Origin of the sequence: Candidatus Thiodiazotropha sp. CDECU1, assembly GCF_963455295.1 — a bacterium.
Classification (GTDB): Bacteria; Pseudomonadota; Gammaproteobacteria; order Chromatiales; family Chromatiaceae; genus Thiodiazotropha.
In genome coordinates this window covers 57672-115342 of sequence record NZ_OY734020.1, presented here as the reverse complement: position 1 = coordinate 115342, position 57671 = coordinate 57672, and the positions used below count along the sequence as shown (strand labels likewise).

Sequence of the window (57671 nt, the reverse complement as noted above, 5' to 3'; positions counted from 1 at the left end):
CCGATGATATACAGGCCGTTGAGCGCGGTTGAGAGTTGCCTATACCCCTTGAGATGGAAACCGCACCCTGTAACGAGGGTGGATATCAACACCACCCACAACAGCTGCTGGCGAAACCGGATTGAATTACTTGGCAACGATATTCACCAGTTTCCCGGGTACGACGATAACCTTTCGCACCCTGTTGTCACCAATAAAGCGCTGCACATTGTCATTTGCCAGCGCCAGTGCCTCGATAGCCGGTTTCTCGGCATCCGTCGCTACCTGTATGGTTGCTCGAACCTTGCCGTTCACCTGCACCACATAAGGCAGACTCTCCTGTTTCAGGGCTGCCTCATCGGGCTGCGGCCATTCGCTATCGAGTATCTCATCCCCATACTCCAGATCACACCACAAGCGGTGGGTGATGTGGGGTGCAATCGGGGCCAGCAATCTCAGCACCAGGGAGACGCCTTCACGCAGCAACTGAAGGTCGGCAGCGCTATCTCCAAGCTTGTAGAGGATATTGATCATCCCCATGCAGGCGGAGACCACATTGTTGAAACGCTGACGCTCATAGTCATACAGGACCTTTTTCAATGACTCGTGGATTTCCCGCCGTGCTGTCTTCTGGGATTCATCCAACTCAACCGGCGTCGAGTCCGCCGCCATCGGCTTGGCGAGAATAACCTCCGCCAATGCCCACAGACGTTTAAGAAAACGGTACGCGCCCTCAACCCCTTCATCGTTCCACTCCAGGGACTGATCGGGGGGAGAGGTGAACATGGTGTAGAGTCGAACCGTATCGGCACCATAGCGATCGATAAGAGTCTGTGGGTCGACCCCGTTGTTCTTCGACTTCGACATCTTTTCGATACCGCCTATGGCAACCGGCCCAGCATCCTCCTTCAACCGCGCAGCGAGCGGACGCCCCTTCTCATCACGTTGGACTTCCACCTCGGTCGGGTTATACCAGTGCTTGGAACCATCCTCCTGATCGCGATAGTAGGTATCGGCCACCACCATTCCCTGGGTCAACAGGCGTGTGAACGGCTCATTACTCTTCACCAGTCCGGCATCGCGTAACAATTTGTGATAGAAACGGGCATACAACAGGTGCAGTACGGCATGTTCGATACCGCCTATGTAGTGGTCGACAGGTAACCAATAGTCCGCCCGTTCATCGAGCATGGCATCGGCACCCGGACAGGTGTAGCGCGCGTAGTACCAGCTCGACTCCATGAAGGTATCGAAGGTATCTGTCTCCCGTTGTGCCTCACCGCCACACTGGGGGCAGCTGCAGGCGGAGAAGGCAGGACTGTTTTTTATCGGATTGATGGTGTTTTCATCGTAGACGATATCTTCAGGCAGGCGCACCGGCAGATCTTGCAACGGCACTGGAACAATTCCGCATGTCTCACAGTGAATCATGGGGATTGGCGCACCCCAGTAGCGTTGGCGTGAAACACCCCAGTCACGCAGCCGGTACTGCTTGGTCTTCTGGCCTTTGCCCCGTTCCTGCAGCCACTCCGCTATGGCATCGAAGGCGGCGGCGGATGAGAGTCCATTGAAGGGACCCGAGTCCTGCAAGACACCCGCCTCGGTATAGGCCGCAGCTTGTATGTCCGGATTATCGCCTTCGCTGGGATGGATCACCTGTTTGATCGGGATACCGTATTGCAGGGCGAAGGCATGGTCCCGCTCATCATGGGCCGGAACCGCCATCACCGCCCCTGTACCATAGCCCATGAGGACAAAATTCGCGGCATAGACCGGTACCATTTCACCACTTACCGGATGGATGGCATTGATACCCAGCGGGATACCCTTTTTCTCGATCGTCTCCAGTTCCGCTTCGGACGTTCCGCCCTGACGACACTCTTCAATAAAAGCCGCAAGTTGCTGATTGGTGTCAGCCGCCTGCAATGCCAAAGGGTGTTCAGCGGCAACGGCGACATAGGTGACGCCCATCAGGGTGTCCGGGCGTGTGGTATAGATAGTCAGGGCCTCATCCGATGCCTCGATATCAAACACCATCTCCACCCCAAAAGAGCGACCGATCCAGTTGCGTTGCATGGTTCGCACCTGCTCAGGCCAACCTTCCAGGTTATCGATCTCATCCAGCAGTTCATCCGCGTAGTCGGTGATCTTGACGAACCATTGTGGAATCTCACGCCGCTCAACCACGGCCCCGGAGCGCCAGCCACGGCCATCGATGACCTGCTCATTGGCGAGTACCGTCTGATCCACCGGATCCCAATTGACCACGGCATGCTTGCGATAGACCAATCCCTTTTTATACAGCTCAGTGAACAGCCACTGCTCCCATTTATAGTAATCGGGCTGACAGGTTGCCAGCTCCCGGCGCCAGTCATAGCCAAAACCAAGCCGAATCAACTGGCCTTTCATATAGGCGATGTTGTCATAGGTCCAGCCAGCCGGTGCTACCTTGTTCTTCAACGCCGCATTCTCCGCTGGCAGGCCGAAGGCATCCCAACCCATGGGCTGGAGTACGTTTTTACCCAGCATGCGTTGATAGCGGGCGATCACATCACCAATGGTGTAGTTACGCACATGCCCCATGTGCAACTTGCCGCTGGGGTAGGGAAACATGGAGAGGGAGTAAAATTTCTCTTTAGTGGGGTCCTCATCGACCTCATAGGTCTTCTCTTTTTCCCAATATGCCTGCACCTCTGCCTCGAGGGCCGCAGGATCGTAGATTTTCTGCATGATATGGTCCGACTGGATTGTTGATAAACGGGGTAAACCGCTGGGCCTACCTCACAGGGGTTTGCCCCGAGCCTCTCAAAGGAGCCTGATACCGCGGAAGGATACCGCAGCTAGCCGCTGACAGAAAGATGTAACGCCTTATTCCCACACCCCCCAATCCCTGGTAACGGGAGCTAGCGGTTAAGCTATTCGGCCGATTGACTTGCCAACCATTGCCAGGCTTGGTCAGGATCGGAGAAGACATCGATGAGGACTTTTCTCTGTTCTCCAACGAATTCCATCAACCGTTTCATATTGATTTGGCCACGCGCCTTGGCTGGTGGCAGGACAGCCCAGTATTTCCATCCGGCCTGGTAGGCTCGAGGTAACCAGTAGTCCTGGGACCAGGCGCTATCTTCAGCAGGAAGGATGGAGTTCTTCCGGTCATCGGAGAGCCATTTTTGTGCGCCATGCTCCTGCATCAAGCGCAATCCCGACATCAACACGGACCTGAAGTCGTCGCCGGAAATTGGTTGCAGAAATTGATGGTGGATGATACCGACCTCGGGATAGAACCAAAGGCAGGCATACTCGGTTTCAACCTGGGTGATTCTTGTTTTCATACTGTTTAAGGTGTGAAAATCTTGGCGGTCTACATTATATTGATTTTAGCCTATTTGGCTAAGATGCGATCATTCTTGCTTCATCGAGAGCGGCAAACATCCTTTCAATGACATTGTCTATCACATCCAGCCATGCAGCGAGTACCTTGTCGTCGAATTCATCGTCATAGGTCTTCACCGCCTCCAACAGCGCCTCTTCCCATATGGTGAAGTGTCTGCGTTGCACATTCAAGCGCTTGTGTATGCGCCCCAACATCTCGATATAGAGCTTGACTCCGGGCCCTCCCTCAGCGGATTCAGCAAGCATGAAGAGCGTATCTTTCAACTTCTTTTTCAACTGCGCCATGTCCCTATTCTTGAAAAACGCAGGGATTTCATCAGATCGGCTGATAAATTTGTCATAAAAACAGTCGTAAAAGTCCGCTGACACAGTCACCCGCCGCAAACTCTGACTGAATATTTCGAGATTATGTTGATTCATATCCGACATTCAATGCCAACTAGCCAAGTATCTCTTTATCGGCCATGAATGCCCAGACATTAACAGCGGATGCTGATAGCATGATTCCATTCACCAATCGAGAGTCCATGAAAGCAATTAAAAAAATCACTTTTTCAGCCCATCCATGCTAAGTTACATCTCCAAACCGACAAGAAATGGTATATTAAGTACCAAATCGCGGAAATTAACACATTTTCATCAATTTTGTTAAATTTCCCCTGTGCGGCAACCGTTATTCAACCCCGTTGTGGAATAAACACTCTTCATGGATGAGACAATGTGAGTGCCGATACGATGAAGCTGATAATACAGATCCCCTGCTACAACGAAGAACAAACCCTGGCTCTCGCACTCGCGGAACTTCCCAGAGAGGTAGAGGGGTTTGACCAAGTGGAATGGCTGGTAATCGATGACGGCAGCACCGACGCCACCCGCCAAGTAGCCATCGATCACGGGGTCGACCATATCGTCGGCTACACCCGGAACCAGGGACTGGCGAAGGTATTCATGCTGGGTTTGGATGCCTGTGTAAGGCAAGGCGCCGACGTGATAGTCAATACGGATGCCGACAATCAATATGATGCCAGTTATATCCCTAGCCTGACCCAGCCGATTCTGGAGGGAAAAGCGGATATGGTGATTGGCGCCAGGCCAATCCAGATGATAGAGCACTTCTCTTTCACCAAAAAGATGTTACAACGCCTGGGCAGCAGCGTGGTGCGTAAAGTAAGTCACACCGATATCCCAGATGCGCCAAGCGGCTTCAGGGCCTTCAGTCGCGATGCGGCGATGAAACTCAATGTGTTCAATGAGTATACCTACACCCTGGAAACCATTATCCAGGCCGGCATAAAGCAGATGGCGGTAACATCGGTGCCGGTGGAGGTCAATGAGGACCTCAGACCATCCAGACTGGTGAAAAGCATCAGCAGCTACATCAAGAAATCCATCGTCACCATACTGCGAATCTTTGTCGTCTATAAACCATTCCGTTTCTTTCTCATCACCGGACTAATTCTGTTCGGCATGGGTTTGATCCTGGGCCTGCGCTTCCTCTATTTCTATCTGTTTGGTAATGGTACGGGACATATACAATCCGTCGTCCTGGCCGGTGTCATGATGGGGATTGGTTTTCAAACCATATTGGTAGCATTCATCGCCGATCTGTTGAGCGTCAACCGAAAGCTGTTGGAAGAGGTACAGTACCGGATCAGGAAGCTGGAATCAGAACCTGAAGAGAGCAGGTAAGATTAGTTACTCATACCCCGCCCCGAGTAATCTTTCCAGGATCAGCAGGGGCACGAAGGCAACCAGGGTCAACAGCAATCCGTAACCTGGGTATACCGCAGCAAACCATGCCAATGGTAACAGCCATAGCAGGTTGATCAGCAGGCCATGCAGGATGACCCATCGATGGGCCAGGGTACGACAGCGTACCGCCGATACGCCGCTACTGATACACAGAGACTGCCTTTTCCGGGCCAGATGCTGGTAGGCATGTTTGGCATGGGGTTGGTACCATCTTTCACCATTCAGCATGCGCACCCCCAGGGTCCAAGTAGCGTCCACAACGAACAGGCCCAGCAGGATCAGCCAGCTCCATAGGGAAATAGAATAGGCATCGGCTGTATAGAGGGCAAACACACCCAATGCATAACCGATGAATCCGCTTCCTGCATCTCCCATGAAGACCTTTGCCGGAGGCCAGTTCCAGAATAGAAAGCCGGCCATACACGCCGCCAGCACCAGCAACCAGTCAGTCGCCTCTGAAGCCGCATGATTGAATATCAGAATCAAGGTCGCACCACACAGCACGCTAATCCCCTGGAGGCTGGCAATCCCGTCGATACCATCCATGAAATTGTAGAGATTCAGCAGCCAAACCAATCCAAATACGCTCACTGTCTTGAGCCACCATCCATCCAAGGTCAAACCCGGCCAGAGATCAATGCTAGGCATCTGCAACAGTGTCACCGCAATAACTGCGGCAATGAGATGGATAGCGAAACGCAGTATGACGGCAACATGACGATGATCATCCACGAACCCGATCACTACTACCAAGCCACCACCCATGAGTAGTGTAAGATAGAGCTGATCACTATGTTCGCCGGTTGTAAATGGGGAAATCATGGACCAGAGCAGGATCGCCAGGTAGACCAGAACAAAGGCGATCCCTCCTCCACGAGGCGTCTCAACCATGTGGGAGCTTCGCTTATTCGGCTGATCCATCAAACCACGGCGCAAGGCATAGGCACGCGCAAGCCAGGTCAATCCCAGGGAGATTAAAAAACTCAGCGCCATCACCCAATACAAATGGAGCGACTCAGCCATTTTCAGCGCTCACCATTTCCAGCAAGGCCTGTTGCGTACCAATCACCGGTGACCAGCCCAGTTTAGCTCTGTTCTTTGCGAGATCCACCTGAAGGTCTTCAGTCAACCTCGCTATCATTGAGGAACGCCCGGTCAGCCATCCTGCAAAACGCAGCAGCGTCAACGGCACAGGGAATAGTCGGGTCCTGCATTGCATGACATGCGCCAGTTCGTGAATCAGTTCGGGTGTCGACAGATCCTCTCCGTCCGCGACCAGAAACACCTCACCGGCGGCATCCGGGTGGTCAATGCAGCAGCGTATGAAATCGAGTAGATTCTGGATACTCAGAAGACTGCGACGGTTTGTGATCCCACCCAGCGGCAGAGGCACACCTGTCCTGACAAGTGCCATCAAACGCTCTAGGTTTCCCTTCACTCCGGCACCATAAACCAGGACCGGCCGCACAATCACCAGTTCCAGATCCATCTGCTCCGCAATCTGCTTCAATGCCTGCTCCGCTTCCCACTTTGAAATAGCATAGGCATCTTGCGGATGCACTGGATCGTCCGCGCTATAGGGTTGTCCCTCTGTCCTTTCGCCATTCACTTTAACGCTACTCATATAGATCAAGCGTTTGACACCGGCTTCAGCCGCTTGACGGGCAAGGGCGCTGCTGCCCGCAACATTCACGCGCCGAAAGGCAGCCAGGGGATCGGGATCAGACTCCTGCATGACATGTACTCGGGCAGCCAGATGGACAACCGCATCCATACCCTCCAAGGCAGTGCGCCAATCTGTAGCGCCCTCAATCTCTCCCACCGCGGCTTGCTCGCATAATTCCCAGCGTGAACTGTTTTCACGCAGCGCGGCCCTTACTTGATACCCATTGGTGAGCATATAGCGGCAAAGATGTTCACCGACAAATCCGTTCGCTCCTGTAACCAGAACACTCTTCATTGAATCAATGCCCGTTGATAGATATCCAAATGGCGTTCAACGACATAGTGGATGGAAAACTCCGCTACCGCCATTTCCCTGGCCTGTTGACCCATGGACTGACGCAGGGCTGGATTTGTAATCAAACGTCGCAGCGCCTCTGCCAGATGCCTGCTCTGCCGGGCGGGTACCAACAGACCATTCTTCTCTTCAATGACCACCTCACGACAACCCGGGACATCGGTGGCGACGATGGCCCGCCCCGTTGCAGCCGCCTCCAGCAGTACTTTTGGCAACCCCTCTCGATAAGAGGGCAGGCAGACGATATGAGCATGGCTGTAGATTGCTGGCATATCCTGGCGATTACCCCACCACTCCACATCACCCTCCCTGGCCCACTCCGCCAGCCGTTCGGCAGGCACAGACTCGGGATTATTAGGATCTATACCACCCACCAGGGCAAATCGGGCCTTGATTCCCATGCTGTGTAACAATTGAGCAGCCTCAACAAATTCACCAACCCCCTTGTCCCACAACATACGCGCTGGCAGTACCACCAGGGGCGTCTCATCTCTCTCCGGAGACATGGCAAAATGCTCCACATCAACTCCTGAACCCCGTATCAATTCAATCTTATCCCGGGTCAGACAGCCTTTATCCAGCAAGAAATCGTAATCATCCCGGTTCTGCACAATGACCCAGAGTCGCTTGCGGGAAAATAGCCAGCGATAACTGGTCAACACTGCAGAGCGCGCCATGGCGCTGAACCAGCTACGTGCCAGGAAAACAAAACCAAGCCCGGAAATCGCATTCACCACTGCTGAGACATTGGCCACACGTGCGGCCAATGTGCCGTACAGGACAGGTTTTATAGTCACATGGTGAACAATTAACGGCTGCAGTTCCCGATAGAGCCTGTAGAGATTCCAGATTGTCCAGAGTTCGGCCAGGGGATTTGCACCACTTCTGCTCAGCGAAACCTGCCTATAGTGCAATCCTTCGGCCTTGATCTGTTCCACACCATCACCCGGCGGTGTTGCAACACACACTTCATAGCCCTGTTCCATTGCCGCCAAGGCCAGTGGCAAACGATGGGAGAGAAAAAATCCGGCATCGTTGACCACAAACAAAATCAATCGGCTGTTAGGAATGGCACGAGACATATGTAGTGTCACCAAGTTAGATCGATGGAGGTTATAACCAGTTACTACCGAATTGAATATGCATTATACCCGGATTGAACAGGATGCCGCAGAACAGGGTCCATCATCGTATACCAATACCCAACCCCCGCAGTAACCATTGACGTTCTTTTTGCTCCAACACATGACGCCATACCAGGTAGGAAAAAGCAGCCAACACAGTCATTGTAAAAACAAGCTTCTCCAATAAATGATCAAACTGGGCACCAATAATGAAGAGAGTGACCGCCACAATGATGGCTGTTCCGAAGTATATTGCCGATGCCCGGCACTCAGGTATCAACATCAACGCCATGGCATACAGGGCAAGCGCATCAAGCCACGCTCTGAGTGTCCAAACCAGTGCCGCACCAAGAATTCCATAGTGTGACAAGGCCCACCAAAGCCCAGCAAGATAGATCGGCAGTTCCAGTAGATGCAGCTTGGCAGACCAGTCAGGGTGGCCTGCGGACTGCACCAGGGAAAAAGGCACCAGAGAGAGCCCATAGAAGAGAACCCCGACTGCCAGCCACTGCATCACCTGATAGCCGTTGCTTGCAAACTCAGCGCCGACCCACAGTTTCAGGCCATCGAATGAGAAGACCGAAATCACCAGCAGTAGAGGAAACAAGGTGATAAAGATGTAGTTAAGCCCTTTGTTGAACAGCTCTGCGGAATACCTGCGATCTTTGCCCTGTTCGATCGCCAGGGTAGTCGATTGGGCAGGTAGCAAAACCGCCACGAAGGCAGTGGGTATGACCATTAACCGGAATACGATTTCATAGGCCGTCGTATAAAAGGCCACGGCGGTTACCGACAGTACCACACCGATGACAAAACGGTCCATAGACACCATCAGCGGTACAACGATATTACTCACAGTCATCCAACCGCCGAAGCCGAACAGGGGGCGCAATTGGCTTGTATCCCATCGATAGGATTGGCGCACCTCCGGCACGACTCGAAACATCAACAGCATGTGAGCCAAAACAGCGACAAAACGACCTGCAACCAATACCGCCACTATGGGATAAAGACTGGTGGAGAATGGCAAAACGGCAACCGGACCGACAAAGGTAAAGATACCCATGGGTATGCGTATGGCCGTGAGCAGCTTGAAACGTTGATATGCTGCTATTACTCCACGCAGGCCAACCGTAATGATGACGAATGGAATGGATAGAGAAAGCAGGTAGAAGGCCTTTTTCGTCTCTTGCTGCAGCTCGAGCGGCACCTCCAGCACAGAGCCAACCAGCCAAGGTGTGAGCCAGAAAATGATAGCGAAACCGATCACGCCCAGAACAGCCATCAAGGTCATTGCAGTCCATATCAGGCCGGGTATCTTGGCATGCTGCTGCTCACCCAGACACTTCGCAACCAATACCGTCAAGGCACGCCCAAGGCCAAAATCAAACAGACTGAAATAGCCGACAAACATCCAACTGATCGCCAACAGCCCAAAACGATCCTTGCCAATGGCATCTATCAGGATCGGTATGGTAATGATAGCGACAAGAAAAGGTACAACGATGCTGAACAAGTTCCAGACAACGTTCTTGGCCAGCAGACCACCGCGTGTCAGTTCATTATCTCTGGCGCTCATGAGCAGCTCACCATAGCGGACAGGATATCATTTATCCGATCACTCCCATATTTCAATAACCACACGGCCTATGCATGGTATGGCCGGAGCTACTAGACAGGCGGGCTTTTGCAGATCATACGCCCAGGTCGGAAGGCAAGCGTGTTTCGTTAATTATAAAAACCGACTTACTCAAGCCCAACGCCAACCGTGCTTGTGATAAAACACAAACGCCGACTTGGCAAACATGAGAATATGCTTGATTCCCTTTTTCGAGGCGTTACCCCCTCCATGGACAATACGCACATCCGGTACATAGGCGATTGTGGAGCGCTTGCCTATCCTGATCGACAGATCGAAATCCTCGAAGTAGACAAAAAAATCCGGAGAAAAGCCTTTTACATTGACCAACACGTTATGCCGTACAAACATAAAACAGCCACTGGCCATAACCTCCTTACTCAGGGTTCTACCCTGTAGATCGTAGCGCATCTCATACTCTTGCAATCGACCGGCGAAATAACGCTTTACGAATCGCGGGGCAAAACCGCGCAAAAACAGATCGAGTACCGCAGGGTAACGTTTACACAAATACTGTTTGTAGCCTTCAGGGTCTTCGGAATAGGGGGAAAGCAATCCGATATTGGGATTGTGATGCATATAATCGATGGCTTTCGAGAACGCATCTTCGAGCACTTCCACATCCGGGTTGATGACCAGATGATAATCACTCTGCTCATTCAGGATAACCAGATTGTGGGCAGCACCATAGCCGATATTGCCACCGGTCCCGAGTACCATCCACTCATGGGGGCTATCGGCGAACACTTCGGATACCAACTGCCTGACTTGGGTTAGGATCCCGCCATTATCCACGATCACCACTTTCGCCCTCAGATCCTTCTGACTTGAAGCAGCATAATCAAGGGACTTGACTATGCTGACAAGCGTCTCTCTCAGGGTAGGCAGCCCACTATCATAGTAGACGATGGAGATCACAAGTTTCATGCCGTTACTATTAATGCTTAGTTATCCTTACTCGCATTTTTGACGCTGCTTTCCGCTGCCTTGCGCTTGATATCCTGTATATTGGCCAACTGTGCACGATAGGTATCAACCAGGCGATCAACTCCACCAGGTTTCAAATAACCCTGATTACCCGCAGCCACATAGGTGCTGTATGTTGCCGATGCCGACATCAAGGCCGCATTCACCAATGTCAGCGGTTTACCTTCACTCTTGATCTCGTTGGCCAAGGCGATGAAACGCTCTGCCACGGCCGTAAACTCTGTAAATTCTGTTTCTTTATCAGACATCTTCATCCTCGTCATCGACTCCCTTCCAATTTAGTGAAAAATCCTCTCCACAGCGTGTCAGGTTGGGATTGTAGGCTGGATCACGCTCTAAAAGGGGCCCATATTTATTCAACATATACTCAGCTTCACCACTGAAACGCAGTTGCTTTTCCGGTGTATCCTCAGCCCCGCGGGAAGCGGATTCATGGTGATACAGTTCCGCGTATGGTGTCCAGAGATTGTAATAACCCGCCTTGTATATCCGAATACAAAGATCCACATCATTGAAGGCAACCGCGAGATGTTCGCTATCAAAGCCGTCCACGGCTTCAAACACCTCTCGACGCAATAACAGGCAGGCAGCGGTCACGGCGGTATAGTTCTGAATCAACACGGAACGTCCCATGTAACCTTTGTTCTCTTTTGTGGAATATTTCATGGCGTGACCGGCCACACCACCAAGACCTAAAACTACCCCACCATGCTGTAGCCGATCATCCGGATACCAGAGTCTGGCGCCGACCGCGCCGATCTCGGGCCTGGCAGCGTGACTAACCATCTCTCCCAACCAACCGGGGGCAATCACTTCGATATCGTCATTCATGAAGCAGAGCATTTCTCCACTCGCATGTTTGATGGCAAAGTTGTTGATCGCGGAAAAATTGAAGGGATGGTCGTAGCGCAAAACCTTGATATGGTCCTGACTATCCAACACTGTGAGATAGTCGAGGGTCTGCTGATCATCGCTTTGATTATCGACCACAATAAACTCGATATTCTTATATCGGGTCTTGTTTCTAATGCTCTCAAAGCATTGCCGTAACAACTCTCCACCATTCCGGGTTGGGATGATAATCGATACCTGAGGTTGAGGATCTGGTATTGGATAACGCACCCGGATCATGCCATCGATAAGGTCAGATTCCGTCACCTCCGCCGCTTGACCACGAACCTCAAGATCATCCTCGATTGCATGTATGGCCGCATTCATGGCATAGGATTTCGCCTCACCACCGGAAGCGGTGCTTTCCGGTATCGCCCGCCAATGATAGAGAATCCATGGGATATGGCGCACCTGCCAGCGCGGCTCAACCTCCCGTAAGCAGCGCAACGCCAAGTCGTAATCCTGCGCACCTTCAAAACCTTCCCGCATACCACCCACCCGTTCAACCAGGGAGCGTCGATAGACACCGAAATGGCAGATCATGTTATGTGATCGCATCAGGTCCGGGTTGAAATCCGGTTTGAAGTAGTGGTCGAATCGTACCTCTTCACTGTTCAACTTATCTTCATCGGAATAGATGATCTGCGCGTCCGGATTGAGCACAACCTCCTGGGCCACAAAATAGAGCGCAAAGGGTGCCAGCTGGTCATCATGATCCATCAAGCCGACAAAGTCGCCACTTGCCAGCTCCAACGCCGAATTCGTTGCCTTTGAGATGTGTCCATTCTCCTCCCGGTAGGTAACCTTGATGCGTTTGTAACGGCGCGTATACTCTTCCAGCACCCGCTTTATATGGGGTCGTGTGGAGGCATCGTCAGCAATACACAACTCCCATGCCTCATAGGATTGCTCAAGCACTGAGTCAATGGCAGCGCGAAGCCAATACTCATCCACATCGTATACCGGCATTATGATCGAGATCAGTGGACTGTCCGGGTGTTCATTGAGCTCCTCAACCATCTCAATCGTCGGCACACCAACAGGCTCCACATCCCTAATCCACAATGAATAGTCATAGGTTGGAGACGCCTCGGTATTCAGATGCTCGCGTATTGCCGACAAGCCACCCTTTTTCCAGAGCCGAACCGCTTCCTGACCCCAATCACGCACTATGCGGGGATCACTCTTAACCTTCTTCAACTCGGGTGCAAACCTGCGTAACAGCTGCACCGGCTTGGTCAAAGCCATATAGCCACGCCAACCCCGGCTGTTCACAACATCGCGTAGATTCTGCTTGGCGTGCTTGAGGTCATTTTTATGCAAAAACAGTTCATGGTTGAGGGAGCGGTTACTCCTCTCCATGCTGCGTAATTGATTCTCCAGGTCACTTCTACGCCGATTCTCTTCTGCTAGTGCCCGGTGCGCTTGCTGGACCTCCTGTACCGCATTCTCGATACTCGCTCTATGCTTGCCCAGTTCATCGTTCAAGGTGCTAAGGGCTTGTTGCTGCTCCTGTAAGATCCTGTCCCGCTCCTCCACCATTTTCAGGCGCGTCTCTGCGGTACTGCCAGCCTGATGCAACTCGTCGAGCAGATTCCTGTATACCTCAACCGAGGCCTGCATAGGCTTATCGTTGAGCACAGGAAACTCGTCGATGGAGACATCCTTGTCCGGCGTGGCGGAGACAATATATTGAAAGGCTGCCGCATCCGGGGTATGGAACAGGGCCAGCCCCCGTTCAGTCGCCTCGAATCCCATCCTCTCCAATCGCTGCTCAATTTCCGAGTCAGCCATGTCATGGAAGGTATAGGTCAGCTCATTGACCCTGAAACCACTCCGAGCAAACATCTCGCGGAGTGAATTGTAGGTAAAGAGATGCAGATGGGTGCGATCCAGCAACCCGGTATCTTCGTAGGTGAACCTTCCTTCCAACAGTTCCAGCCGCAACGCAGCATGAGCACCGTTTGGCAAGGAGGCGAGAAGCCGCCCGCCATCGTTCAACAGATCGGGGAGTTTTTTCAACAGGGCAGTCGGGTCCCGCAGGTGCTCGAGAATATCGGCGCAGGTGATGACATCGAAGCGTTCATCACCAAGACTCTTCAACCAGCCCCTGTTTTGAACATCCCCTACGATGACCCGGTCGCAATTCGATTTGGCCTTATTCGCCATCCCACGGTCGATCTCGACACCGACCACATAACAGCCCTTCTCCTGTCGCAGATAGTCCGACATATAACCGGTGGCGCAACCCAACTCAAGCACCCGACTGCCTGTCGGTATGCGCTTTACCAACTGGGTATGGGAATTGTTCTCGACATTCAAATCGAGTTTAAAATCGTATTCAGCCACGTGAATATTGTTAAACTATCGACGAATTAATTGAATCGGGTATTACCGCTGATTACCGGCTATTCGAAGAATAACCATCCAGCTGCCATTATCAGCTACATACCTGGCCTAGCTGCTCACTCACCAGTTTGCTGCTGGTGCTTTTGTGTATACTCTTCGACTTTATCCTCATAGATACTCGCCTTGTTTTTCTTTAGCAGCTCATCGAAGTAAGCATCCCGACGATTTTGAATAAAATCGTTCCGCAGTTTTTCGACAATTTTATCCTTCACCTGATCGAAGGTTAATTTCTGCGGCGAGTAACGGTTAACCAGCTTAATGATATGATAGCCAAACTGGGTTTCAATGATATCGCTGACCTCACCCGGCTTATGCATGGCTGCTACTGCCTCGTCAAATGGCTTTACCATAGAACCACGCTTGAAAAGGCCCAATGAGCCTTGATTCTTGAGCGTCACCGTATCCTCTGAATAGACCATCACGAGATCATCAAATGAGCGTTTTCCGCTGTCGAGCTCCGCTTTCACCTTCTTGATAATCTCGAGGGCCTCTTCCTTGGGGTGATGTTTGGGCAATCTGTCGGTGGTGGAGATCAGGATATGTTTCGCTTCAAATCGTTCGGGAATCGTATACGCTTCAGGGTTACCCAGATAGAGCTCTTTCGCAGCCTGATCGAATTCAGGAACAGGTTCAGCGTCAATCTGTTTCAGGCGCTCCAGATAGAGCAACTTTTCCCTTTGACGGCGTAGTTTGGCCTGAAACAGCTCGGATTTGGCAAGACCGCTCTTTTCAGCCTCTTTCGATAGGGCGCGAATCAGGTAGATCTGGCGCAACAGTTTCAGTAACTGTTTGTGATTACCGACCACCTGACTCCTGGCATCCTCCGGACCACTCAGCAACAACGCATCCAGATCCACATCCTCGACTTCGATACCGCCACCGAGCATCAAAGTCTCGCCGGCTATCAATACAACAGGTGATAGGCAGAGCACCACTACCAATAACAAACAGAACCTCATTGATTATCCTCTAAGAAATATGCTGAACATAGGATTGGAATTATACGGTGGCGAATCCAACAACGCCATTGGTGTATAGACGGCTTCATTAGGGACCAGTTCAATAACAATGATTAAAATACGTCAATAGTACCGAGCAATTTTATCGATCAACCTTAATACAGGTCGTTTAGCTTGACTGGCTCGTACATAAACCACTGTCTTCACCACGATGCTTTTCTTTGGACAAAAAAAAAGGCAGGCCTTTCGGCCTGCCTTTCCACGTTTCGCTTACGCGATTCGTACTTAGTTGCGGTTGACGCTACGGATCAGGTCAACAGTCTCACCCAACTGGGCAGGACCGACATCACCCGCCATGGCGGAGAAGCCGATGACCGGAACACCAGTCCAGCTACCGCCACCAAGGCCACCGACGATTTCAGTCATGGCGATGATACTTGCATTGGTGTTGTAGTTGTACTGAGTAGCTGCACTGATGGTCACCCAACCAGCCTCGAAGCCAGCATCCAGGTTCCAATCGAACACGTTGGCAGCCGGAGTACCCAGAACGGACTGGTTACCACCAGTAGAACGGTTCACGGAGATAACGTTGACCTCACGCTCCAGAGCGACAATGGTTGGTGCGTCGATCGGCACAGGCGAGAAGTCGCTTGAGCCTGCAACAACTGTAGCCGTCTGCTCTTCATAGTCGTAGTAGGTCAGACCCACTTCAACGTCAGGAGTAGCGTTGGCAGCGTAGCCAGCATTCAGACAGATTGCGCCAGCACCGTCATTCGGGTAGTCATTTGCAGTTGTACCCAAAGTCGGCAGTGCCACGGATGCGCCATCGTCGGTACCATCGTTAAGCGTACCAACACAAGCAACCAGAGGACCGGTTCCATCGAGATCGTTGGTCAGGGTGCCACTGTTGAAGATACCGTGCTTACGCAGCGGGAAGGTCATGACGATATCGGTCTCACCGCTGATGTTGGCCTCAACGAAGTAAGGTGCGGAAACCGCATCGGCACTCAGGATCAGAGCCATCGGCAGTGGGTTGGAACCCATTGGGATAGATGGGTTAGGCGCGATATCGTTGATAGAGCCTGTGTCATACTCGACCAGAGGAGCAGCGATGCTCTTCACAGCAGTACCGGCCGCGTTCAGCATGTTGGCAACCTGTACGTCACCAGAGGCCAGAGAAGGCAGCAGATAGTTGGAAGAATCATCCGACTGATAGTGCTGGGCGACAGTCGAGTAGTCATCGACGTGAGTACCCTGCTCAACAAAAGCAGCACCGGTAGCGGTGTTGATCATGATGGAGTAGGCATTGATACCACCAGTAGGCACAACCAGACCAGCATTCAAGGTGTCTGCATAAGGCAGGTTAGCTGCACCACCATCTGTGGCTACGCCTTCCAAGTTCAATGCACCGGGCTCGAAGCCATTGATCGGAGCACCGGCAGCACCGGCAGTCCAGGCATCATCCACAACGGTACAGTCAGCAGGCATGCCGCTTGCGTCATGCAACAAGCCAGCCGTGATGGAGCGGTCGCCAGCAACGGTGTTGATGGCACCATCAGCGGTACCACTAGCGTCGATCTCTGCAAATTCGCCGTTGTCGACAGCCACACCAGTACCGTCAGCAATAACACCCATCTCGATGATCTCGACATAACCTTCGGTCAGATCTTCGTCGGTGGTAGCGGTGTAGATGTTACGGAAGTCGACGCCAGCCTGCAGCAGAGCCTTGCCAGGATAGGTACAAGTCTCGTCTTCGGTGATGATGTTGGCAACAGAACCAACCAAACGGATGGTGCCGTTCCAGACGTCAAAAGGCGACATGTAGATATTGAAGTCGAGCACGTCAGCAGAGATGCGCGACTCACGGAATCTAACCTTGACGGCTTTGAATTCGCCCGTGGTGTTGGTGATGTTGATGTTGGTGATAAAGTTGTTGTTTACATTGTAGTAAGGCAGCAGCGCAACTTGACCTGTTCCGTCTGTATTGACGTGAGCCGCATTGACTCCGGCAGTAGCGGTAGCCATCAGCATGGCTGCAGCGATCTTAGATTTTCTCAACACAGTTGTGTCTCCTATTACTTTTCGTGTTAACACTAAAAAACTAACTGAGCCTGTTTATGCGGCCAGCTAAAAGCCTTGAGATCAGGCGCATGTCGAGGATTATCGACCCAAACCCAAGACCGTGCAAGGGAATGATCATTCCTTTTGTGAGGGAGGTCTCAGCAACAAGTTACCTTACACTCCTAATTCTCACGCATGGAAGTCTACCATAAATCCTCTACCTAACAAACGCTATTCTAGCAAAAAAAACAAAAAATGTTGCAAATTTACCAAAAAAGGCATTAACCAATTGATATTAAAGATAAAGTATTTTTTGCACTGTTGTAAATAGTGGCTTTTTCAAATAGGGGCGAGGCTCTGAAACCACCTGAATTTTCCAGCTATAGAGCAACTTTAATGATGTATGATCGATACCCTTAAAACATAAACTCATAAGTCAATGAAAAATAAGGAAATGTAAACCCATGTATCAAAAATACAACAAGAAGCCCTATGTGTGGTTAATTCATCGTGGGAAGAAAACCCCAATTTCCATCCCCATCTTTCACCCACTTTTCCTTGATCTGGTTGCCCGTCTCAACCGGCCCCCGCATCAGTGGATAGCGGATTTCCACCCTTATATCGACCACCGCAGTACAAACTTCAGCGGACTCACAAGAAACCTCTGCAACTTCTGCAGATTTCCAGATTCCCACACCTTTTACAGTCTTCCGGTAGTGGGGGAATGGGGTTACCTGACGATATCCGCTCGACAGATACGCATAGGCCGACTCCAGGCGCCCATCGATCAAAAGCGCCCACCGCGCTTTCGCCCTTTGCGCCACCAGTTCCTCATTGGAAAGGGCCTGTTCCTGAGGTGAACTGGCACAGCCCCCCAGGATCAGGGAGAACGTCAGCAGGGCGAACCATTTGAACTGATGCATGCAATCAACTTTCAAATACTTAAGCATAATAATTTCATCCGATTGAAGAGCGCAGATTCTACGAGACCGTATAGACCGGTTCAATCCCTCTTGAATCCCTCACACCTCTCCCCAGAACATTTGCAGCGCCGGCCATTGCCACCAGCGCCCCGGGTTGCTACGAATCCTACCCTCAATGTCCGCCACCAACAGGGCCATTGATTCATCGGCAGACAGTGTCCCCACTTCATGGGCCGGTAAAAAGTTGAGTATCAATCCATGTCGATGTTCCTCCACACAGAAGGGCTGAATCAGGGCGCCGGTCTTTTTTGCCAGCTTGACCGTACCCTCGGGGAAGAAGGCCTGCTGGCCGAAGAAGGGAACAGCAACCAGACCGGCACTCCCTTTTGTATAGGGAACATCGAGCAATATGGCAACCGGCTGCTTGCGCAACGCCTCAAGCAGGGGGCGCATATTGGATGCCCCCGGCATCAGAAACTCGCCCCGATAGCATGTTCTGAGGCGTGATAGTTTCAGCCTGCGGTATCTGAATTCAGGCTCGGGCAGGTTCCAGGTGTTTTGCCCTTCATCGTCCCTGGCCAGGGCCCCTGTCGCGATACCGTAGGCCGCCGTGGTCACACCCAACATCCAGAACCGGCCCAGGTGGGCGCCGGTCAATATCATCGGTCGACCATCCCGTCTTGCCTCCAGGACCTGCTCAAAGTTTTTGACCTGGATGGTTTTCGCCACCTGCTCCACGGTTCTCAGCTGCGGATAGTACCAGGTGTCGAGGATCTCTCGCTGTTGCATTGCATAGAAATAGTTGGTCCATTGCCGATACTGCGCCTCGGCCTCTCCTGGCAGGGCCCGACTCATCTGATGTGCTATCTGCTCAGCCATCTGTTTCTGTTTGGCACACTCCAACTTGCCGTAGAGACTCGCCGCTCGATAGGCGATATATCTGGGTAGACGGGACAAAGCAGGGAAAAGCAGCCTGTATTTCAGCTCAAGATCCCAGTGTTCAAGTGGTGGCTGCATGTTTTTACCGGGGCCCCCATCGATGGGCCATTTTCACCAGACCCACCTCACTGCTTTCGTGGCGTACCTTGAATTGACAGCAGACCGGGCGCGAGTCGTAGACATGCAATCCGCTGCGATCGATCAACCACGCCTCCAAGGCATAGTCCCCCGACATTAACATCAGTGGATCGAAGTGTAGACTCGTACCGTAGACGCTGCCGTCTACAGGTAGCAGATTGCATTGATCGATCAGGGTGGAGACGCCGTAGACCTGCAGTCCATCATTGCGGATCAGCACCAATCCGATATGTACATCATCCACCGGGCGGGACCCGATCTCCGCCCGCACATTGATCGCCAGGGCGTCTCCCTGGCGAAATAACGGGCTGCCTTCTGCTGTATCTATCCCCCCCTCGAGAGCGACCTCCTGCAGATAGACATCACTCACCGTCTCCATCTCACCTGAAACCCGCTGCCCCGTGGGACTGCCCCCCTGCCGGGAGCGGACATAATCCTGGTAATCATCCACCACGGTGGCGGAATCGCCCTGGGCCATGATGGCGCCGTGATCAAGCCAGATCGCCTGCTCGCACAACTCCTTCACCTGATAGAGGTTGTGTGAACAAAATACCAGGGTGCGCTTTTCATCGCGGAATCCCATCATTCTGTCCATGCTCTTTTTCTGGAACAGTGCATCGCCGACAGATAAGGCCTCATCCACAATCAGTACATCGGGTTCAATCGAGGTCACAACAGAAAATGCAAGTCTTACAAACATCCCGGATGAGTATGATTTGACCGGTCGCAATATGGCTTCACCCAGCTCGGAGAATGCGATGATATCGGGTATACGTGCCTTGGTTTCCGCCGCACTCAGACCGAGCATTGAACAGGCCAGGCGGATATTCTCCAGTCCGGAGAATTCCGGATGAAAACCCGATCCCAACTCCAGGATGGCAGACTTACGCCCTTCTATATGGAGTGTACCGGTTGAGGGCCGCAAGGTGCCCGCCAGCAGTTTGAGCAGTGTCGACTTGCCTGCTCCGTTATCGCCAATGACGCCGAATGTCGCACCTTTCTCGATGCTAAGATCGAGAGGAGTCAAGGCCTTGATCTCGGCATGAAAGGGTTTCTTCAGCAGCCACTCTTTGAAGAGGTCAGTGGGCTTCGCGTACTGCCGATAGATTTTCGACAGCTGTTGGGCTTGAATCGCGTTCACAGAAAATCCTTGGCCCGATGCTGAAGACGCATGAACAGGGCCCCGATCAGGAGGGTCAGGAACAAGCTTGCTATGGCCAGCACCACCAGTTCTGAAACAGGCCACTGGTTTTCCAGAATCACGGCACGGTAGGACTGAACCAACCAGGTGATCGGATTGGCTTCAATGATTGAGCGATACTTCTCAGGCACCATCTCCAAGGGATAGATGATCGGCGTTGTGAAGAAGAGTGCGGTCAACAACATGGGTAACAGCTGACCAAGATCCTTGATAAACACGGATAGGAGCGCCACCAACGGTGCCAAGGCGAAAGTCAGTAACAGTCTCAGGGCCACCAGCAGAGGCAACAAAACCAACGTAATCCCCGGCACATACCCCATCAACCAGGCAGCCACGATCAATATCAAAAGGCCGGTCACCTCCTGTACCAGGGTTGCCATCGTCGCCACGGCCGGAAAGACCGCCGGTGGCATTTGGGTTTTAAGCAGCAGGTCGCGGTTTTCCATCAAGCTGCCACTGGCCCGCAACAAGCCGTCCTGCAAGGCGCCGAAGGGTATCAGGGCGGCGAACAGATAGAGGGCGAAATCGCCGGTGTCACCGCCGGGTCGAAAACTGACCTTGAGTATGCCTGAGAAGACAAAGCTGTACACAAGCAGTAAAAACAGCGGCTGCGCCAACAGCCAAAGCGGGCCCAGCAAGGTGCCTTTCAGCCTTAGCAGGGTATCGCGCCGCACCATCAAGAAAAGGCTCTGACGATGACGGAAGAGATCTAGATAAAGCTTGAACAATCTTCTTAAACTTCCAGCGGAATGGATAGGGTGAGCATCATACAACAGTTGATTCTCAATGCCGAATCGTATCGCGATAGGGTTCGCTTAAGGGGTGATGTTCATGGTAACGTCTATGCCGAAGCGAATATCCCGTCGACTGAAACAAGAGCGGGAATACTACCAATCATGTTTGCACCCCCGACATGATTCCATGAGATGAAAATTGAACGGATTTTTATCGACAATGCGTCCACAGATGGCAACCACAGCAACCATTCTAACCTTGCTCGTGGTGACTTTTTTTGCCAATCACACGGCACTTTCTGCATTCTGGCGCTTTGACGACGGCTGGCTTCTCGATTATGCCAGCCGCTTCTCTCCCTCAGACTATTTCCTTGTGCCGGCAATCACACGGGGCTACTCGTTCAACAACCTGACGCCATTCAATCCTCTTATCTACGACCTGAATCTCTGGTTGTTCGGCGTCTCACCGCGTGGATTTTATCTCCAACACCTGACGGTCATGGCCGGCTGTGGGATTGCCACATTTCTGCTGCTGCGTTTCTGGCTGGATCTTCGCTTTGCACTCTCAGGCGCACTCCTGTTCCTGCTCGGTGCACCGTCACTGATCGTTTCGCAACAGCTGATGGTTGGCCACTATATTGCCGGGCTCATGTTTAGCATATTGGCTGTTCACTTCTATGTGCGTAGCCTGGAGAGAGCGAGTTGGCGTCTCGCTCTGACAGCAACACTGTGCTATATGCTGGCTTCCGTTTGCAAGGAGATCTATGTCCCCCTGCCGATCATCCTGCTGTTCATAAATAAAGCCACACCAAACCGGCGCCTGATGCACGCCGCACCGATGTTTACCTGGACGCTCTGCTACACCCTGTGGCGGTTTCTGGTACTAGGCAGTCTGATCGGTGGCTATGATGCCTCGCCCCATGGACACTCATGGTCGGATAAACTTCTCGAGTTTATTGCAATTCCCCAATTGTTATTCGGTACAACCCCTTTGAACATCGCGGTAATGGCAATTGTCGTGGCGCTGGTGGGATACACCCTGTACAGGAAGCGACTCAACCTGCCCTTGACCATGGTTACAGGAGCTGCTGTTTTGCTGCCAATGGTTCCACTGCTCGGGTTTCCCGGAATCACGCGACCGGATCGCTATCTTTTCCTGCCCTGGTGGCTGATTTCCATCATTACCGCGATCGCTCTCGCCAACCTGCCAGCATGGAGATATCCCTACCGGAGGGGCATCAGCTTACTACTGCTACTCAGTGTTGCCGTGCATGCCCACCAGGTACGAGACAGTGTTCAACCCAGACTTGACGGCTTCGATACCGTTTACCGCCTGTTCACTTCACCGGCACCCAACACGGTATTTTTTTCAAACAACAAAAACGCATATCACCAGGACACTGTCTTAAACGGCATCAGGAATGCCCTCAACAAGGTAGACGGTGCCGGGCTGCAAAGAGTTGGTATACTGACCCAACGAGATTATTTACCCAGCCTGAAGAATACAGATTATTCTATGGTTGAGTATGATCAGTCATGCAATTGCATACGCGAGATTGACGCGCGGATAACCGCAAACGGAACAGCCGAGCAAGCCTGGCAACCCGCGATACTTGTAGTGACACTCTCCCCGCCCTATCCACCACTCTTCGAACATGCCAACGGAGTAATCGAAGCGATCAGCACCAAGGGCAAAAATCTATATCTCACGGGTTGGACGGAGCTACCACCGGAAGATATTGAACAACAGTTTTTATTTGTGACGCCGTACAGACCGGAACAGACGCAACTGAGTTCATTCAAAACCGATACCCATACTCAACATAGGCAGAGGTATAGATTCGATCTACGTTTGAAATACCCGGACGAAGCAACAGCCCAATATTCTCAATCGCGGCTTTGCCTGCTGACAAGATCCATGCTGACGCCCGTCAGACTGATCCAAAGCACCAGGCAAGACGGCTGTGGTGGATTTCTCAGATCCCATTGATGAAATCACTCTCAATCAGAAACCTCATCGAAAAGGCTGTTTCATTACAGTTTTCACGCTACTTGATGGTCGGCATCACTGCCTGGGTAATCGATTTCGCGGTATTTGTTGTATGCCACTCTATAGTCGGAATCGTCTGGGCCCAGACCGCGGCAAGAGTCAGCGGAGCACTGGTCGCTTTTGCAGGCCACAAGGTTTTTGTATATAAAAACAGAAATTTCGCTCGGCATGCACTAGGCAAACAGTTTCTAAGCTATCTGCTTCTGTGGGTTTTTTCATACCTGCTGAGCATTGGTTGTATTATTCTGTTTATCGATGTTCTGGGGCTCGAGCCGGTTGCGGCGAAACTGGTCACCGAAATTATCCTGGTCGGCATCAATTACATTACAATGAAGCGGCTGATTTTTCTATCATAAGCAGGAGAGAGCATGCTTATCTCACTGATTGTTCCAATCCGTAATGAGCAGGCCGGGCTCGACCGTTTCTGGCAGGCAATCACTGCCGTGCTGGAACAAACCAGCTACGAATTCGAACTGGTGATGGTCGATGACGGCTCCTCAGATGACTCCTGGCGGCTGATATCCGAATTCACCACAACAGACCGGCCATCGCTACATGTAGCGGCCATTCGCCTGAGTCGAAACTTCGGCAAAGAGGCTGCAATCCTGGCCGGCTTGCGCCAGGCTGAGGGTAGCGCCGCGATCGTACTTGACGCAGACCTGCAACACCCCCCCGAACTGATACCGAAGATGCTGGATCTTTGGGACCAGGGAAGAACCCCCATCGTAGAGGGTGTAAAACGGAAACGCCAGCATGAATCATTCATGAAACGCATGGGGGCAAGTTTGTATTACCGTATTTTCAGCCTGTCGAGCGGACTTGATATGCAGGGCGCCAGCGACTTCAAGTTACTCGACCGGCGTGTCATGGATCAATATATCAATCTACCGGAAACGGACCGCTATTTCCGTGGCCTGACTGCCTGGATGGGATTCGACGCCGCGGCGATCGAATTTGAACCGCCCGATAGAGAGGCGGGAGAGAGCGGGTGGAGCTTGCACAACCTATTGGCCCTCGCCAGATCGACCATCATCAGCTTTTCGTCCCTGCCCCTCAGAATCGTGACATGGCTTGGGGTCGCTGGACTGATCTTCAGTCTGGCTTTGACTATTCAAACCCTGTGGTACAAGTGGATGGGGTTTGCCGAGGAGGGATTCCCGACCGTGATTCTCCTGATTCTGGGCATCGGCAGCATGATTCTTTTCAGCCTGGGATTGATCGGGGAGTATATAGGCGAAATATATCGTGAGGTTAAAAGAAGGCCTTCGTATATCGTATCCGAAACACTCTCACCCTCTGAGCACATCAGCCAACCCAGTCGCGAGCAGTCTGCCGATGTTGTGACGGCGCAAGCACATGAAGAAGTCCGAGAATGAGAAATAGATTTTGAACTTCAATCGCTGATATAGATCAGAATCCTTGCCTTGATAAGACTCAATACAAATACTACATACCCCAACACTTAGGAAATTTTGTAACGATGAGACGTTTGAACATTACATTGTTTACTGCAGCGCTATTCTATTCACTACCTAGCTTCGCCACTGAACTTAGCTCAGACAAACAGCAGTACAGCTATACCGTCGGTGTTCAGATAGGCAAGATGTTACGCGCTCAGCAAACCGGTGACCTTGATATGCAAGTCTTTCTCCAAGCCGTGGAAGACTCCTTGCATAACAAGCAGCTAAAACTCGACGCCATACAGATGCGCGCCGCCATGAAGAAGCACTATGCAAATATGGAAACAAAACGTGCAAAGACCGCTGCGGACAACAAGGCCAAGGCTGCAGCCTATCTTGCTCAAAACGGCAAACGGAAAAATGTGGTCACCCAGAAAAGCGGGTTGCAGTATGAAGTGATGGAACCTGGTGAGGGCGCATCACCTGAAAGCGGTGATTCGGTAGAAGTGCACTACCATGGAACACTTATCGACGGGTCAGTCTTCGACAGCTCACGACAGCGTGGCAAACCGGCAACCTTCAATGTTGACAGGGTTGTTCCCGGTTTCAGTGAAGCCCTGCTGCTGATGAAGCCCGGGGCGAAGTGGAGAATAGTCATACCCCCTGAGCTGGGCTATGGGGAGCGAGGGGCAGGTAAGAAAATCGGTCCCAACGAGACGCTTATCTTTGAGCTGGAGCTAATCAAGGTTATTGAAAAACCCAGTGCCACTAAATAAATATTGATTGGTACAGTAACGGCCGAGCTACATCGCTTCCGAATTCAGACGCCTCTCCACGTGTTTCTTCATATTTAACAAATCAACCGTGGAGAGAGTCTGGATAGGCTCCATGCCGCTCAAACGGATTGATGTCAGATAGATGGGATAACCCTCGTCGCTGTCACGAATGCCATGAATGTACTGCACAATTGCCGCATACAGTTCATCGCCATACTCAAGACGGGTGAACTCCTTATCACCGCAGATCAGGGACACGGGCTCTCTTCTGGTCAAACCGGAATCGCCGATCATGGTTAACTCCAGATAGTCATCATTATCCAGCAACGGCACCCGTCGACGCTCGGCATAATATTGCCCTTCGTTGTCGGCCGACAGTTGATAAAACTCCGGCTCGAGCAGCAGATCACTTGGTGAGTCCAGAACCAGATTTCTCAGCTGCTGCAAGCTGTTGAGGAAACGGCGCTGCTGTCGCATCAGGAATCGCGGGCTATCCACTGCTATAGACTGCTGAAATAGAGCCCCCTGCTCATCAAGCACATAGATTTCCGCCTGACTTTTCCCAATCCTGAAAAAGAGTTGGATCACATCCGGTTTATTCAACTTGAAGAGTACAGGATAGGGACTGTTTACGAGTATCTCAGGATCGAATTCAAGGGCTCGGTAGATCTGTTGCGGCTGTTCCAACTCATCGATCAGGCTCTCGAACGACTCCAGGCTTTGCCAGACAAAACCATGCTCTGCCTGCTTCTGAACGATGAAAAAAGCCTTACCCATACGGAATACATAACGGCCATTGCCTAGATCATCATTGCGGAATCGCTGAACCACGTGGTTGAACAATTCGGTAACCCTCAATGCAATCTGACCGCCTCGCACACCCGAATAGCTGTAGGCATGTATCTGCAAAGGCGCAACATCCGGTTCCGGTTGCAGATTGAGGATATAGCAGAGCACATCCATCAACCCCTCTGCGCCCTCGTGGCGAGACACCTGCAGTTCCCCCCAACTGGTCTGATGAATCTTCTCCAAGTTCGTCACCAGATTGGTGCGGGACGAGGCAAAACTAAGTGGGTCATGACGCTCACTGGTCAATTGCTTCCCTTCCTTGGTCAGATGCTCCATTGGGTCTACACCGATATTGATAAACAGCGCACTCATGATAATCGTCGCCGGCTTGGCAAGCACAGTCATACCCGCAGAAGGTGGCATGTATTGGGGAAAAAGACGTCTCACGCTTCGCTGCAGTGAGAACAGCTCATCACGGCGCAGCAGAGTCTCGCCTGAATCGAAGGTAATAACAGTACCCTTCCCCCACACCTGATTGACATGACTCCACAACAGGATCTCGATCAGATTTTTCGAGATCTTTATGGGCCGATGCTCTATGACTTCTCCTGCCTCAAGTTTGCCTCGATACAACATCCATGCCGGCTCCCCGTCCCTTGCAGATCGATGGTGGAGTGAAAGCTGCTCCTCGGCGAGATTTTTCGAGATACCAGGATTGATATGATCGATCTTTCCTGGCCGATGATCGAGCGCGGTATAGAGCTTACGCCCCAGCAAATTGAGTTCCTGGGGATCGATATGGCTCTCCTTGGCATACCTGCGGGCGAAATCGGTCAGTAGCCGATAGCTGCGCGTCAATACCCCGACCAGGGCGTTGCGCTCCTTGATGACCCGGTCGATCTTCCACTCCGCCCGGGTATCCATCATCTGTAGTTGGGTCTGTCCCCAGCCCCACTGGCGGGTCAGTTCCAACATGGATCGCAAGCGCCAGTTCTCACTCTTCTTGGTACGACTCAAACGTTCGCCGACCTTGAAGTAGAAACAGCGGCGGGCAAGCTCCAGCCGATCCAGGTCTTTGTTCTGTTTCAGATAGGTCTCAACCTGCTGATAGAGCAGAATATAGGAATCCAGCTTGTCGATATCCTTTTCACCCTCATAGATGGCCCGCTTCGCCTGTTGCGCCAGCCACGGGGGCGAGGGGTAATGGCGGCTATAGGCCTCCATGAGAAAGATCTTAAGAATCGATTTGTAGGGTGAATCTATACCTTTGTACAACTGCCACAGGGCCGCACCGAAGAACTCTCCGGCCTGCACATGATCAAGCCCGCCCAGGTCAATAACCTCCACTGCCTTGATAAAGCGATTGGTGAGCAGATAGTCTGCAAAGGCCTGATAATCGTCCTCTTTCTCCGGCGGCACCAGCCACCACAAGGGATAGCGCCCGGCCAGCAGCACCGCGCTGCGATAGAACTCCTCCAGCAACAGATTGTGTTGCGTTGTACCACTACTCTCCCTGGACAATTTGGATTTCTCACCCTGCCGGAAACGTGCGGGATCGATGAGAAAGATATGCAGTTCCAATTCCAGGTCTGCTGCGCTTTTCTCTATCCGAGTCGCTTTCTGTTGCAGTTGCTGGCGCTGCTTATCGCTCAATCCCGAGTCGAAACAGAGCCACAGATCGAAATCACTGCCGGATGACTGGCCTATGGTTCCGGTGCTGCCCATCAGATAGAGACCATGTACATGGTAGACACGTTGTGCGCGTTTCTTGTATTCGAAACTGCGACTCAGCTTGTTGGCCATTTCCAGGGCCTTCCTGGATGGGCTGTAATCAGAGATGCCGGTGGGGGTCTCGCTACTCACGAAACCAGGTAACATGGGATGATTGATATGAAACAGCAGTGGCAGGAGATGCAGGAACTCCTGCTGACTCTTCCGCAACTCAACCAGGATTCGTCGCAGGCGTTCACGATGTAAGCGCGTAAAGCGCTGTCGAACTGCATTTAGCTCTTTTCTGCTGATACCCTCTTCGAAGGTAATGCGTTGCGATTCGGGCATCTATCTTACTACCGATATTGAACCAACAGGAGACTGGCGCTGCCGACTGTGCACATGGATGTCATAAGATTCAGCCTAGGGCTTGGTATGTGACCTCGCATACCAGAGGGGTGGCGGGCGAAACAGACACCCTGGATTCAGCACTCTGCCTATGCTTCGATCGACTCGATTACCCGAACGATCAGACGTTGTGCATCATCACCTTTGGACCATTCCGAAACACCAAACTGTAAATCGGGAACTGGATTATCCCCCAGACCCTGCAGAGCGCCGCCACGACACTCGTTGACGATCTGCTGCAACAGTTTTTTGCCATCCGCTATGCTGGTTTCCGGCATCACCAGCAGAAACAGCTGATCTTCATAGCGCCCAATGACATCGGCCCAACGTAACCGTTCACGCAGATACTGGGTCATTACCAGGATGGAGGTCTCCGGGAGTGAATCCCCTGCCTGGTCGGGATGGCTCAAGCGCATGCCACCCAGGGTTAGTAAATTACCGTAACGCCTGCTGCGGGTAACCTGCGCACCGATTGCCTGAATCGTGGCACGACGATTTGCCATGCCGGTCAACTCATCGGTAATGGTGAGATCCTCAACTTGTCTGCGTAACTGGTCGCTCTCCCGTTGAGCCAGCACCAGTTGGCTAATATCATGATAGAAATGCAGTCGCAGTTGGGTATTCTTACCATCCACCACTTCTCGCACTTCCCGCTGCAACCATCGCTCACCATCACCGTTGAGTGACAGATGTAGCATATCGGTCTCGTCAAACAGGGCGTGCAGGCTCGCTGGCAGTGTATTCTTGTCTTTACCAATGAGTTCTTCACCGGACAGATCGAGCATCGCTTCCAATGCGGGATTCATCCATCGAATACAGACTTCACTGTCAATAGCCAGCATACCAGTAGGACAGACATCAAAGAGTTTTTGGTTAAAACTGATTTCGGCCATGATTCGATTCTCTCTATCATCCTGAGCGCAACCTCGGGGGCGCACTTTTATGTCAACATAGGTTCACGGACTCAACATTGTTGAACCTCAGAATGATTGAGCGGCTGTTTGGCGTAATTCTTTAGTTCTGATTGGCCGAATCCGGGTCCCCTGAGAAAATCGGCGGCCAACCGCAAATATCGAATTAACTAATTGAAAATTAAATAATTTCTGGAGGCCTCTTCAGCCAACCAAGAGACACCGGCAAGGAAATCAGTTATATACGGCGGTGATGCGCCACTCCACACCCTGCAGGCTGAGGTGGGCATGCACCGGATTGTCATCCCAATCACCGATGCGCAGCAGCAACCTGTCCGGTCCATCGAAAAAGGCATAGGTCATTCGATCCAGAAAACCGCCCTGACCAGGTTTGCGGTTGTGCGAACGCAACTGGGCGACTACCCATTGGATATCGACCATCCGCTCCACCGCATCGGCACCCATTCGCTGGATGCCACCTTGTAACCAGTCGATGAAACTATTCGAGACATCCCCGATAGTGCTTTCTACATTCTTATTGAGTTTGCGTTTGATCTGCTCTCTCACTGCTGTCAGATCGATTAACTCGTTGAGTGCCTGCTGATCATTCGACTGCAGGGCCTTATCCAGTCGGTAGACCGCGGTATAGGGCCAGATCAGAAATGCCAGGGCAATCAGAAAAAGTAGTGCTAAGAAGCCTTTCATATTGCGAATAGGTCTCTGTCCTGTTGCTACAGGCAATCATATTGTTACGTTTAAGAGCGGGAATTGCTCTGCAAGCAATCCCCGCAAGTTCAAATTTAGTGTCTGGATCGACGCGGGGGGCGTTCTTCACGAGGCTTTGCCTCGTTGACCCGGAGATTACGCCCTCCAAGCTCCTTTTCATTCAGTGCCTTGATTGCACTTTCAGCCGCGGATGAGTCTGGCATCTCAACAAACCCGAACCCTCTCGACCGCCCTGAAAATTTATCCATGATGACATTAGCGCTGGAGACATCTCCAAACTCTGTGAAAAGTTGACGTAACTCATCATCCTTAACGGTCCAGGGCAAATTTCCTACATAAATATTCATCATTTGTTCTCAAAATATGTGCATGTCCTAATCCATGCGATCAAACAATCCAATGCACTAATTATTTGATAGCAAAGCACAGCCAGCCACTTCTACCTGCTGGGCACACTGTCAAGGAAGCTAATCCTCTCCTCGTGGTGACACTTTAGACTGTTTCATCACTTTGTGCAGCTTCCAGCTGCTCACTGATGCTCAACCAGCCATGCTCACAGTCGGCCAACGCTCTCTCTAGATCACTTTTTTCAATAAGCCGTTGTTTTAATTCTTCCTTATGCGATGGATCGTAGAGCATGGGATCAGCCAGCAGCTCATCCAACTGTTGTTGTCTGAGGTGTAATTCTTCCAGTTCCCGCTCAAATTTCAACTGCTGTTGGCGCAATGGCTGAAGGCGTTTTCGTCGTTCTGCCTGTTCACGTTTTCTATCCTTTCTGGCAGAGGCGGTATGTCCACTCTGTGAATCCACCTCGGCGGTATAATCACCACTCCCGCCACGACTCTCCGCAGCCAGCCATGCTGGATAGTCATCCAGGGAACCCTGAAAGGGCTCGACCCCACCCCCATGCACAAGCCAGAACTCGTCCGTGGTGATACGTAACAGGTGTCGGTCATGGGATACGATCACCATCGCCCCTTGGAAATCCTGCAGGGCCTGGCCAACGGCATAGCGCATTTCCAGGTCGAGATGGTTGGTCGGCTCATCCAGGAGCAACAGATTAGGACGCTGGTAGACCAGCAATGCCAGCACCAGGCGCGCTTTCTCACCGCCAGAAAAGGGCGCCACCGGCTGGAGCGTCTGGTCGGCATGAAAGCCAAACCCACCAAGATAGTTACGCAGGGATTGCTCGCTCGCCTTGGGATCCACTCGTTGCAGGTGCAGCAGCGGATTGGCCTCAGGATCCAGCTGCTCCAGTTGATGTTGCGCGAAATAACCGATGCACAACTCCTGTGCCGGCGAGCGCTGCCCCGCGATAGGTTCGAGCTCACCTGCGAGTAATTTGATCAGGGTCGATTTACCGGCCCCGTTTGGTCCCAGCAGGCCAATCCGGTCCCCCGGCGCCAGGTTGATTTGGACATTCTTGAGAATGGTCTGACCGTTATAGCCCATCGCCAGATCACTCAGTTGCAGCAGTGGGTGCGGGTTTTTCTCCGGCTCCGCAAAACTGAAATGGAAGGGTGAATCCACATGGGCGGGAGCGATCATTTCCATCCGTTGCAGGGCCTTCAGGCGACTCTGGGCCTGACGCGCCTTGGTGGCCTTGGCGCGAAACCGGTCTACATAGCTGCGAATATGGGTGATTTCGCGCTGCTGTTTTTCGTAGGCTGCCTGCTGATTGGCCAGTCGCGCAGCCCGGGTATGCTCAAAACCGCTGTAGTTGCTGTTATAGAGGGTCGCCTGCTGTTGCTCAATGTGCACTATATGGTCCGTCACCTGATCGAGGAAATCCCGATCATGGGAGATCAACAACAGGGTGCCGGCATAGTTGCGCAACCAGGACTCCAACCAGATCACGGCATCCAGATCCAGGTGGTTGGTTGGTTCGTCGAGAAGCAACAGGTCGGAACGGCACATCAAGGCCTGGGCAAGATTGAGACGTACACGCCAGCCACCTGAAAAGCGGTTGACCGGCTGGGTCTCATCCTCAGGGGTAAAGCCCAGTCCATGCAGCAACTCGCCGGCCCGGGCCTTGGCGCTGTAACCATCGATATGGTGGAATGCTTCATGTAACTGGGCCAGGGCGGCACCGTTATCGTCCGCTTCGGCCTGGGACAACTCCCCCTCGATTTCCCGCAATCTACGGTCACCATCCATGACATAATCGAGGGCGGAGCGCGTCAAAGCCGGCGTCTCCTGGGCCACATGCGCGATCTCGATGTTCTGCGGCAGTTTGAGATTCCCCTCGTCAGCCTGCAATTCACCCAGGATCATATGGAACAGACTCGATTTACCACTCCCATTACCGCCGGTGATTCCGACCTTCCATCCCCCATAGAGGGTGAAGTCCACCTGTTGCAAGAGCAGTTTGGTGCCACGCCTGAGTGAAATATGGTCAAACCGGATCATCTTGGGATCCTCAGATGATCATCGAGTATCACTCCCAACCATTTATATCCTTTGCTTCACCTTCACCCCCTTCAACACCATCCGCGCCGAGGGAGTAGAGGTCATAATCACTGTGTTCGCCGGGGAAACGGTAGATATAGTCCACCCCCCAGGGGTCTTTAGGCAGTTTGGTTTTCTTCAGATAGGGGCCATTCCAGTTCTCTACCCCGTCGACGCGCTCCACCAGTGCCCTCAGGCCGTGATGGCCGCGGGGATAGTTACCTGTATCCAAGCGATAGATATCCAACGCCGCCGACAACTCTTCCAACTGTACCCTGGCGGTCTTGCTCTTCGACTCGCCCAAGGCATTCATGACCTTGGGGCCCACGAGCCCGGCCAGCATCGCGAGGATCGCCATGACCACCAGTAGCTCGATCAGGGTAAAGCCGCTGTAGCGGCTATGACAGGGATGGGTTTTCATTATCAGGTCTCTTCACTGTGGATGGTTTATGGCGGATACTTGAGAAAATTATACCAGCAATCGTTGGCCAAAGATCCAGCCGGAAGTATAGATAGGTAGACAGTCTCGGCAGGATGGCGCCAACCGCACGAAATCTGCAGACACCGCTCTGCCCATTTCCCACAATGGGGTAGAATAGGCTCAAAATCAGTTTTCCATACCGATTACGGGGCCCGGGAGCCTGCATGAGCAAAGACATACTACCTCGCCATCTACGTTCGCAAGCGGTAGCGCTGGCGCACGATGTGATGATGGTACCTATTGCCTGGCTCTTGGCATACTGGTTGCGCTACAACCTGGAGGTGGTGCCTGCCGCCTACTATACGGATGCCCTGGTGGGCCTGCTCTTCGTGCTGCCGATTCAACTCACCGCCTTTATGCTGTTTGGCCTCTATCGAGGCATTTGGCGCTTCGCCTCTCTGCCCGATATCGTCCGCATCCTCAAGGCTGTAGCGGTTGGCACGGTGGTCAGTGTGGCCTTACTGTTTATCTTCACACGTGCCGGTGGTGTTCCCCGTTCGGTGCCGGTGATCCATGCCATTCTACTGGTCATGCTGTTGAGCGGCCCAAGACTGATCTATCGCCTGCTGAAAGACCATCGCCTGGACCTCTCCCCTGGCAAACGGGTCCTGATCGTGGGATCAGGCAAGGCCGGCGAGATGCTTGCACGGGATATCCTGCGTAATCGCCGGGGCGACTACAGCCCGGTTGCCTTTGTCGATGACAAACAGCGGCGCCAGGGGCGCGAGATCCATGGCATCCCGGTTTCCGGCACCTGTGACGATATCCCCCGGCTGTGCGAAGAGCTGGGCATAGATATCGTAATGCTGGCTATCCCATCCGCCTCTTCCCGGCAGATGCGGCGTGTGGTTGAGCTGTGTGAACAAGCGGATATTCCTTTCCGCTCAGTACCGCAACTGAACGACCTCATATCCGGGGATGTGCAGATCAACAATCTGCGTACCGTATCCATCGAAGACCTGCTGGGACGTGACCCGGTATCCCTCGACTGGGAGAGTATCGACAGCGCACTCTCCGGCAAGGTTATCCTGATCACCGGCGCTGGCGGTTCCATCGGCTCTGAGCTGTGTCGCCAACTTGCCACTATCAAGCCGGCCCGACTGGTGTTGCTGGAGATCAGCGAGTTCAATCTCTACACCATCGAAATGGAGCTGCTCAGCAACTATCCCGATCTCTCACTCGAGTGCCATCTCGGCGATATAACCGACCAGCCGATGGTGGAAAACCTATTTGCTCAGACGAAACCCGAGGTGGTATTCCACGCAGCCGCCTACAAACATGTTCCCATGCTCGAACATCAGCTGCGTCAGGCTGTGCGTAACAATATTCTGGGAACACGTATCCTGGCGCAGAGCGCCGACCGCTTCAAATGCGGTGTCTTCGTGCTGGTATCCACTGACAAGGCCGTCAATCCCGCCAACGTGATGGGGGCGTGCAAAAGAGGCGCGGAGATCTATTGCCAAAACCTCGATGCCCACTCCGACACCAAATTCATCACCGTACGTTTCGGCAATGTGCTGGGCTCTGCCGGCAGTGTGATCCCGTTGTTTCGCAAGCAGATCGAGGCCGGGGGGCCGGTCACGGTTACCGATCCACGCATGGAGCGCTATTTCATGACCATCCCCGAGGCCTGTCAGTTGATCATGCAGACGGTGGTGTTGGGTGAGGGTGGCGAAATCTTCGTGCTCGACATGGGCGAGCCCATCAAGATCAGTTATCTGGCGGAACAGATGATTCACTTATCCGGCAGGACGCCAGATGTAGACATACATATCGAGTACATCGGTCTGCGCCCTGGGGAAAAGCTCTACGAAGAGCTATTTCACGAGATGGAGCATCTACACAAGACCGCCCACGAAAAGGTCTTTCTGGCACATCACCGGGATGTGGACTGGCACTGGTTGTTGAACAGCCTGGATGAGATGAAAGCAGCTTGCGACACGATCAATGATGATGAACTGAAAAGAGTGCTAGGCCAGTTGGTCCCGGAGCATAGCGAATCCGTGGAGCCAGAAGTGGTCTCGGTACATAAATAGCCCTGCATACCTCATACGGCGCGCCGCGAGCGGGCGATAAGAATCGTCCAGGGGAGAACGGACCGCACCTGCATGACTTCAAACTCCTGCGAGACAAAATTCACAAAACCGGATTTTGACCAGTGCTGCAGATGACCCGGCGTATTTCCCCAATCATTCCAATAGGCGCCTCGCGCCATGTTCAAGACCCGCCAGAGTGGCTCCCTTGGCACACTCAGGATGGCGTGGGGTGCGGCAGCATCGGCAAGTATCTCCAGCCCCCGCTGCGGATCATCCAGGTGCTCAAGCACTTCACAGCAAACCACCAGATCGGCACGTCGCTTTTCACCTTCGATGGCATAGATATTCTCGCACTCAAAACTGACCCTGCTGGAGTTTACATTCTCTCTTGCCATATCCAGGATGGTTTCGGAAATATCGACGGCATCGATGTTGGCCTTGGTTCGCTCCAGCAGCACCTTGGTAACATGCCCTTCGCCACAACCCACTTCGAAGATCGTTTGCGGTGCGACCTGGGCGGCCAATTCACCCACAGCTTCGCAGAAGTTATTCACCAATATACGGGTTAGCGGATTTCCTGACTCATATTTTTGCGTGGTATTACCCACCACGATTCCGTCTTCGACCAACGGCCCTCTGCTCTGTTTCGCCATCTATTTCAAATCCGCAATTATGTCAAAGGATCATTGTCAGAGTTTAGGGTTAAAGATTCAACACTCTTTTTACTAAACCTATGCATACCGGTAAACATTTCAAACAGAATCAGAAAGCTCAGGCTTATATAGAGTAGCAACAGGGGCATCACCGGGATGAAATGCCGAATCTGCCCAAGCACCGGGCTTTGGGTAAAATCATCAAACAAGGCAAGCACACCCAAGCGGGTAACTATCCCCATCACGGCAATTAAAACACCTCCCAACAAAAGACTTCGATAACCTCTGAAGAGGAAGGCATAGCAGGCAAATGCAATGATAAGCGTGGCAATCAGTGACAGGTAGAGCAACAGGTTATTGTATATTCCACCGATTTTCTTGAACACCGCAATCTTCCACTTCTCAACCCCGAACAGCTGCGACTCACCGGTTATACGTTCAACAGTATCGACATGCAGATGCAAACCGTCTCGCTTTAAGTCAGCACCGGGACGGACCAATGGTTGATCGATACGTGTCTGCCTGCCACCGGACATGAGCAACAATTCACACTGACCATTCTTACACGGCCCTTCAACGCTAAAGCGTGACAAACCCGCATGACTCTGCTCCTCAAAGTGGCGCTGGACGTCTTTACTCGCCTTGAGACTGAAGCGGTTGGTATAGGCAGCAAAGGGGGTCGGTACAATCGCAACATATTTCTCTGGGCTATCTGAGAGCAGCCATCCGGACACATAGAACATATCCTGATCTGAATGGGGCATTAAGGATGCGTTAGACAACTGCCTGAACACCTTGAGCCTATCCTTTGGCCCCTTCGGGGAACCATAGCCAGGCAGGCGACCATTCAATCCAGTCAGCATATACTTGGCAAAGCCCGGCATCTTGGCCAGGTAATCATCTACCCTCTCAATTCTAATCGGATAACGCAGCGGCCAGGCCCGACGCGAACAATCCAACCGGTCAGTGATACAGGCCTCATTCAGCTCTCTACTGATCGCAGAAAACACCCCCTGCATCTTGGCCGGCTCCTGGAAATAGCCCTCTGCAGCAAGGGCATCCCGCAGCGCCCAGAAAAAGTAACCGCCGCCGATCTCATTGCAGGCCTGAGAATAGCGCTTACACATCAGCCCTCCCCACTGCCTGCCCAAATCCCCCTCCAGGTAGGGTTGAAATTTGGCCAGCGCAGGACTCACGGAATAGATCTGCCGCAGGGAGTTATGCGTGACATCCACAAAGGGTATCTCTTCACCGGTACGTACGCTTTTTATCAGTTTTGTCGCTGACTTAAACTGCTTGAGCGACGTATCGGTAACACCGAAATATCCATATTTCATATAATTCGCGCTCATTACCGTCACTATCGGAATGGCCAAACCCAGACACAGCACTGGGAGTATCCTGGCTGCCATCTGCACCATTCTGAGCCTGTCCGCCTGATAGACGAGCAGAGCAAATGCGACCATTAGAAGAGGATACAACCAAATAGTCTCCTCCCGCGAGAGATAGATCGCAGCCAAACCAAGCCCCAATAAAAAGGGTTGATGCCATTTTATATGACCTGAAACAGCACGCATCGTGATCATATACTGCAAACCGGCAATCACCAGGAAAACAACCGCTGCATAAAACCAGCCGCGCTCCACGCTGCTATGGTGATAGGGATTAAAGAGCAAGAACAGGAAAGGCAGCAGCGCAAGATAGCGATTGACAGAGGCCCTCACCAGGGCGAAGTAGATCACCACACATGCCAGGATATAGAGCAAATGCTCCATTGATTTGAACTGCAGACCAGACAGATAGTTGGCCGCAATAAAGATGGAATAGAGTGGCGCCTTTACCAAGGTCAGTTTGTCATACTCACCCAGCCACTCCCCTGCAGCAATGCTCTGTGCAAGGCGCATGAATAGTGCGTCGTCAAAGGTACCATGGGCATGGGCGGTAATAGGCAGGCCCGCGGTTATCCAGTAACGAAACAAAACCGCGGCAATGAGCACTGCCAGGACTACTACACCACCCCAGTCCGGCGACGCAGCTGTGGCCCAACGGGTTGGTGATTCTAGTTTTCTTGATCCGATAACCATTGGTTTATTATTCGCGCTTTAAAAAACAGTCCCAGGCATAGCAGTAACCCTACAATCGATACCATTGCCGGCCCTAGGTAGTGGACAGGTCGATAGCTATATTCGATTGATTCGCCACCCCTCACAGGCACAGCCGGCAATACACCCTTGAGCAGATCCGGTTCAACGGGTCTGTCATTTACCGCAAACGACCAGCCCGGATAGTTCCTCACCGGGATAACCACCCAACCGGGTTCGTTCCCCATATACTCAAACTGCATCGCAGTTGCGCGATAACGGCTCGTCTTCAGCAGGTCATATTGAGGTTGACCATTGAGCGTTGAAACGAAGTAAGCACCCCCCTTGACTCGCCTGTTCTCGACCAGGACCATACCGGGTTCTGGTTCAATCACACTATAGGTTTGATTGCCGCCGCTGAATAGCGTCTGATAGGCGGACGGCTGCAGCGGCCTATAACCACGCAGACCAAGCACTCTATCACTTGTTACATCATCGACGGCGAGCTGCAGTAGATCGGTATTTGAATCATACACCCCTACCACTACTGATACATCCTCCTCGCTTCTCTCCATTACCAGCTCTATTTCATAACGCCCCTTGTCAAGTCTGACCTGCTCCGGGAAACTGCATAACAGGTAATCTGACTTGCTATCCCGCTGAAGCTCACAGGGCGCCGATACCGCGGCAGTATTCGACAGGCTGATAAGCTCGAGACTCAGCATAGGAGATTTTGCAGCGTTGATTGATAGCAGCGGCACTTCAATTCGATCAAAAGTGATTGAATCGGACAAATCGACCAGTTGAACAACCTTATGCCGAGCCAGATCCAATCCTCTGTTTTCGGCCGATTGTTTTGCCACGGTATCAAACACAAGCTGCCTTCCAGGATTATCCCCGTGCCTGGGACCAACGGAACAGAGTACATATCTGACAGCCAATTGAGTCAGGCCTTGTGCATCATCAAACCTGACCTGGTCGCATAAAAAGCCGGCGGCTGTAGGCGTAAGAAACGGTCCATCTACCACGCCTTCAAGCAGCTGCTTCTCTTGACGAGTGCGAAACCCATGGGCAAACCACTCAGACAGGCCATACGCGGAAAGTACGCCGGGCAGGAGATAACCCCGGTCCGATAAGACGCTTTGCAGTGGCTCGATATTGTTGCTGACATAGTCGATGGTCGCTGTCGATGGATAGATGGTTTCAGCATTTACATGACCAACCAGTGTTTGAAAAACATGCCGTTGATCAGCCACCTGAACAAGCAACAGCAGGACCAGAACCAGATTCGCCCATCTTGGCGCACCTTTACCGAAGCGTTCATATCCAGCAGCCAGGACCAATACGGTGAGGACTGAAAAACCCAAACCGATAATCAGAATCAACCTGCTGATCATACTGGTTCCGATGAGCGGTATCTGTCTGATGGCCTCCATCGGAACCCAGGCAAAGGCGATTGGAGATATCACTATGATGAGTGAAAAACCCCAGGCATATCTCCAATCCAGTTTTGTCTTCCACGCCAACCAAAACGCGGGAAAAAACAGCACCAACGGTAGCAGCCCGACATATCCTGTTCTTCCCAAGGTAAGCGGCCCATCGCTAAATGGCAGCACAAACAACAGCAGGTCCTGAAGCGAGCGGAAAGCAGTGCCGCCCCGTCGATAGCTCAGATCCAACCGCCCCAAGGATTCGTCAAGACAAAACAGAAACAGGAATGCCAGCATCAACGACAAGAGAATACCCAGGGATGCCAGTACATCTCTCTGCAGCACCAATCGCAACCTGTTGCCTGAAAACAGCGACCAGCAAACGAGCAACAACAGCAAGGCGATATAGCCATACACAGCCACTGTGGGAAAACCGCCCAGCAGCATCATCGCGGAGGAGAGCGCCAACCACGCCACATGTCTGGCATCACCGGTCTGCAGCAGACGTAAGGCAAAAAAGAGCAGCCATGGAATCCAGATACTGGTATTCACGTGATGCCAAAGAAACCAGGAGAGATTGAAACCTGAATAACTGAATGCAACGGCACCCAACAGCGCCGCCAGGCGATTGCCGGTCAGACTTAGAAAAAGCAGATAGCTCCCCACTGAGATCACAAGCAAATTGAGCAGTGCCGAGACATATAGACCAACACCCTCATCATCGATCACTGCATAGGCGGCAAACGCCGGGGTAATTATTGAGCGCGTGATCGATAGCAAGAGGGGTTCGCCCCCGAGCACATGGGGATTCCAAACAGGCAGCTCTCCCTGGCGCAGTTTTTCTCGCGCAAAACGCCAGGATGGCAATTTGTAATCAAGCACATCCGAGTGCTTATGATGCTTGACCGGACTTACGATCCCTGTATTCTTCCAACCAGGCAGGCGCGTAAGAATATCGAACGGCGCAATGGTTTCACCGGCCAGGGGATTCGCCCCTAACATGACGACGGCAATCAAGAACAGCACCAGAAATGGCACCGAATGGCCAATCAGAGGCGTGACAAACCCGGACGATCTGCTCATACACCGACCGGATTGTCAGTCACGACAGAAACGCTATCCATTCGATAATCGACATCGAAGCAAACCACTTTTCCCATGAAGCCTGATCCAAATAATAAAACACGCACCCCCCAGCAATGGATTTCAATCCTCGGCACTCTTCTTGTCCTTGTGTCTTTCTATTACATCGGCAGTCAGCTTTGGGGATACCGTGAAACCCTAGCGTCATGGACTCCAACAACCGCGACTATTCTACCTGTTGGATTCGGTATAATCACCTATGCCCTGGCTAACTATCTTTTGGCCGCCGCCTGGATACGACTACTCAGAGTATGTGGCGAAACAACTGTCGATTGGCGTACACTATGCAGGATCTACGGCAAGAGTCAGATTGCCAAATATGTCCCGGGTAATATCGCCCATATCGCAGGCAGACATACCATGGGCAGGCTCGTGGGTGTATCCCACGGCCATCTTGCGATTGCCGCACTGTATGAAATCATCGGTCTGGTCAGTGCCTCGCTGATCATAACCCTGATTGGCGGCAGGGGGGTACTCGATCAATTCACATCAATAACATGGTGGATATATGGATTACCGGTCATCATCGCCGGTTATCTTGCAACACCTTGGTTAATCAAAAAGTTTAAACCGGTCGCAACATCCGCATCGCCACTATTGATGCTGCCTCCGCTTATCTACTATGCGCTTTTTTTTCTCGTTTCCGGTATTGCCCTGGTGGTCATCGGAGTCTATGGGGAAAGCTTCACCCTGGACTCGGACTATCTCATTGTTCTCAGCGCCTTCGCTATTGCCTGGTCAGTCGGCTTCCTGACCCCGGGCGCACCATCCGGCATCGGCATCCGTGAAGCCATTCTGATCCTGCTGCTCTCACCCTTTACGGGTGAGGCGAATGCACTGATCCTTGCACTCCTGTTCCGCTTGGTTACCATCGCTGGGGACACGCTCTTCTACTTCATCAGTCTGGTCACTGGACAGACACAGAGTCAGCAGGCATCGAACAGTTAAGCCTTCTCCTGTTGCCGCATACGCCTAAAGCATAAATGATGTATGCTAGCACGGTGAAAACATGGGCAAATCCATCCGGAGAGTGCGCGTGCACCGAAAGCTACTGCAACTGACAACACCCCTCCTGTCGCTACTCCTGCTGATCAGCGCATGTGGGCAAAAAGGCCCGCTGCATCTACCAGCCGAGGAGCCGTCGGAAAAACCGGCAGAAGTACAAAAGCCATGAAAGTTGGTTTCACAAAAATGCATGGGCTTGGCAATGACTTCGTGGTAGTCGACGCTATCAGTCAACCCATAGAGTTCTCGCAACAAACAATCCAAAAACTGGCTGACCGACACTTCGGCATCGGTTGCGACCAGGTATTAGTGATCGAATCCCCAAGAGACGACGATACAGATTTTTATTATCGTATCTTTAACGCTGACGGTTCCGAAGTGGAGGCTTGCGGCAATGGTGCGCGCTGTTTTGCACGCTTTGTCAAAGATAGGGGTCTAAGCACAAAATCTTCAATCCCTGTCGGAACCCTGGCTGGCAAGATCACCCTGCGACTGCTGACTGACGGTAATGTTGAAGTGGATATGGGCGCACCCATATTCGAACCCGCCTCGATACCCTTCACGGCACCGCAACAAGCGCAAACCTACTCCCTGCAAGTGGATGATCAGCTACTATCGATATCGGCACTATCCATGGGCAATCCACATGCCGTACTGATCGTGCCCAGTGTCGATCATGCAGCGGTAGCAACCCTCGGACCATTGATTGAAAATCACCCTGATTTCCCCCAACGCACCAATGTAGGCTTCATGCAGGTGGTCCACTCCTCAGAGATACATCTGCGGGTCTACGAGCGCGGCACAGGAGAAACACTCGCCTGTGGTTCCGGTGCCTGCGCAGCCGTGGTTGCCGGCCGCCAACTCGGTCTGCTGGATGAAGAGGTCGTGGTACACCTACCTGGCGGCGATCTTGTGGTAAAGTGGCACTCAGAAGGCCAGTCCGTACTCATTGAAGGTCCGGCAGAGACCGTGTACGAAGGAACCATCGATCTATGAAACAGAAAGCACCCAAAAAATCGACCCAAGTGGATGAATTCGAAGAGCAAGTAGTCGAATACCTGGATCAGCACCCCGATTTCTTCACGGATCATCCCGAGCTACTCGGCAAGATAGTGATACCCCACGAGAGCGGCGCGGCTGTCTCCCTGATCGAACGCCAGGTCGAGACCCTACGCAACCAGCTACAGGAGTCTCAGCAACAGCTCTCAGAACTGCTGCAGGTCGCGCGCACCAATGATCAGCTGCAGGAGCGCATGCATCGCCTGACCCTGGAGCTGATCGACGCTGCTACCTTCGAAGAGGTCCTGAATGCACTGGAGGATGAGCTGCATGACGATTTCAAGGCCGATGCGGTGGAGTTGAGACTCTTCTCTTCCAGCCATATCGATGATCACCTGGACGAGGCCCTGAGTGGTCAAACCGCCACATTCGAGCAGTTTTTCAGCCACAACCAACCCATCTGCGGCAAGCTCGAACAGGATCAACTCGACTATATCTTCGGTACCGAAGGTGACCGGATCGCCTCAACCGCACTGATCCCGCTAAAGAGTGAGGGAGCACTCGGCCTGCTCGCCATCGGCAGCTGTGAGCCCGATCGGTTCGCCCCCCACCATGGCACGGAGTTTCTCACCCGCCTTGGCGAGATTATCAGTCGCACCCTGCAAGCCGTCTCCCTTCCCGGCATATAGACTACATGTCCACTCCTCGCAGCCTGCAACTACAGGAGTGGATAGACCGTTACAGGGACTACCTACGCCATGAACGGCGCCTCTCGCCTCGCACCCTGGAGAGTTACGGGCGTGATCTGAAGGCAGCATTGGCCTGGATGGAGGCCAATCAGTTGAAACACTGGGGAGAGGTCACTCAACACCATGTAAGACACTACATCGCCAGCCGGCACCGGGGAGGGCTGGCGGCAAAGAGCCTGCATCGGGAGCTCTCCAGCCTACGCGGACTGTTCAATTTTCTCATCCGGGAACAGCAGCTTGACTCCAATCCGGCATTGGGTGTCCGTGCGCCCAAGATACGGCGCAAGCTGCCTGTTACCTTGGATGCGGACCAGGTCAGCCGCCTCCTGGATATCCATGACGACTCCCCGGTGGCAATACGCGATCGAGCGATCATGGAGCTCTTCTACTCCTCCGGGCTGCGCCTGGCGGAACTGGTCAGCCTCGATCTGCAGGATATCGACCTGAAGGAGCAACTGGTTGAGGTCACCGGCAAGGGGGCGAAGGCCCGGCGACTGCCGGTGGGCAAATTTGCCAAACAGGCCCTGCAACAATGGCTCGCCATCAGGCCGCAAATGGCGGCCCAGGATGAGATCGCGCTGTTCGTCGGGGTGCGGGGCAGGCGTATCAATCGCGGCACCATTCAACGTCAACTCAACAGCTGGTCGATTGCCCAGGGCGCACCCCGCAATGTCCATCCCCACCTGCTGCGCCACTCCTTTGCCAGCCATCTCTTGGAATCATCCGGTGACTTGCGCGCGGTTCAGGAACTCCTGGGGCACGCCAACATCAGCACCACCCAGATCTATACCCATCTCGATTTCCAGCACCTGGCGGAGGTCTATGACAAGGCCCATCCAAGGGCGAAAAAGAAGCGGGATTAAGCATCTGCAATCCCTCGCGGGAGGGTAGTGTCATGGTGCGGCAAGCCGCACCCTACACTCTGATCGCGCATTTGGTGTTAATTATGCGGCGATTTGGCTTCATTTGCGGCTTGTTTCTCCCTATTTGCCCGATCAACTGCAAAGACAAACCGCGGGCGCAGCCAATTGACCATCAGCGGCAGTACCAGCAGGGCGATGAAAACATCCATGATCAGGGCCTCGGATATGTAGAGGCTGACCGACCAGAGATTGGCCAGTTCGGTATTCATCAAGGGGATGAAACTCCCCAGCAACACCAGCATGGAGATGAGTATCGCCGATCCGGTGGTTTCCAGGGTGGACTCGAGGGCAGTGCGCCAATCCTCACCGGAGGCGCGCATCTCCTCACGCAGGCGGGATACCATATAGACCCCATAGTCCACACCCAATCCCATGGCGATACTCAGGGCCACCTGTACATGGAAGGCAAGATTGGCGGACCACTCGCCGATAGAGGTCATATAGGCACCCAGGCCATATTGGGTCATCAGGGTGATGAAACAGAGGCTGATCAGGATGCTGGCGATCATCCAGGAACGAAACATGATCAAGGTCATGAGAAACACGGTCAGGGATGTGGCCACCGGGGCGTTCAGCCACTCCTTGAAGGCCACATCCCGGGTTGCCTCGGTTACACCCAGAAAGCCACCGATCGCGGCCTTACCAGGTATGGAGTCCCCGGTCACGACGGTGTGTGCCGGCTTCTCAGCCTTGGCAGGGATTTGGATCTCCTCTCCAGCCTCGACCCCGATACGCAGCAGATCCATGCCCGGATCGTCTGCATGTTGTTGCAGATAGCGCTGAATATCGAGGATTGTCTGGTGGGTCTGTTTGGGATCCATGGTGTTGACGAAACCGACTACAATGCCCTCATCCCAACTTCGGGTGTTGACAAAGGCCTCCAGCTCCCCCGCCTCCGCACTGGTGGTCAACATACCATTATAGAGCTGCACCGTTTGGTCAGGATCGGGATAACGCCCGGCCTCTCCTGGGAGGCGATAGGCGTAGGCGTTTTGCCGCATGTGCTGCAGGGTCGGTATGGCGTAGAGATTCATATGCGCCACTGGCGCCTCCCCTTCCGGGGCGTTCAGCAGCATGTTGAGGGTTTTGACGAATTGCACATAGGAAGCGGTAAAGCCGATATGGGGATGACCGCGCAGCCAATCCTCGAAATCGGAGAGGGCGCTCAACACCTCGGCTCGATTGAAGATACCCTGGGGTGGATCCTCCATACTATCGAAACATCGGTCGGCTCCCACCACCCGTTCCCCGGTCTCACTCCAGGCGTCCAGACCACAGGGTGGCAGGCTGCCCGCCTTGGAACGAATCACCAGATTCGCCGTAATCACCCCCGGCATCATGCTCGACAGGGCCTCCAGATCGGCTATCGCCTTGACCTCACTACTGCCTGTCAATAAGCCACCCAGCAGATAGTGATCCTTATAGGCCGCCCGGGGATAGTGGATGCCTTTCTCCACACCGGGCATGATGTCGAACTCATCCTGAATGCGCGCAATCTCCGGATCATCCCGACCCGCCTCCCCGGCTATCAGGGCGGTGAAGCCCCTGTCCAGTTCCGCGGCATAGGCAGAGATCAACCAGATCCCGATAACGCTTACCACAGGCAACCACTTGAGCGGCCCCGTCAGCAGCCGGGTCATCCCCTTGGCCAGTCGCAACTCCCAACCCCGCCCGCTCTCCCGGTCATGCAATTTGGGCGGGAATGTGATCATCAACAGCGGAATCAGGGTGGTGGTGGTGAGGATCAGGGTGGACATGCCAAAAATGCCGAAATAGGCATAGGCCTTGTAAAACGAGATATCGATGAAGGAGATGGCAAAAAAACCGTGCAGATCGGTACCGATGGATAGGGCTGCCGGTACTACCGTAAAACGAATCGCAGTATGGGCCGCCTGAGCATGATCCCCGCTTTTTTGCAGCTCCTGCATATAGCGCCGGGTGATCTGCATGGAGTGGCCGATACCGATCGCCAGCAGCAGCATGGGGGTCAGGGCCATCATGGTAGTGAGTCTGAACTGGGTGTATCCCATCAAGCCAAGGGTAAGGATGATGGTCATGCCGACACCCAGCAGGGGCAGAACCGCACAGCTCCAGTGCCGAAACTCATACCAGAGCACGATCAGGATAATCAGCAGCGAGACCCCGAACAGCCACGCCTTGTCCCACAGCTCCTGGACCATGGAAGCGAGAAAGTAGGGCTCTCCTGAAATGGTAAATTCGACCCGATCCCCATACCGGGTCTGGTATTCCGCCATCACCCCCTTTGCGGCGTCAATCCATTGCAGATGATTATCCTTCAGCTCATTGCTGAAATCACCGATGATGAAGGTCCCCACTGCCCGACAGTTCTCGTGGACATGCCGCACCGAGGCATTGCTTATCTTCCCGTCCGCGCCGATCATCTCGCACTTGTTGCCCTCGGCATCCTGGTAGTAGACCAGGAGGGGCTCCAGTACCAGGTGCTGTTCCAGGCCCTGACGCAGGTAATCGATCTGTTGCTGCCGCTGGGGTCGATCATTGGCAAGACCGTTCACCGGCATCAGACGCCGATAATCGAGACTTCCGGAGTCGGTAATCCCAAGGTTGCGCAACTTGGATGATGGCAGGCCGACAAAGTTGACCGGGTTGGCGTATTCCAGCCCACTCACATCCCGATAGAAATCATTCACCATCTCGAGAAACCAGGGTTGATAGATATCCCCCTGCTTGACCTTCAAACCCCATACCATCAGGTTGCCCATGCCATAAGTAAGGTCGCTATAGAGATTGGTGGCTATATAACGATTCGTGAGAGGCAACAGGGAGTCCGGATCATTGCGCAGATTCACCCGGTCGACGAAGAACAGCGCCAGCAGGGTCGAAGCAAACAGCAACATAATCACCGCCCGACGATGCCTGAGCACAAAACGGGCGTATGCGTCTGCGTAATCTCTATTCTGTGTCGTCATTACACATTGTTATAGGGCCAGTTAAGCCACATCCAATTGACCCTAACGAGCATAATTCTGCAGCGTCTGTTCAGACCAGAACTCGTCGGCAAGCTCCACATTCAACGAGATCGTACTCCGTGGCACATACACCATACTGTCCTTGCCATCCTGGTGAGAGATGGCGTAGATATACCTGGGATAGGTAATACGCGGGTCCGGCTGATCGAGGGACTGCCAATCAATATAAACCGTCTTGATCATCTCGCCACCCTTATAGTAGACCGTTTTATAGAGGGCGTAAGTACGTTTATCGATTTCACTGACATGGTAGTCGTACCACCAGTTTTTGAACTTGGTGGTACTCTTCAGCAGATAGACCGGCTTACCGATATGGGCGCATTGCGGGCCGGGCAGATGCCTTGTGTAGCGGGTCTTTTCCCAGGGCTGCAACTCCATCGCAGCCAGGCACTTCTCCACCTTGGCCTCTCCCAGCAGTTCATGAACCTCATCCCCAGGGGTACGCAACACCAACTCACCATAGGTCAGATTGGTGCCGAACCAGACATCTTCATGGGAGGGCTCATTGATCCGTCGTATCTTACGCAAGGCAGGTAACCACATGGAGATGACAGCACCCTTGCCGGGATCGGTGTAACGGGTGAACAGCACACCTGTACCCTTGGTCTTGCCTGAGGTGAGGATCGCCATCTGCAGAGTCTCGATAGCCGGATCCTGCGGTGCATTGTTGACATAGGTATCAAAGGTCTGCACCCCCGGCACCCGGCCCTGGGTGCGCATCGCCAAGGGTGCTCGATTGACCACCACCGCGACCTCTCTCCCCCGGCGCTTGCTGAGGGCATTATCCACCAGGCCACCATGAGCCGCAGTATAGACCTGTTGGGCAACCGCATCGGCACTTAACGGTGTTTGTATCAGGCGGCTGACATCTTCTGCCTGGGCAACCGGGACGAGATGACAGACCATTCCAATGACAGCAATTCGGGTAAGTCTGATTGACATAGTCATGACTCTGCCACGGATACCCAGACCACACAAGGAAGTGAAAACCCTTATATTGAACGTCCCAAAAAAAGTCATCCAACACCTTCTAGATTTTTCACCGGCCTCCACCTCAGGTACAATCGCCAGCTCACTTAAGAACTCTCGGTAACGGCGTGGAAAACTTCAAAGGCACAACCATACTCTCAGTCCGGCGTAACGGTACAGTGGTCATTGGCGGTGACGGCCAGGTTTCCCTTGGCAATACCGTAATGAAAGGCAATGCCCGAAAAGTACGACAGCTCTATAAAGGAAAGGTTATCGCCGGATTTGCCGGGGCGACCGCGGATGCCTTTACCCTGTTCGAGCGCTTTGAGGGCAAACTGGAAAAGCACCAGGGGCACCTTACCCGGGCAGCCGTGGAAATGGCCAAGGATTGGCGTACCGACCGGGCGCTGCGGCGCCTCGAGGCATTGCTGTGTGTTGCCGACAACGAGACCTCGCTGATCATCTCCGGCACCGGTGATGTGATCGAGCCGGAACACAATCTGATGGCCATCGGTTCGGGTGGCAGCTTTGCCCAGGCCGCGGCACGGGCGCTGCTGGACAATACGGAACTCAGTGCCCGTGAAATCGTCGAAAAGGGACTCGGTATCGCTGCCGATATCTGTATCTACACCAACCATAATCTCGTACTGGAAGAGCTGGACAGCCAGAGCTAAGGCACCTCGCCACAGATTCACAGTCGGACAACAATTTGCGGAAACCATTGATGCCGGAAATAACGCCTCAACAGATCGTCGCTGAACTGGATAAACACATTATCGGCCAGACAGATGCCAAGCGCGCCGTCGCCATCGCCCTGCGTAACCGCTGGCGCCGCGCCCAGGTGCCGGAAAGCCTGCGCAACGAGATAACACCGAAGAATATCCTCATGATCGGTCCGACCGGTGTCGGCAAGACCGAGATCGCCCGTCGCCTGGCGAAACTGGCCAACGCACCTTTCCTCAAGGTGGAGGCCACCAAATTCACCGAGGTCGGTTATGTGGGCCGAGAGGTCGACTCGATCATCCGCGAACTTACCGACTCAGCCGTCAAAATGGTGCGCGAGGGTGAAATGGCCAAGGTTTCCGGTGATGCCAGAGAGGCCGCCGAGGAGAGGATCCTTGACGCCTTGCTTCCCACACCCGCCTCCACGGGTTGGGGTGACAGCGAAACCAGCTCGGGGGTCTCCGATGCAACCCGTGAAAAATTCCGTGACAAGCTGCGCAGCGGCGGGCTCGACGACAAGGAGATCGATATCGAGGTCAGCACCACCCCTGTCGGGGTCGAGATCATGGCGCCCCCCGGCATGGAGGAGATGACCAGCCAGCTGCAAGGCATGTTCCAGAACCTGGGGACCGGCCGCACCCGTCGACGCAAACTACGCATCAAGGATGCGTTCAAGGTCCTGGGCGATGAAGAGGCGGCCAAACGCATCAATGAGGAGGATCTCAAACTGCGTGCCCTCGAGATGGTGGAACAGCATGGGATCGTCTTTATCGACGAGCTTGACAAGGTGACCAGTCGCGCCGAAACCAGAGGCGCCGACGTCTCCCGCGAGGGTGTGCAGCGGGATCTGCTGCCCCTGGTGGAGGGGTGTACCATCTCCACCAAACACGGCATGGTCAAGACCGACCACATCCTGTTCATTGCATCCGGCGCCTTCCATCTGGCAAAACCTTCCGACCTGATACCCGAACTCCAGGGCCGATTGCCGATTCGGGTGGAGCTTACCGCGCTGACGACCGATGATTTCACCCGCATCCTTACCGAACCCGACGCATCACTGACCGAGCAGTACCAGGCCCTCATGGAGACGGAGGAGGTTGGTCTGAGCTTTACCGAAGCAGGTATTCGCCGCATTGCGGAGACCGCCTGGCAGGTAAATGAAAGGACAGAGAATATTGGTGCGCGCCGCCTACATACGGTCATGGAGCGTCTGCTGGAGAGTATCTCTTACAAGGCCTCGGAGCATGCCGGTGAAACCATTGTCATTGATGAAAGCTACGTCGACAATCAACTCTCGGAGTTGGCGGCGGATGAAGATCTGAGTCAGTACATCCTATGAGGTCTGGATGCCAGATCACCCTATACCTGCCGGGTATATCGCAATGATCTGGGGATAGAATGGTTGTTTGTCGTTAACAGCCCCAAGAGTGAGAGGAAACCATGTCACACCCCAATCCGACAGAGATCCATCTGCACAAGCAGTCCCGTGTTTTGGAAATCAGCTTCGACGATGGCAGTAAATTCAGCTATCCCGCCGAGTATCTCAGGGTATTCTCCCCCTCAGCGGAGGTACAGGGCCATGGTCCCGGCCAAGAGGTGTTGCAGGTCGGCAAGGAAGAGGTGAATATTGCCCATATCGATCCTGTGGGAAATTATGCCATCTGCCTGCACTTCGATGATGAACACAACACCGGCATCTACTCCTGGGATACGCTCTATCAGCTTGGCCTGAACTATGAGCGGAACTGGCAGGATTACCTGCAACGACTGCAGAGTGCCGGCTTTGAGCGCAAGGAGCCATCGGCTTAAACAACCGGCTGTTTTAGGGCCTGTTAACAGGCCCTAGTAAAATTGCACCTCATAACCACGGCTGTGGAAGACAGGTAAAGATTCATGAAGGATGAGAAGACCACACATTTCGGTTATCAGGATGTCCCGGTCAGTGAGAAGGCGAGCAGGGTACGCGAGGTATTCGACTCGGTGGCCAACAAGTATGACCTGATGAACGACTTGATGTCGTTCGGCATACACCGACTGTGGAAACGTCAAGCCATAGAACTGTCAGGTGTCCGTCAGGGGCAGAGGGTATTGGACCTGGCCGCCGGCACCGGTGATCTCTCAGCCAGGTTCAGCGGCCTGGTGGGTGATGACGGCCTGGTGGTCTTCTCTGACATCAACGCCTCGATGTTATTCGTAGGCAGAGAGCGTATGGAGGACCAGGGACGGGTCGGCAATATGCACTATGTACAGGCAGATGCCCAGCATCTGCCCTTTCCCGACAACCATTTCGATTGTGTTACCATCGGCTTCGGCCTGCGTAACGTTACCGATAAGCAGCTGGCATTGAATGCGATTTTCCGTATCCTCAAACCAAGCGGACGCCTGTTGGTGCTGGAGTTTTCCAAACCCACCAACAAGGCCCTTGAGAAGGTCTACGACCTCTACTCATTCAGCCTGTTACCGAAAATCGGCAAACTGGTCACCGATGACGAGGAGAGCTACCGCTACCTGGCTGAATCCATCCGCATGCACCCTGATCAGGAGACACTCAAGGCAATGATGGAACACGCCGGTTTCGAGCGCTGTGACTACTTCAATCTGACGGGCGGTGTCGTGGCTATTCATCGAGGCTACAAACTCTAGGTCACAGGAGAATCAGGGGTCATGACCATCACTGCTGCACTATCAGCAACCCTCGAGGCATTGTTGAACCAGGCCATTCTCCTCGATCCGGAGACACCCGCTCGACTCAGACCCATGCGTGGCAAGGTGATTCAGCTGGAACTGCTGGGCATGGGCGCCTCCCTCTATCTCATCCCCGATCCCAACGGGATTCAAATTCTGAATGAGTTCGAAGGTCAGGCCGACTGTCGTCTACGCGGCACACCCATCGATCTGATGCGTATGCGCGGCACCCGGGAGAGCGCGGATCAACTCTTCAAGGGTGCGGTTGAGATTGAGGGTGATACCGCACTCGCGCACCAATTCGGCGCAATTTTGGCTGACCTGGAGATCGACTGGGAGGAGCAGCTTTCCCGTGTCACGGGTGATGTTGCCGCTCACGAAATCGGCAATCTCGTTCGGACAGCATTCAATTGGGGACGCTCGGTGAATCGGACCACAGAACAGAATCTGCAGGAGTATCTGCAGGAGGAGCTGCGACTGCTTCCAGCGCGATATGAAATATCCTCCTTCCTGAATGAGGTCGACCGATTGCGCGATGACACCGAGCGACTGGAGGCCCGAATCCAGAGGCTCAAACAGCAGCTGGATGTTAAGGGTAAGGCCTCGTGATACACCCCTCCCAGGCCATCCGGCTGATACATATCAATCTTGTTCTGCTGCGCCACGGCCTGGATGAGGTGATCCTCGCGACCCATCTGTTCCGGCCGATTCGATTTCTCATCTATCTCTCCCCCTGGTACTGGTTCCGCAAGGATCGCTCCCCTTATCCGGTACGTATCCGGCGGGCGCTGGAGGATCTGGGACCTATTTTCGTCAAATTCGGCCAGATCCTCTCCACCCGAAGGGATCTGTTGCCCGATGACCTGGCGAACGAGCTGGCCAAGCTGCAGGACCGGGTGCCGCCATTCCCGGGAGACAAGGCCCGCGCCATTATCGAGAAGGCCTATGGTCAACCCATCGACAGACTGCTCGAGGCCTTCGATGAACAACCCCTAGCCTCCGCCTCCATTGCACAGGTGCATACCGCCCAGTTGAAGGATGGAAAAAAAGTGGTGGTCAAAGTACTACGACCGCAGATCGAAAAGACCATCCGACGGGACGTGGATCTGCTCTATACCATTGCCCGGATGGCTGAAAAGTACTGGAAGGAGGGACGCCGCCTGAGACCCATCGAGGTTGTTCAAGAGTATGAAAAGACCATCTTCGACGAACTGGACCTGATGCGGGAAGCAGCCAATGCCTCACAATTGAGACGCAACTTTCTCAACAGCGAGGCCCTCTACGTGCCGGAAGTCTACTGGGACCTTACCCGCCAGAATGTATTGGTGATGGAGCGTATCAGCGGCACCCCAGTGGGTGACATCGAGGCCTTGCGCCAACAGGGCATCAGCATGAAGTTGCTGGGCGAAAGGGGCGTGGAGATCTTCTTCACCCAGGTCTTCAAGTACAACTTCTTTCATGCCGACATGCACCCCGGGAATATCTTTGTTGAAGCCAACGGCCGCTATATCGCCGTCGACTTCGGCATCATGGGGACCCTCACCGAGGAAGACAAGCGCTACCTGGCCGACAACCTGTTGGCATTCTTCAATCGTGACTATAAACGGGTGGCTGAACTGCATATCCAGTCGGGATGGGTTCCCGAGGAGACCCGGGTCGAGGAGTTTGAATCGGCTATCCGCACCGTCAGTGAACCGATCTTCGAGAAACCCCTGAGCGAGATATCCTTTGGCCACTTTCTGCTCAGGCTGTTTCAGACCGCGCGGCGATTTGACATGGAGGTCCAGCCACAACTGGTGTTGTTGCAAAAAACCCTGCTGAACATCGAGGGCCTGGGGAGGCAACTCTATCCCCAGCTCGATCTCTGGACCACCGCGAAACCCTTTCTGGAACGCTGGATGAGCGAGCAGGTCGGACGCAGGGCCTTCGTCGGCAAACTGAAAAAGAACCTGCCTGAAATCGCGGAACACCTACCCGATCTGCCCCACAAGCTGCATAAGATTATCGACGATGCCTCATCCGGTCGTCTGGAGATCAAATGGAAATCCGACGAACTCCAGCTGCTGCGTGAACAGCTGCGCCACAACCATCGGAATACCGTCACCACGGTTGCGGGTGGCGCCATGTTACTCAGTGGTTCACTGCTGCTGGTATTCGGCAGCGGCGGATTGCTGCCTACCACCCTGGCTACCGCCCTGGGACTAGGTCTAGGTGCAGGGGGCGGATTTCTGTTATTGAAAAGCTGGTTTGATGCGGCAAGCTGAAAACCGAACTTGGCGCTAGACCCTGTACCCTTGGCGACAGCTGAAAATTGATCCATCCTTACATATAGAGCAACAAGAATTGGTTTCCAGACCCAAGGAGTTAGCCATGTCATCATCCGCCCCCCAAGACCCCTTCGATCGTTTGACCGCAGCCTATGACAAGATGCTGCAAGAAGTGCACGAAGCAGCGGAGTCGGCCAAGGAGAGTGCCCTACCAGGCCTTAAGGAGTACTTGGCAGACGCCAGGGAGAAACTGATCGAGCTGGGGGAACTCAGCCGCGAGGAGGCGGAGAAGGTATCCGGCTACATCGAACGGGACATGAAAGATGCGGCCAACTACCTGATGGAGACCGGCGAGCAGCTCTCAGCCTGGTGGCGATTCGATGTGCAACAGGTGGAAAACCGCCTGTTTGAGATGTTCACCGGTGTCGCCGATCAAACCAAACTTGAGCTGACCAAGTTGGCAGAGCGGGCCAAGCAGTCGTCTCTCTACCATACAGGTGAAGTGACCGGACCAGGCACCCTGATCTGTAGCCAATGCAACAAGGAGATGCACTTTAAGAAAACCGGCCACATTCCACCCTGTTCCGGCTGCAAGGGTACAGAGTTTAAGCGTACCTCGATGTAGTGGCAGTCTCTCTTACAAACCACAGATCATGTATCGGGATCCCTTCTGGCCACATCACCCTATGGCGGATAGGCTCTGACAGGACGACTAACGGCGCAACGGACAGGTGGACCGGGTCGTCCGTCTGGTTCGCTTCTTCTTGATCGTCACGGGTTTCGCCTTGCTGCGCTTTTTAGGTTTATTGGTAAGCGTGATGGCAGGCGCCTTGTACATGTTCACCGAACTGAAGGTATCGGTATTGATAGTGGCACGTCGACTCCCGGCAGGCGGGGGTGTTTGTGTGTAGTTCAACTTACCCTCTTCGTCGTACCATTTGTACATGGTGGCCTGAACAGGCATTGCTGAGAGCAGCAGAAAAAGACCAAAAAACATTCCTAAGTACTCGTACCTTTCCATGAGGCAGGTCCCTATTTCCGACATCCATGCCAATACCCTAAACTTTTAGGGGATATAAGACAAGTAGCATGGTTCCCAAGGGGCGGCAGCAAGGTTTGCCTGCCATTCAAACCCTATTTTTTTCTGGAACTGGAACGCTTCGATTTAACCTTTTTCAATCCGGCCTTCTTGGTGACCTTTTTTTTCACTCCGGCCTTTGCCTGGGCCGCTGTGCGTTTTGGCTTCCCCTTGGCACTCTTTTTTACACCCTTGCCACGCTGCTGCGCTGTGGATCGATGGGTCTTGGCTGCCACTTTTTTAGCTTGCTTGGCCCTACCGGATTTGCTTTTAAGCTTTGTCTTCGTTGGTTTTTTAGCCGCCACCTTCTTCTTGGTCACCCTGCCCTTATTTGCCTTTTTCGGGGCAACCGGCCTTTTTGCTGCCTTCTTCTTCACTGCCGCTTTAGTGGTCGACCGCTTCTTATGGACGCTTCTCTGAGATGCCTTCTTCTTCACCACCCGCTTGGTTGGGCTCTTTTTTCCACCTGTCTTTTTTTTCGCTACCTGCTTGGTGGCAGGCTTTTTCTTAGTGATCCCTTTTTTGGCTGGCTGTTTTTTACCAGGCTTTTTCTTGCTAATCCGTTTTTTGGCTGCCTGCTTCACAACAGACTTCTTCTTACTTGGCTGCTTCTTGACTACCCGCTTGGATACCTTCTTCTTTTGTGTCTGCTTCTTTTTAGCCGCACTTTTTTTCTTTACCTTGCTTTGGGCTGGCTCTCGCTTTTGCACTTTCTTGCTGCTCGTTGCCACAGCAGAAGCATCCTCCTCATCGGCAGCGCTTTCCGTTGTCTCGCCCAATGCAGGGGCCTCATCTTGGTTTTCTGTAGGCGTATCCAATTCCGCCTGGATCTGAGCCCTGTGATCCTGGACTGCTGATCGACTCCCCTGATCGATCGCCTCGCAGATAAGCTTAAACACCTGATCGATGTCGCCATTACCCTCAATTCTGACCAATTTGTCCTGCTTCTCATAGTGGGTGATCAGGGGCGAAATCAGATGGTCGAAGACATGAATACGACTGCTTACCGTCTCTTCGTTATCATCGGATCTCTGGTGCAGACGTCCACCACAAACATCACACACATCCTCTACGATGGTTGGGTTTCTATATATGTTATAGAGCAGGCCACAACTGCGACAGGTGCGTCGCCCCACCAGGCGCTCCATCAGAGTATCCGTCTCGATATCGATAAGCAGAATCAAGTCTAACGGCTGATTGATCTCGACCATCAGCTCATCAAGGGTCAACGCCTGTAGCAGGTTTCTGGGGAAGCCATCCAGGATAAAGCCTGCCTGAAGCTCGCTTTTCAACAACCGCTCCCTCAGCAGAGCCAGAATGATATCCTCCGTTACCACCCTGCCTGCGTCCTGCAGCCCTTTTATTTCGAGACCCAGTGGGGTCCTTTCCAGCACGGCCGTCTTCACCAGCTCGCCTGTCATCACTGAGGAGAGGCCGTACTTGTTCGCCAACAGCTCTGTCTGCGTTCTTTTACCCGACCCTGGCGCACCAAGTATTACAATTCGCATCCCCTCAACTCTCCAAAGCTACAAACAAAAAGTCATATTTCCTTTTTATTACAAACAGTTAATCTGTTTTCGACAGACACCTGCAAGGGCCTTGCGCCCACCGGACCACCACTGTGACAGGTAATAATTAAGAAAATCCATGGCGCCATCCAAGTTTTGCATTGGCCGCCAGCTATGAGCTTGGGTAAGCTAATCCAAGATTTCCCGTAAAGTCAACGGACTTTATGTACTAAACAGAACAATTAGATTATTCTTCTCTGCCTCATGTAGTGGCCGAATGCAGAGTATTCTTCATGCCTGAAATTCCAGATATAACAGATTCAGAACACTGGATCGTCGAAACCACCCTGACTGAACGTTACGGTGGCAAGGTCGAGACCCAGCTAGCGGATGCCGAGATACGCCTGATGCCCTCCGATCGAGAGCTTTCCAGCTGTCCTGTCATCCACTGGAACCAGGAGGGCTGCAACTTCATTATTTTCAAAACCGGCAGCCGCAACTACCGCTGCCAGTTCTTCTACCGGGGCTATCAACAGTACGGCACCGGTGTCGACGAATATGACGACCTCACTGAGTGCATAGTCTCCCTGCTGCAGGCCCAGGCCGATCATGCGGCAAAGGAGAGGGGCGATATCTAGTGTACCTCGTCATAGATTCTGTACCATTCAGAGCCACCCCAATGCGCCAGATCAAGGCGTGGCTCGCAGTCAATGGCGCGCCCTTAACAAGGGCCACAACGCAGAGCTGGCGTATTGGGGTCGCTCCCTTCGGGCGAGCCAGCAAAGGGCCATCCGCGGCGTTATGCCTCTTGGAAAGGACCCGGCCATTCCCTGCGAGTCATGCCTTGCACCCCAGGGGCACTTCCTTCGGGGCGCGGCTAGCCCTTTGCTGACTCGCTGAATGGTACAGAATCTATGACGAGGCACACTAGAGGTCACAGAGTTAGAACCAAATTTTTTTAAACAGATATCAATAATTAAAGGGGATCAAATAAATGACTGCTAAAAATGCTTTCTATGCCCAGTCGGGCGGGGTAACCGCGGTTATCAACGCCTCCGCCTGCGGAGTAATCGAGACCGCCCGCCAACACCCCGACAAGATTGCCAACGTCTATGCAGGGCGCAATGGCATCATCGGCGCCCTTACTGAAGACCTGATCGATACCGGTGCCGAATCGGCTGAAGACATCGCAGCGCTCAAGCACACACCCTCCGGTGGTTTCGGGTCTTGCCGATTCAAGTTGAAGAGCCTGGAAGAAAACAAAAGAGAATATGAACGCCTGATCGAGATCTTCAAGGCCCATAACATCGGCTATTTCTTCTACAACGGCGGCGGCGATTCTGCCGATACCTGCTACAAGGTCTCCCAGCTCTCGGAAAAGATGGGCTTCCCGGTTCAGGCGATCCATGTACCCAAGACCGTGGACAATGACCTGCCGATCACCGACAACTGCCCAGGATTTGGCTCGGTTGCCAAATATATCGCCGTATCCACCCTGGAGGCCTCCTACGATGTTCGCTCAATGGCGGCAACCTCAACCAAGATATTCGTGATCGAGGTCATGGG

50 protein-coding genes (2 of these 50 cut by a window edge) are annotated in these 57671 nt (G+C 53.1%); 20 read left to right on the top strand and 30 right to left on the bottom strand.

Annotated elements, in window-relative coordinates:
* The 4 genes from R2K28_RS00500 to R2K28_RS00485 form a co-directional block, all read right to left on the bottom strand.
* Window positions 1-137: the 5' end (the start) of an LPS-assembly lipoprotein LptE gene (locus R2K28_RS00500; RefSeq protein ID WP_316367482.1), read on the bottom strand. Its footprint begins 373 nt before the window's first position; only the first 137 of its 510 coding nucleotides appear in the window; its start codon is at window positions 135-137; its stop codon lies beyond the left edge, outside the window.
* Window positions 127-2709: a leucine--tRNA ligase gene (gene leuS / locus R2K28_RS00495; RefSeq protein ID WP_316367481.1), complete on the bottom strand. Its 2583-nt coding sequence runs from the start codon at window positions 2707-2709 to the stop codon at window positions 127-129. The genes R2K28_RS00500 and leuS overlap by 11 nt, the downstream gene beginning before the upstream one ends.
* A 185-nt stretch (window positions 2710-2894) precedes the next feature.
* Window positions 2895-3311, bottom strand: a complete 417-nt coding sequence (locus tag R2K28_RS00490; RefSeq protein ID WP_316367480.1) for a hypothetical protein — start codon at window positions 3309-3311, stop codon at window positions 2895-2897.
* A 58-nt stretch (window positions 3312-3369) separates the two neighbouring features.
* Window positions 3370-3657, bottom strand: a complete 288-nt coding sequence (locus R2K28_RS00485; RefSeq protein ID WP_316367479.1) for a globin — start codon at window positions 3655-3657, stop codon at window positions 3370-3372.
* Window positions 3658-4107: 450 nt separating this feature from the next.
* Here R2K28_RS00485 and R2K28_RS00480 point away from each other — a divergent pair, with 450 nt between their 5' ends.
* Window positions 4108-5061, top strand: a complete 954-nt coding sequence (locus R2K28_RS00480; RefSeq protein ID WP_316367478.1) for a glycosyltransferase family 2 protein — start codon at window positions 4108-4110, stop codon at window positions 5059-5061.
* A gap of 6 nt (window positions 5062-5067) precedes the next feature.
* Here R2K28_RS00480 and R2K28_RS00475 read toward each other — a convergent pair whose 3' ends face one another.
* The 13 genes from R2K28_RS00475 to R2K28_RS00415 all read right to left on the bottom strand — a co-directional run bounded on the left by R2K28_RS00475 (window position 5068) and on the right by R2K28_RS00415 (window position 21092).
* Complete coding sequence (locus tag R2K28_RS00475; protein WP_316367477.1) at window positions 5068-6147, bottom strand: MraY family glycosyltransferase; 1080 nt, start codon at window positions 6145-6147, stop codon at window positions 5068-5070.
* A complete protein-coding gene (locus R2K28_RS00470; RefSeq protein WP_316367476.1) occupies window positions 6140-7084 on the bottom strand; it encodes a UDP-glucose 4-epimerase family protein in 945 nt (314 codons plus the stop codon). Before R2K28_RS00470 ends, R2K28_RS00475 begins: the two co-directional genes overlap by 8 nt.
* A complete protein-coding gene (locus R2K28_RS00465; protein ID WP_316367475.1) occupies window positions 7081-8226 on the bottom strand; it encodes a glycosyltransferase family 4 protein in 1146 nt (381 codons plus the stop codon). Before R2K28_RS00465 ends, R2K28_RS00470 begins: the two co-directional genes overlap by 4 nt.
* A gap of 103 nt (window positions 8227-8329) precedes the next feature.
* A complete protein-coding gene (locus tag R2K28_RS00460; RefSeq protein WP_316367474.1) occupies window positions 8330-9847 on the bottom strand; it encodes a flippase in 1518 nt (505 codons plus the stop codon).
* A gap of 171 nt (window positions 9848-10018) precedes the next feature.
* A complete protein-coding gene (locus R2K28_RS00455; RefSeq protein ID WP_316367473.1) occupies window positions 10019-10834 on the bottom strand; it encodes a glycosyltransferase in 816 nt (271 codons plus the stop codon).
* 17 nt (window positions 10835-10851) lie between these two features.
* Complete coding sequence (locus R2K28_RS00450) at window positions 10852-11142, bottom strand: DUF3144 domain-containing protein (protein ID WP_316367472.1); 291 nt, start codon at window positions 11140-11142, stop codon at window positions 10852-10854.
* Window positions 11135-14134: a glycosyltransferase gene (locus R2K28_RS00445; RefSeq protein ID WP_316367471.1), complete on the bottom strand. Its 3000-nt coding sequence runs from the start codon at window positions 14132-14134 to the stop codon at window positions 11135-11137. Before R2K28_RS00445 ends, R2K28_RS00450 begins: the two co-directional genes overlap by 8 nt.
* A 116-nt stretch (window positions 14135-14250) precedes the next feature.
* On the bottom strand, window positions 14251-15153 hold the full coding sequence (locus R2K28_RS00440) for a peptidylprolyl isomerase (RefSeq protein WP_316367470.1): 903 nt from the start codon (window positions 15151-15153) through the stop codon (window positions 14251-14253).
* A gap of 285 nt (window positions 15154-15438) precedes the next feature.
* Window positions 15439-17214, bottom strand: coding sequence for a hypothetical protein (locus R2K28_RS00435; RefSeq protein ID WP_316367469.1), 1776 nt, complete (start codon window positions 17212-17214; stop codon window positions 15439-15441).
* Between the two features lie 500 nt (window positions 17215-17714).
* A complete protein-coding gene (locus tag R2K28_RS00430; protein ID WP_316367468.1) occupies window positions 17715-18137 on the bottom strand; it encodes a hypothetical protein in 423 nt (140 codons plus the stop codon).
* A 99-nt stretch (window positions 18138-18236) separates the two neighbouring features.
* Window positions 18237-19154, bottom strand: coding sequence for a lysophospholipid acyltransferase family protein (locus tag R2K28_RS00425; RefSeq protein WP_316367467.1), 918 nt, complete (start codon window positions 19152-19154; stop codon window positions 18237-18239).
* A 4-nt stretch (window positions 19155-19158) separates the two neighbouring features.
* Window positions 19159-20355 (bottom strand): ABC transporter ATP-binding protein, encoded by a 1197-nt coding sequence (locus R2K28_RS00420; RefSeq protein ID WP_316367466.1) that lies wholly within the window; start codon window positions 20353-20355, stop codon window positions 19159-19161.
* Window positions 20352-21092 carry an ABC transporter permease gene (locus R2K28_RS00415; RefSeq protein WP_316369802.1) on the bottom strand — a complete coding sequence of 247 codons (741 nt, stop codon included), beginning with the start codon at window positions 21090-21092 and terminating at the stop codon, window positions 20352-20354. The genes R2K28_RS00420 and R2K28_RS00415 overlap by 4 nt, the downstream gene beginning before the upstream one ends.
* 289 nt (window positions 21093-21381) lie before the next feature.
* Between R2K28_RS00415 and R2K28_RS00410 the strand changes: the two genes are divergently transcribed.
* The 4 genes from R2K28_RS00410 to R2K28_RS00395 all read left to right on the top strand — a co-directional run bounded on the left by R2K28_RS00410 (window position 21382) and on the right by R2K28_RS00395 (window position 25375).
* Window positions 21382-23139 carry a hypothetical protein gene (locus R2K28_RS00410; protein WP_316367465.1) on the top strand — a complete coding sequence of 586 codons (1758 nt, stop codon included), beginning with the start codon at window positions 21382-21384 and terminating at the stop codon, window positions 23137-23139.
* Window positions 23139-23555: a GtrA family protein gene (locus tag R2K28_RS00405; RefSeq protein ID WP_316369800.1), complete on the top strand. Its 417-nt coding sequence runs from the start codon at window positions 23139-23141 to the stop codon at window positions 23553-23555. The genes R2K28_RS00410 and R2K28_RS00405 overlap by 1 nt, the downstream gene beginning before the upstream one ends.
* 12 nt (window positions 23556-23567) lie before the next feature.
* Complete coding sequence (locus R2K28_RS00400; RefSeq protein WP_316367464.1) at window positions 23568-24575, top strand: glycosyltransferase family 2 protein; 1008 nt, start codon at window positions 23568-23570, stop codon at window positions 24573-24575.
* A gap of 104 nt (window positions 24576-24679) precedes the next feature.
* Entirely contained in the window at window positions 24680-25375 is a 696-nt protein-coding gene (locus tag R2K28_RS00395) for an FKBP-type peptidyl-prolyl cis-trans isomerase (protein ID WP_316367463.1), read from the top strand.
* Window positions 25376-25402: 27 nt separating this feature from the next.
* On the opposite strand, the gene R2K28_RS00390 is transcribed toward R2K28_RS00395, so the two are convergent.
* From R2K28_RS00390 to gspG, 6 genes are all read right to left on the bottom strand, one after another.
* Entirely contained in the window at window positions 25403-28222 is a 2820-nt protein-coding gene (locus tag R2K28_RS00390; protein WP_316367462.1) for a class I adenylate cyclase, read from the bottom strand.
* Between the two features lie 149 nt (window positions 28223-28371).
* Entirely contained in the window at window positions 28372-29175 is an 804-nt protein-coding gene (locus R2K28_RS00385) for a GGDEF domain-containing protein (RefSeq protein WP_316367461.1), read from the bottom strand.
* Between the two features lie 252 nt (window positions 29176-29427).
* Window positions 29428-29898, bottom strand: a complete 471-nt coding sequence (locus tag R2K28_RS00380; protein WP_116446174.1) for a DUF2939 domain-containing protein — start codon at window positions 29896-29898, stop codon at window positions 29428-29430.
* 95 nt (window positions 29899-29993) lie between these two features.
* Complete coding sequence (locus tag R2K28_RS00375; protein ID WP_116446191.1) at window positions 29994-30266, bottom strand: RNA recognition motif domain-containing protein; 273 nt, start codon at window positions 30264-30266, stop codon at window positions 29994-29996.
* A 145-nt stretch (window positions 30267-30411) separates the two neighbouring features.
* Complete coding sequence (locus R2K28_RS00370) at window positions 30412-32328, bottom strand: ATP-binding cassette domain-containing protein (RefSeq protein ID WP_316367460.1); 1917 nt, start codon at window positions 32326-32328, stop codon at window positions 30412-30414.
* Between the two features lie 28 nt (window positions 32329-32356).
* On the bottom strand, window positions 32357-32788 hold the full coding sequence (gene gspG, locus R2K28_RS00365; protein ID WP_316367459.1) for a type II secretion system major pseudopilin GspG: 432 nt from the start codon (window positions 32786-32788) through the stop codon (window positions 32357-32359).
* 224 nt (window positions 32789-33012) lie between these two features.
* Here gspG and R2K28_RS00360 point away from each other — a divergent pair, with 224 nt between their 5' ends.
* Window positions 33013-34884 (top strand): nucleoside-diphosphate sugar epimerase/dehydratase, encoded by a 1872-nt coding sequence (locus R2K28_RS00360; RefSeq protein ID WP_316367458.1) that lies wholly within the window; start codon window positions 33013-33015, stop codon window positions 34882-34884.
* An 11-nt stretch (window positions 34885-34895) separates the two neighbouring features.
* On the opposite strand, the gene R2K28_RS00355 is transcribed toward R2K28_RS00360, so the two are convergent.
* From R2K28_RS00355 to R2K28_RS00345, 3 genes are read right to left on the bottom strand one after another with little or no spacing between them, the layout of a single operon-like run.
* A complete protein-coding gene (locus R2K28_RS00355) occupies window positions 34896-35537 on the bottom strand; it encodes a class I SAM-dependent methyltransferase (protein ID WP_316367457.1) in 642 nt (213 codons plus the stop codon).
* A gap of 17 nt (window positions 35538-35554) precedes the next feature.
* On the bottom strand, window positions 35555-37621 hold the full coding sequence (locus tag R2K28_RS00350; RefSeq protein WP_316367456.1) for a hypothetical protein: 2067 nt from the start codon (window positions 37619-37621) through the stop codon (window positions 35555-35557).
* Window positions 37597-40131: a hypothetical protein gene (locus R2K28_RS00345; RefSeq protein ID WP_316367455.1), complete on the bottom strand. Its 2535-nt coding sequence runs from the start codon at window positions 40129-40131 to the stop codon at window positions 37597-37599. Before R2K28_RS00345 ends, R2K28_RS00350 begins: the two co-directional genes overlap by 25 nt.
* 75 nt (window positions 40132-40206) lie before the next feature.
* Between R2K28_RS00345 and R2K28_RS00340 the strand changes: the two genes are divergently transcribed.
* From R2K28_RS00340 to xerC, 5 genes are all read left to right on the top strand, one after another.
* Window positions 40207-41139, top strand: coding sequence for a hypothetical protein (locus R2K28_RS00340; RefSeq protein ID WP_316367454.1), 933 nt, complete (start codon window positions 40207-40209; stop codon window positions 41137-41139).
* Window positions 41140-41227: 88 nt separating this feature from the next.
* Window positions 41228-41365: an LPS translocon maturation chaperone LptM gene (lptM, locus tag R2K28_RS00335; RefSeq protein WP_316367453.1), complete on the top strand. Its 138-nt coding sequence runs from the start codon at window positions 41228-41230 to the stop codon at window positions 41363-41365.
* The gene (gene dapF, locus R2K28_RS00330; RefSeq protein WP_316367452.1) at window positions 41362-42192 is read left to right on the top strand and encodes a diaminopimelate epimerase; all 831 of its coding nucleotides are present in this window, start codon (window positions 41362-41364) and stop codon (window positions 42190-42192) included. Before lptM ends, dapF begins: the two co-directional genes overlap by 4 nt.
* Entirely contained in the window at window positions 42189-42884 is a 696-nt protein-coding gene (locus R2K28_RS00325; RefSeq protein WP_116446164.1) for a DUF484 family protein, read from the top strand. Before dapF ends, R2K28_RS00325 begins: the two co-directional genes overlap by 4 nt.
* Before the next feature lie 5 nt (window positions 42885-42889).
* A complete protein-coding gene (gene xerC, locus R2K28_RS00320) occupies window positions 42890-43807 on the top strand; it encodes a tyrosine recombinase XerC (protein ID WP_316367451.1) in 918 nt (305 codons plus the stop codon).
* A gap of 77 nt (window positions 43808-43884) precedes the next feature.
* Here xerC and R2K28_RS00315 read toward each other — a convergent pair whose 3' ends face one another.
* Both R2K28_RS00315 and R2K28_RS00310 read right to left on the bottom strand, forming a co-directional pair.
* Window positions 43885-46815 carry an efflux RND transporter permease subunit gene (locus R2K28_RS00315; RefSeq protein WP_316367450.1) on the bottom strand — a complete coding sequence of 977 codons (2931 nt, stop codon included), beginning with the start codon at window positions 46813-46815 and terminating at the stop codon, window positions 43885-43887.
* Window positions 46816-46857: 42 nt separating this feature from the next.
* Window positions 46858-47817: an outer membrane lipoprotein-sorting protein gene (locus R2K28_RS00310; protein WP_316367449.1), complete on the bottom strand. Its 960-nt coding sequence runs from the start codon at window positions 47815-47817 to the stop codon at window positions 46858-46860.
* A 155-nt stretch (window positions 47818-47972) separates the two neighbouring features.
* On the opposite strand from R2K28_RS00310, the gene hslV reads away from it, so the two are divergent.
* The 7 genes from hslV (at window position 47973) to R2K28_RS00275 (ending at window position 54144) form a co-directional block, all read left to right on the top strand.
* Window positions 47973-48518, top strand: a complete 546-nt coding sequence (gene hslV / locus R2K28_RS00305; RefSeq protein WP_116446160.1) for an ATP-dependent protease subunit HslV — start codon at window positions 47973-47975, stop codon at window positions 48516-48518.
* 50 nt (window positions 48519-48568) lie between these two features.
* Window positions 48569-49906 (top strand): ATP-dependent protease ATPase subunit HslU, encoded by a 1338-nt coding sequence (gene hslU / locus R2K28_RS00300; RefSeq protein ID WP_316367448.1) that lies wholly within the window; start codon window positions 48569-48571, stop codon window positions 49904-49906.
* Between the two features lie 101 nt (window positions 49907-50007).
* The gene (locus tag R2K28_RS00295) at window positions 50008-50376 is read left to right on the top strand and encodes a DUF971 domain-containing protein (RefSeq protein ID WP_316367447.1); all 369 of its coding nucleotides are present in this window, start codon (window positions 50008-50010) and stop codon (window positions 50374-50376) included.
* A gap of 84 nt (window positions 50377-50460) precedes the next feature.
* Window positions 50461-51210 carry a bifunctional demethylmenaquinone methyltransferase/2-methoxy-6-polyprenyl-1,4-benzoquinol methylase UbiE gene (gene ubiE / locus R2K28_RS00290; protein WP_316367446.1) on the top strand — a complete coding sequence of 250 codons (750 nt, stop codon included), beginning with the start codon at window positions 50461-50463 and terminating at the stop codon, window positions 51208-51210.
* A gap of 21 nt (window positions 51211-51231) precedes the next feature.
* Window positions 51232-51861, top strand: coding sequence for a ubiquinone biosynthesis accessory factor UbiJ (locus tag R2K28_RS00285; RefSeq protein WP_316367445.1), 630 nt, complete (start codon window positions 51232-51234; stop codon window positions 51859-51861).
* Window positions 51858-53516 (top strand): ubiquinone biosynthesis regulatory protein kinase UbiB, encoded by a 1659-nt coding sequence (gene ubiB, locus R2K28_RS00280; protein ID WP_316367444.1) that lies wholly within the window; start codon window positions 51858-51860, stop codon window positions 53514-53516. Before R2K28_RS00285 ends, ubiB begins: the two co-directional genes overlap by 4 nt.
* A 106-nt stretch (window positions 53517-53622) precedes the next feature.
* Window positions 53623-54144, top strand: coding sequence for a zinc ribbon-containing protein (locus R2K28_RS00275; RefSeq protein ID WP_316367443.1), 522 nt, complete (start codon window positions 53623-53625; stop codon window positions 54142-54144).
* An 87-nt stretch (window positions 54145-54231) separates the two neighbouring features.
* On the opposite strand, the gene R2K28_RS00270 is transcribed toward R2K28_RS00275, so the two are convergent.
* Together R2K28_RS00270 and R2K28_RS00265 are read right to left on the bottom strand one after the other, a co-directional pair.
* Window positions 54232-54516, bottom strand: a complete 285-nt coding sequence (locus tag R2K28_RS00270) for a DUF4124 domain-containing protein (RefSeq protein WP_316367442.1) — start codon at window positions 54514-54516, stop codon at window positions 54232-54234.
* Window positions 54517-54653: 137 nt separating this feature from the next.
* Window positions 54654-56105 carry an adenylate kinase family protein gene (locus R2K28_RS00265; RefSeq protein WP_316367441.1) on the bottom strand — a complete coding sequence of 484 codons (1452 nt, stop codon included), beginning with the start codon at window positions 56103-56105 and terminating at the stop codon, window positions 54654-54656.
* A gap of 293 nt (window positions 56106-56398) precedes the next feature.
* Here R2K28_RS00265 and R2K28_RS00260 point away from each other — a divergent pair, with 293 nt between their 5' ends.
* Entirely contained in the window at window positions 56399-56743 is a 345-nt protein-coding gene (locus R2K28_RS00260) for a hypothetical protein (RefSeq protein WP_316367440.1), read from the top strand.
* 356 nt (window positions 56744-57099) lie between these two features.
* A protein-coding gene (locus R2K28_RS00255) for a 6-phosphofructokinase (RefSeq protein WP_316367439.1) crosses the window boundary here: on the top strand, window positions 57100-57671 show its beginning. It continues 685 nt past the right edge of the window; the window shows 572 of its 1257 coding nt (coding positions 1-572); it begins with the start codon at window positions 57100-57102; the stop codon falls past the right edge of the window.

Excerpts from the sequence above, each read along its gene's own strand:
- R2K28_RS00360 (WP_316367458.1), top strand. The coding sequence starts at position 33,013 with ATGAGCAAAGACATACTACCTCGCCATCTACGTTCGCAAGCGGTAGCG.
- R2K28_RS00410 (WP_316367465.1), top strand. The coding sequence starts at position 21,382 with ATGGCAACCACAGCAACCATTCTAACCTTGCTCGTGGTGACTTTTTTT.
- hslU (WP_316367448.1), top strand. The coding sequence starts at position 48,569 with ATGCCGGAAATAACGCCTCAACAGATCGTCGCTGAACTGGATAAACAC.
- R2K28_RS00295 (WP_316367447.1), top strand. The coding sequence starts at position 50,008 with ATGTCACACCCCAATCCGACAGAGATCCATCTGCACAAGCAGTCCCGT.
- R2K28_RS00390 (WP_316367462.1), bottom strand. The coding sequence starts at position 28,222 with ATGCCCGAATCGCAACGCATTACCTTCGAAGAGGGTATCAGCAGAAAA.
- R2K28_RS00430 (WP_316367468.1), bottom strand. The coding sequence starts at position 18,137 with ATGCATCAGTTCAAATGGTTCGCCCTGCTGACGTTCTCCCTGATCCTG.
- R2K28_RS00385 (WP_316367461.1), bottom strand. The coding sequence starts at position 29,175 with ATGGCCGAAATCAGTTTTAACCAAAAACTCTTTGATGTCTGTCCTACT.
- R2K28_RS00380 (WP_116446174.1), bottom strand. The coding sequence starts at position 29,898 with ATGAAAGGCTTCTTAGCACTACTTTTTCTGATTGCCCTGGCATTTCTG.
- R2K28_RS00465 (WP_316367475.1), bottom strand. The coding sequence starts at position 8,226 with ATGTCTCGTGCCATTCCTAACAGCCGATTGATTTTGTTTGTGGTCAAC.
- R2K28_RS00400 (WP_316367464.1), top strand. The coding sequence starts at position 23,568 with ATGCTTATCTCACTGATTGTTCCAATCCGTAATGAGCAGGCCGGGCTC.
- R2K28_RS00415 (WP_316369802.1), bottom strand. The coding sequence starts at position 21,092 with ATGGTGCGGCGCGATACCCTGCTAAGGCTGAAAGGCACCTTGCTGGGC.
- R2K28_RS00490 (WP_316367480.1), bottom strand. The coding sequence starts at position 3,311 with ATGAAAACAAGAATCACCCAGGTTGAAACCGAGTATGCCTGCCTTTGG.
- xerC (WP_316367451.1), top strand. The coding sequence starts at position 42,890 with ATGTCCACTCCTCGCAGCCTGCAACTACAGGAGTGGATAGACCGTTAC.
- R2K28_RS00370 (WP_316367460.1), bottom strand. The coding sequence starts at position 32,328 with ATGATCCGGTTTGACCATATTTCACTCAGGCGTGGCACCAAACTGCTC.
- R2K28_RS00450 (WP_316367472.1), bottom strand. The coding sequence starts at position 11,142 with ATGTCTGATAAAGAAACAGAATTTACAGAGTTTACGGCCGTGGCAGAG.
- R2K28_RS00485 (WP_316367479.1), bottom strand. The coding sequence starts at position 3,657 with ATGGCGCAGTTGAAAAAGAAGTTGAAAGATACGCTCTTCATGCTTGCT.
- R2K28_RS00405 (WP_316369800.1), top strand. The coding sequence starts at position 23,139 with ATGAAATCACTCTCAATCAGAAACCTCATCGAAAAGGCTGTTTCATTA.
- R2K28_RS00455 (WP_316367473.1), bottom strand. The coding sequence starts at position 10,834 with ATGAAACTTGTGATCTCCATCGTCTACTATGATAGTGGGCTGCCTACC.
- ubiE (WP_316367446.1), top strand. The coding sequence starts at position 50,461 with ATGAAGGATGAGAAGACCACACATTTCGGTTATCAGGATGTCCCGGTC.
- R2K28_RS00265 (WP_316367441.1), bottom strand. The coding sequence starts at position 56,105 with ATGCGAATTGTAATACTTGGTGCGCCAGGGTCGGGTAAAAGAACGCAG.
- leuS (WP_316367481.1), bottom strand. The coding sequence starts at position 2,709 with ATGCAGAAAATCTACGATCCTGCGGCCCTCGAGGCAGAGGTGCAGGCA.
- R2K28_RS00310 (WP_316367449.1), bottom strand. The coding sequence starts at position 47,817 with ATGTCAATCAGACTTACCCGAATTGCTGTCATTGGAATGGTCTGTCAT.
- R2K28_RS00315 (WP_316367450.1), bottom strand. The coding sequence starts at position 46,815 with ATGACGACACAGAATAGAGATTACGCAGACGCATACGCCCGTTTTGTG.
- R2K28_RS00425 (WP_316367467.1), bottom strand. The coding sequence starts at position 19,154 with ATGCAGCCACCACTTGAACACTGGGATCTTGAGCTGAAATACAGGCTG.
- dapF (WP_316367452.1), top strand. The coding sequence starts at position 41,362 with ATGAAAGTTGGTTTCACAAAAATGCATGGGCTTGGCAATGACTTCGTG.
- R2K28_RS00460 (WP_316367474.1), bottom strand. The coding sequence starts at position 9,847 with ATGAGCGCCAGAGATAATGAACTGACACGCGGTGGTCTGCTGGCCAAG.
- R2K28_RS00475 (WP_316367477.1), bottom strand. The coding sequence starts at position 6,147 with ATGGCTGAGTCGCTCCATTTGTATTGGGTGATGGCGCTGAGTTTTTTA.
- R2K28_RS00325 (WP_116446164.1), top strand. The coding sequence starts at position 42,189 with ATGAAACAGAAAGCACCCAAAAAATCGACCCAAGTGGATGAATTCGAA.
- gspG (WP_316367459.1), bottom strand. The coding sequence starts at position 32,788 with ATGAAAACCCATCCCTGTCATAGCCGCTACAGCGGCTTTACCCTGATC.
- R2K28_RS00480 (WP_316367478.1), top strand. The coding sequence starts at position 4,108 with ATGAAGCTGATAATACAGATCCCCTGCTACAACGAAGAACAAACCCTG.
- R2K28_RS00355 (WP_316367457.1), bottom strand. The coding sequence starts at position 35,537 with ATGGCGAAACAGAGCAGAGGGCCGTTGGTCGAAGACGGAATCGTGGTG.
- R2K28_RS00375 (WP_116446191.1), bottom strand. The coding sequence starts at position 30,266 with ATGAATATTTATGTAGGAAATTTGCCCTGGACCGTTAAGGATGATGAG.
- R2K28_RS00440 (WP_316367470.1), bottom strand. The coding sequence starts at position 15,153 with ATGAGGTTCTGTTTGTTATTGGTAGTGGTGCTCTGCCTATCACCTGTT.
- R2K28_RS00270 (WP_316367442.1), bottom strand. The coding sequence starts at position 54,516 with ATGTTTTTTGGTCTTTTTCTGCTGCTCTCAGCAATGCCTGTTCAGGCC.
- R2K28_RS00275 (WP_316367443.1), top strand. The coding sequence starts at position 53,623 with ATGTCATCATCCGCCCCCCAAGACCCCTTCGATCGTTTGACCGCAGCC.
- R2K28_RS00260 (WP_316367440.1), top strand. The coding sequence starts at position 56,399 with ATGCCTGAAATTCCAGATATAACAGATTCAGAACACTGGATCGTCGAA.
- R2K28_RS00345 (WP_316367455.1), bottom strand. The coding sequence starts at position 40,131 with ATGAGCAGATCGTCCGGGTTTGTCACGCCTCTGATTGGCCATTCGGTG.
- R2K28_RS00350 (WP_316367456.1), bottom strand. The coding sequence starts at position 37,621 with ATGGTTATCGGATCAAGAAAACTAGAATCACCAACCCGTTGGGCCACA.
- R2K28_RS00340 (WP_316367454.1), top strand. The coding sequence starts at position 40,207 with ATGAAGCCTGATCCAAATAATAAAACACGCACCCCCCAGCAATGGATT.
- R2K28_RS00470 (WP_316367476.1), bottom strand. The coding sequence starts at position 7,084 with ATGAAGAGTGTTCTGGTTACAGGAGCGAACGGATTTGTCGGTGAACAT.
- R2K28_RS00285 (WP_316367445.1), top strand. The coding sequence starts at position 51,232 with ATGACCATCACTGCTGCACTATCAGCAACCCTCGAGGCATTGTTGAAC.
- R2K28_RS00395 (WP_316367463.1), top strand. The coding sequence starts at position 24,680 with ATGAGACGTTTGAACATTACATTGTTTACTGCAGCGCTATTCTATTCA.